General features: G+C 70.7%; 56 protein-coding genes (2 of these 56 cut by a window edge). 33 read left to right on the top strand and 23 right to left on the bottom strand.

Translation table 11 applies throughout. The features are described from left to right. On the top strand, positions 1-151 hold the final stretch of the coding sequence (locus CEG14_RS11935; protein ID WP_094826571.1) for a C40 family peptidase. The gene continues 449 nt to the left of window position 1, outside the view; 151 of the gene's 600 nt are visible here — the last part of the coding sequence; the start codon falls outside the window, past its left edge; the stop codon is at positions 149-151. Positions 152-278: 127 nt separating this feature from the next. On the opposite strand, the gene ypfH is transcribed toward CEG14_RS11935, so the two are convergent. Then, the gene (gene ypfH / locus CEG14_RS11940; protein WP_094826572.1) at positions 279-983 is read right to left on the bottom strand and encodes an esterase; all 705 of its coding nucleotides are present in this window, start codon (positions 981-983) and stop codon (positions 279-281) included. A 180-nt stretch (positions 984-1,163) separates the two neighbouring features. On the opposite strand from ypfH, the gene imuA reads away from it, so the two are divergent. From imuA to CEG14_RS11955, 3 genes are read left to right on the top strand one after another with little or no spacing between them, the layout of a single operon-like run. Further along, positions 1,164-1,895 (top strand): translesion DNA synthesis-associated protein ImuA, encoded by a 732-nt coding sequence (imuA, locus tag CEG14_RS11945; protein WP_094826573.1) that lies wholly within the window; start codon positions 1,164-1,166, stop codon positions 1,893-1,895. Further along, positions 1,828-3,291, top strand: a complete 1,464-nt coding sequence (locus tag CEG14_RS11950; RefSeq protein WP_094826574.1) for a Y-family DNA polymerase — start codon at positions 1,828-1,830, stop codon at positions 3,289-3,291. The genes imuA and CEG14_RS11950 overlap by 68 nt, the downstream gene beginning before the upstream one ends. Then, positions 3,284-6,469, top strand: a complete 3,186-nt coding sequence (locus tag CEG14_RS11955) for an error-prone DNA polymerase (RefSeq protein ID WP_094826575.1) — start codon at positions 3,284-3,286, stop codon at positions 6,467-6,469. Before CEG14_RS11950 ends, CEG14_RS11955 begins: the two co-directional genes overlap by 8 nt. Before the next feature lie 18 nt (positions 6,470-6,487). On the opposite strand, the gene CEG14_RS11960 is transcribed toward CEG14_RS11955, so the two are convergent. After that, complete coding sequence (locus tag CEG14_RS11960) at positions 6,488-7,735, bottom strand: D-amino acid dehydrogenase (protein WP_094826576.1); 1,248 nt, start codon at positions 7,733-7,735, stop codon at positions 6,488-6,490. Positions 7,736-7,826: 91 nt separating this feature from the next. After that, positions 7,827-8,531: a 4'-phosphopantetheinyl transferase family protein gene (locus CEG14_RS11965; protein ID WP_094826577.1), complete on the bottom strand. Its 705-nt coding sequence runs from the start codon at positions 8,529-8,531 to the stop codon at positions 7,827-7,829. Between the two features lie 59 nt (positions 8,532-8,590). Here CEG14_RS11965 and CEG14_RS11970 point away from each other — a divergent pair, with 59 nt between their 5' ends. From CEG14_RS11970 to CEG14_RS12060, 19 genes are read left to right on the top strand one after another with little or no spacing between them, the layout of a single operon-like run. After that, on the top strand, positions 8,591-9,340 hold the full coding sequence (locus CEG14_RS11970) for a beta-ketoacyl synthase chain length factor (protein ID WP_094826578.1): 750 nt from the start codon (positions 8,591-8,593) through the stop codon (positions 9,338-9,340). Then, positions 9,337-10,149, top strand: a complete 813-nt coding sequence (locus CEG14_RS11975) for a lysophospholipid acyltransferase family protein (protein ID WP_094826579.1) — start codon at positions 9,337-9,339, stop codon at positions 10,147-10,149. The genes CEG14_RS11970 and CEG14_RS11975 overlap by 4 nt, the downstream gene beginning before the upstream one ends. Beyond that, positions 10,136-10,402 carry a phosphopantetheine-binding protein gene (locus tag CEG14_RS11980; protein ID WP_094826580.1) on the top strand — a complete coding sequence of 89 codons (267 nt, stop codon included), beginning with the start codon at positions 10,136-10,138 and terminating at the stop codon, positions 10,400-10,402. The genes CEG14_RS11975 and CEG14_RS11980 overlap by 14 nt, the downstream gene beginning before the upstream one ends. A gap of 16 nt (positions 10,403-10,418) precedes the next feature. Then, complete coding sequence (locus CEG14_RS11985) at positions 10,419-10,673, top strand: acyl carrier protein (RefSeq protein WP_094826581.1); 255 nt, start codon at positions 10,419-10,421, stop codon at positions 10,671-10,673. Further along, positions 10,670-11,248: a hypothetical protein gene (locus tag CEG14_RS11990; protein ID WP_179280587.1), complete on the top strand. Its 579-nt coding sequence runs from the start codon at positions 10,670-10,672 to the stop codon at positions 11,246-11,248. The genes CEG14_RS11985 and CEG14_RS11990 overlap by 4 nt, the downstream gene beginning before the upstream one ends. Continuing rightward, on the top strand, positions 11,245-12,972 hold the full coding sequence (locus tag CEG14_RS11995) for an AMP-binding protein (protein ID WP_256985667.1): 1,728 nt from the start codon (positions 11,245-11,247) through the stop codon (positions 12,970-12,972). The genes CEG14_RS11990 and CEG14_RS11995 overlap by 4 nt, the downstream gene beginning before the upstream one ends. Next, a complete protein-coding gene (locus CEG14_RS12000) occupies positions 12,965-13,696 on the top strand; it encodes a glycosyltransferase family 2 protein (protein ID WP_094826584.1) in 732 nt (243 codons plus the stop codon). The genes CEG14_RS11995 and CEG14_RS12000 overlap by 8 nt, the downstream gene beginning before the upstream one ends. Then, positions 13,693-14,637 carry an LpxL/LpxP family acyltransferase gene (locus tag CEG14_RS12005; protein ID WP_094827512.1) on the top strand — a complete coding sequence of 315 codons (945 nt, stop codon included), beginning with the start codon at positions 13,693-13,695 and terminating at the stop codon, positions 14,635-14,637. The genes CEG14_RS12000 and CEG14_RS12005 overlap by 4 nt, the downstream gene beginning before the upstream one ends. After that, on the top strand, positions 14,615-15,058 hold the full coding sequence (locus tag CEG14_RS12010; RefSeq protein ID WP_094826585.1) for an acyl-CoA thioesterase: 444 nt from the start codon (positions 14,615-14,617) through the stop codon (positions 15,056-15,058). The genes CEG14_RS12005 and CEG14_RS12010 overlap by 23 nt, the downstream gene beginning before the upstream one ends. Further along, on the top strand, positions 15,055-15,666 hold the full coding sequence (locus CEG14_RS12015; protein ID WP_255032269.1) for an outer membrane lipoprotein carrier protein LolA: 612 nt from the start codon (positions 15,055-15,057) through the stop codon (positions 15,664-15,666). Before CEG14_RS12010 ends, CEG14_RS12015 begins: the two co-directional genes overlap by 4 nt. Next, positions 15,641-18,013 (top strand): MMPL family transporter, encoded by a 2,373-nt coding sequence (locus tag CEG14_RS12020; protein ID WP_179280588.1) that lies wholly within the window; start codon positions 15,641-15,643, stop codon positions 18,011-18,013. The genes CEG14_RS12015 and CEG14_RS12020 overlap by 26 nt, the downstream gene beginning before the upstream one ends. A 5-nt stretch (positions 18,014-18,018) precedes the next feature. Then, complete coding sequence (locus tag CEG14_RS12025) at positions 18,019-19,272, top strand: NAD(P)/FAD-dependent oxidoreductase (protein WP_094826586.1); 1,254 nt, start codon at positions 18,019-18,021, stop codon at positions 19,270-19,272. A gap of 8 nt (positions 19,273-19,280) precedes the next feature. Next, positions 19,281-19,817, top strand: coding sequence for a hypothetical protein (locus tag CEG14_RS12030; protein ID WP_094826587.1), 537 nt, complete (start codon positions 19,281-19,283; stop codon positions 19,815-19,817). Further along, positions 19,814-21,013, top strand: a complete 1,200-nt coding sequence (locus CEG14_RS12035; protein WP_094826588.1) for a beta-ketoacyl-ACP synthase — start codon at positions 19,814-19,816, stop codon at positions 21,011-21,013. Before CEG14_RS12030 ends, CEG14_RS12035 begins: the two co-directional genes overlap by 4 nt. Continuing rightward, complete coding sequence (locus CEG14_RS12040; RefSeq protein ID WP_094826589.1) at positions 21,010-21,486, top strand: ApeP family dehydratase; 477 nt, start codon at positions 21,010-21,012, stop codon at positions 21,484-21,486. The genes CEG14_RS12035 and CEG14_RS12040 overlap by 4 nt, the downstream gene beginning before the upstream one ends. Positions 21,487-21,490: 4 nt before the next feature. Beyond that, positions 21,491-22,222 (top strand): 3-oxoacyl-ACP reductase FabG, encoded by a 732-nt coding sequence (fabG, locus tag CEG14_RS12045; RefSeq protein WP_094826590.1) that lies wholly within the window; start codon positions 21,491-21,493, stop codon positions 22,220-22,222. Then, entirely contained in the window at positions 22,222-23,448 is a 1,227-nt protein-coding gene (locus CEG14_RS12050; protein WP_094826591.1) for a beta-ketoacyl-ACP synthase, read from the top strand. The genes fabG and CEG14_RS12050 overlap by 1 nt, the downstream gene beginning before the upstream one ends. A gap of 50 nt (positions 23,449-23,498) precedes the next feature. Then, a complete protein-coding gene (locus CEG14_RS12055; RefSeq protein WP_176461479.1) occupies positions 23,499-23,945 on the top strand; it encodes an excinuclease in 447 nt (148 codons plus the stop codon). A 10-nt stretch (positions 23,946-23,955) separates the two neighbouring features. Beyond that, complete coding sequence (locus tag CEG14_RS12060; protein ID WP_094826592.1) at positions 23,956-24,402, top strand: hypothetical protein; 447 nt, start codon at positions 23,956-23,958, stop codon at positions 24,400-24,402. 26 nt (positions 24,403-24,428) lie between these two features. Here the strand turns inward: CEG14_RS12060 and CEG14_RS12065 are convergent, their stop codons facing one another. Beyond that, a complete protein-coding gene (locus tag CEG14_RS12065; protein ID WP_176461480.1) occupies positions 24,429-24,869 on the bottom strand; it encodes an Rrf2 family transcriptional regulator in 441 nt (146 codons plus the stop codon). Positions 24,870-24,930: 61 nt separating this feature from the next. Then, entirely contained in the window at positions 24,931-26,148 is a 1,218-nt protein-coding gene (gene hmpA / locus CEG14_RS12070; RefSeq protein WP_094826594.1) for an NO-inducible flavohemoprotein, read from the bottom strand. A gap of 147 nt (positions 26,149-26,295) precedes the next feature. Here hmpA and CEG14_RS12075 point away from each other — a divergent pair, with 147 nt between their 5' ends. Next, on the top strand, positions 26,296-26,754 hold the full coding sequence (locus CEG14_RS12075; protein WP_094826595.1) for a GatB/YqeY domain-containing protein: 459 nt from the start codon (positions 26,296-26,298) through the stop codon (positions 26,752-26,754). A 100-nt stretch (positions 26,755-26,854) separates the two neighbouring features. Here the strand turns inward: CEG14_RS12075 and dinB are convergent, their stop codons facing one another. Further along, the gene (dinB, locus tag CEG14_RS12080) at positions 26,855-27,937 is read right to left on the bottom strand and encodes a DNA polymerase IV (RefSeq protein ID WP_094826596.1); all 1,083 of its coding nucleotides are present in this window, start codon (positions 27,935-27,937) and stop codon (positions 26,855-26,857) included. A 256-nt stretch (positions 27,938-28,193) separates the two neighbouring features. Here dinB and CEG14_RS12085 point away from each other — a divergent pair, with 256 nt between their 5' ends. Then, positions 28,194-28,631, top strand: a complete 438-nt coding sequence (locus CEG14_RS12085; protein ID WP_094826597.1) for a PaaI family thioesterase — start codon at positions 28,194-28,196, stop codon at positions 28,629-28,631. Between the two features lie 6 nt (positions 28,632-28,637). On the opposite strand, the gene CEG14_RS12090 is transcribed toward CEG14_RS12085, so the two are convergent. Continuing rightward, positions 28,638-29,093 (bottom strand): BPTD_2524 family lipoprotein, encoded by a 456-nt coding sequence (locus tag CEG14_RS12090; RefSeq protein WP_094826598.1) that lies wholly within the window; start codon positions 29,091-29,093, stop codon positions 28,638-28,640. 239 nt (positions 29,094-29,332) lie between these two features. Between CEG14_RS12090 and CEG14_RS12095 the strand changes: the two genes are divergently transcribed. Both CEG14_RS12095 and CEG14_RS12100 read left to right on the top strand, forming a co-directional pair. Beyond that, a complete protein-coding gene (locus CEG14_RS12095) occupies positions 29,333-31,249 on the top strand; it encodes an alpha/beta hydrolase family protein (protein WP_094826599.1) in 1,917 nt (638 codons plus the stop codon). A 388-nt stretch (positions 31,250-31,637) separates the two neighbouring features. After that, on the top strand, positions 31,638-34,280 hold the full coding sequence (locus CEG14_RS12100) for a penicillin-binding protein 1A (RefSeq protein ID WP_094826600.1): 2,643 nt from the start codon (positions 31,638-31,640) through the stop codon (positions 34,278-34,280). Positions 34,281-34,355: 75 nt separating this feature from the next. Here CEG14_RS12100 and CEG14_RS12105 read toward each other — a convergent pair whose 3' ends face one another. Beyond that, entirely contained in the window at positions 34,356-35,096 is a 741-nt protein-coding gene (locus CEG14_RS12105; RefSeq protein WP_094826601.1) for a metallophosphoesterase, read from the bottom strand. A 199-nt stretch (positions 35,097-35,295) separates the two neighbouring features. On the opposite strand from CEG14_RS12105, the gene CEG14_RS12110 reads away from it, so the two are divergent. After that, on the top strand, positions 35,296-36,471 hold the full coding sequence (locus CEG14_RS12110) for a PepSY-associated TM helix domain-containing protein (protein WP_094826602.1): 1,176 nt from the start codon (positions 35,296-35,298) through the stop codon (positions 36,469-36,471). Beyond that, the gene (locus CEG14_RS12115; RefSeq protein WP_094826603.1) at positions 36,468-36,653 is read left to right on the top strand and encodes a hypothetical protein; all 186 of its coding nucleotides are present in this window, start codon (positions 36,468-36,470) and stop codon (positions 36,651-36,653) included. Before CEG14_RS12110 ends, CEG14_RS12115 begins: the two co-directional genes overlap by 4 nt. A 72-nt stretch (positions 36,654-36,725) precedes the next feature. Here the strand turns inward: CEG14_RS12115 and adeC are convergent, their stop codons facing one another. Genes adeC through CEG14_RS12130 form a run of 3 tightly spaced genes read right to left on the bottom strand, consistent with a single transcriptional unit; the run spans position 36,726 to position 42,591 of the window. Next, positions 36,726-38,189, bottom strand: coding sequence for an AdeC/AdeK/OprM family multidrug efflux complex outer membrane factor (gene adeC, locus CEG14_RS12120; protein ID WP_094826604.1), 1,464 nt, complete (start codon positions 38,187-38,189; stop codon positions 36,726-36,728). Next, positions 38,186-41,377: an efflux RND transporter permease subunit gene (locus CEG14_RS12125; RefSeq protein ID WP_094826605.1), complete on the bottom strand. Its 3,192-nt coding sequence runs from the start codon at positions 41,375-41,377 to the stop codon at positions 38,186-38,188. The genes adeC and CEG14_RS12125 overlap by 4 nt, the downstream gene beginning before the upstream one ends. A gap of 11 nt (positions 41,378-41,388) precedes the next feature. Beyond that, entirely contained in the window at positions 41,389-42,591 is a 1,203-nt protein-coding gene (locus CEG14_RS12130; protein WP_094826606.1) for an efflux RND transporter periplasmic adaptor subunit, read from the bottom strand. Positions 42,592-42,833: 242 nt separating this feature from the next. On the opposite strand from CEG14_RS12130, the gene CEG14_RS12135 reads away from it, so the two are divergent. Beyond that, positions 42,834-43,745 (top strand): LysR family transcriptional regulator, encoded by a 912-nt coding sequence (locus tag CEG14_RS12135; RefSeq protein ID WP_094827516.1) that lies wholly within the window; start codon positions 42,834-42,836, stop codon positions 43,743-43,745. Positions 43,746-43,805: 60 nt separating this feature from the next. Here CEG14_RS12135 and CEG14_RS12140 read toward each other — a convergent pair whose 3' ends face one another. Then, a complete protein-coding gene (locus CEG14_RS12140) occupies positions 43,806-44,537 on the bottom strand; it encodes a pseudouridine synthase (RefSeq protein WP_094826607.1) in 732 nt (243 codons plus the stop codon). Positions 44,538-44,653: 116 nt separating this feature from the next. Between CEG14_RS12140 and CEG14_RS12145 the strand changes: the two genes are divergently transcribed. Next, positions 44,654-45,277 (top strand): chorismate--pyruvate lyase family protein, encoded by a 624-nt coding sequence (locus CEG14_RS12145; RefSeq protein ID WP_094826608.1) that lies wholly within the window; start codon positions 44,654-44,656, stop codon positions 45,275-45,277. Between the two features lie 21 nt (positions 45,278-45,298). Here CEG14_RS12145 and CEG14_RS12150 read toward each other — a convergent pair whose 3' ends face one another. Continuing rightward, positions 45,299-45,835, bottom strand: a complete 537-nt coding sequence (locus CEG14_RS12150; protein ID WP_094826609.1) for a YaeQ family protein — start codon at positions 45,833-45,835, stop codon at positions 45,299-45,301. A gap of 107 nt (positions 45,836-45,942) precedes the next feature. Here CEG14_RS12150 and CEG14_RS12155 point away from each other — a divergent pair, with 107 nt between their 5' ends. Together CEG14_RS12155 and CEG14_RS12160 are read left to right on the top strand one after the other, a co-directional pair. Then, positions 45,943-46,590: a LysE family translocator gene (locus tag CEG14_RS12155; RefSeq protein ID WP_094826610.1), complete on the top strand. Its 648-nt coding sequence runs from the start codon at positions 45,943-45,945 to the stop codon at positions 46,588-46,590. A gap of 52 nt (positions 46,591-46,642) precedes the next feature. Continuing rightward, positions 46,643-47,434, top strand: coding sequence for an enoyl-CoA hydratase/isomerase family protein (locus CEG14_RS12160; protein WP_094826611.1), 792 nt, complete (start codon positions 46,643-46,645; stop codon positions 47,432-47,434). Between the two features lie 27 nt (positions 47,435-47,461). Here the strand turns inward: CEG14_RS12160 and CEG14_RS12165 are convergent, their stop codons facing one another. The 10 genes from CEG14_RS12165 to CEG14_RS12210 all read right to left on the bottom strand — a co-directional run. After that, the gene (locus CEG14_RS12165) at positions 47,462-48,478 is read right to left on the bottom strand and encodes an LD-carboxypeptidase (RefSeq protein ID WP_094826612.1); all 1,017 of its coding nucleotides are present in this window, start codon (positions 48,476-48,478) and stop codon (positions 47,462-47,464) included. Next, positions 48,475-49,005, bottom strand: a complete 531-nt coding sequence (tadA, locus tag CEG14_RS12170) for a tRNA adenosine(34) deaminase TadA (RefSeq protein WP_373454203.1) — start codon at positions 49,003-49,005, stop codon at positions 48,475-48,477. Before tadA ends, CEG14_RS12165 begins: the two co-directional genes overlap by 4 nt. A gap of 10 nt (positions 49,006-49,015) precedes the next feature. Beyond that, positions 49,016-49,864 carry a haloacid dehalogenase-like hydrolase gene (locus tag CEG14_RS12175; RefSeq protein WP_094826614.1) on the bottom strand — a complete coding sequence of 283 codons (849 nt, stop codon included), beginning with the start codon at positions 49,862-49,864 and terminating at the stop codon, positions 49,016-49,018. A gap of 148 nt (positions 49,865-50,012) precedes the next feature. Beyond that, positions 50,013-50,510 carry a hypothetical protein gene (locus CEG14_RS12180; protein ID WP_141243332.1) on the bottom strand — a complete coding sequence of 166 codons (498 nt, stop codon included), beginning with the start codon at positions 50,508-50,510 and terminating at the stop codon, positions 50,013-50,015. Between the two features lie 171 nt (positions 50,511-50,681). Beyond that, positions 50,682-51,029, bottom strand: coding sequence for a monovalent cation/H(+) antiporter subunit G (mnhG, locus tag CEG14_RS12185; protein WP_094826616.1), 348 nt, complete (start codon positions 51,027-51,029; stop codon positions 50,682-50,684). Further along, entirely contained in the window at positions 51,026-51,307 is a 282-nt protein-coding gene (locus CEG14_RS12190) for a K+/H+ antiporter subunit F (RefSeq protein WP_176461481.1), read from the bottom strand. Before CEG14_RS12190 ends, mnhG begins: the two co-directional genes overlap by 4 nt. Beyond that, positions 51,307-51,789 carry a Na+/H+ antiporter subunit E gene (locus CEG14_RS12195; RefSeq protein WP_094826617.1) on the bottom strand — a complete coding sequence of 161 codons (483 nt, stop codon included), beginning with the start codon at positions 51,787-51,789 and terminating at the stop codon, positions 51,307-51,309. The genes CEG14_RS12190 and CEG14_RS12195 overlap by 1 nt, the downstream gene beginning before the upstream one ends. Beyond that, the gene (locus CEG14_RS12200) at positions 51,789-53,420 is read right to left on the bottom strand and encodes a monovalent cation/H+ antiporter subunit D (RefSeq protein WP_094826618.1); all 1,632 of its coding nucleotides are present in this window, start codon (positions 53,418-53,420) and stop codon (positions 51,789-51,791) included. The genes CEG14_RS12195 and CEG14_RS12200 overlap by 1 nt, the downstream gene beginning before the upstream one ends. Next, complete coding sequence (locus tag CEG14_RS12205; RefSeq protein WP_094826619.1) at positions 53,417-53,761, bottom strand: Na+/H+ antiporter subunit C; 345 nt, start codon at positions 53,759-53,761, stop codon at positions 53,417-53,419. Before CEG14_RS12205 ends, CEG14_RS12200 begins: the two co-directional genes overlap by 4 nt. 2 nt (positions 53,762-53,763) lie before the next feature. Further along, positions 53,764-54,779, bottom strand: partial view of a monovalent cation/H+ antiporter subunit A gene (locus tag CEG14_RS12210; protein WP_094826620.1) — the end only. It continues 1,927 nt past the right edge of the window; only the last 1,016 of its 2,943 coding nucleotides appear in the window; its start codon lies beyond the right edge, outside the window; its stop codon occupies positions 53,764-53,766.

Consider the following 54,779-nt stretch of genomic DNA (forward strand, 5'->3'; position numbering starts at 1 on the left):
GCAGTTCGTGCACGCCCCCTCGCGCGGCTCGCAGGTGCGGGTCGACCGGCTCGACAACACGTATTGGTCCAAGCGCTATCTCGGCGCGCGCGCCTATCTCGACGAACGCGCCCCCGACGCCCCGCTGCTGGCGGCCGCCAGCACGCGCTGAACCAGACGGCACGGCCAGAAAAATGGGCGCCCGCGAGGCGCCCATTTTGCGTGCGGCGGGCCGGGGCCCGCCGGTCAGGTCGGTAAAAATTGCCGCCGCACTGGCCGCCGCACTAGCCGCCGCAGCGTCAATGCACGCTGGTGCCGGCCGGGGGGGATTGGTCCAGGCCCAGGGCGGCCTCCCAGCTGCGCAAGGGCACGCAGGTCTGGAGCCGCAGGATGGCCTGGTCGATCAGCGCCGGATGCAGCTCGTGGCCGACATTGCTCGCGATGTCGATGGTGGCGTCGCCGTGCAGCTCGTCGAGCCGCGCCTGGGCGGCCTGCGCCAGTTGCACCGGCATCACCGGATCGGCCGCGCCGTGCAGCAGATGGATGGTGGTGTAGGTGGGCGGCACCTTGGGCAGCTCGGCGTAGCGGCCCGAGAAGGCCAGGACGCGCCCGGCCAGCGCCTCGTTGGCCTGCACCGCCTCGAGCGCCATGATGGCGCCCTGCGAAAAGCCGGCCAGCGCGGTGGCGGGCGGCAGCAGGTTGAAGCGCTGCTGCGCCGCCTGCACATAGCGCACCAGGGCCGGCAGCGCCCGGGCCACGCGCTCGGGGCGATTTTCGTCGCTCACCCCGCGCACCGAGAACCACTGGCGCCCGGGGCCGCCCCCGTCGAAGGGCTCGAAGCCCTCGGGAATCAGCACGGCCGCGGCCGGAAAGGCGCGGCGCAATGCCTGCGCCAGCCCCTCGAGGCCCTCGGGCGTGCCCCCCACGCCGTGCAGCAGCACGAACAGCTGCCTGACCTCGCCTTCGGGCGTGGGCAGGAATTCGATGACACGGGCAGGAGACATGGTGCGCAAATCCGGTGAAGGCGGCCGGCGGACGGCCAAGAAGTCATTCTATACGTGTGCGGGCAGTGTTCCGGGATTCAAGCCCCCGCCGCATCGCCTCGGACCACATCTTGGTTTTACTGTATATTTGTACAGTCATTGTCTCACCCAGGATCGCTGCCCGCGAGCCCCCCGCCGGCCATGCCCGCGCCCGAACTCATCCACCCCGCCTTGTGGCGCGCCACCCAGCTGGCGCGCGGCAGCGCCCGTGCCGTCCCGACCGGCCACGCGGCGCTGTCGGCGCTGCTGCCCGACGAAGGCTGGCCCCAGGGCAGCCTGACCGAGCTGCTGACGCCGCATCCGGGTTGCGGCGAGCTCAGCCTGCTGCGACCGGCCCTCGCCGCGCTCGACAGCGGCCGCGACATCGTGCTGCTGCAGCCGCCGTGCGCGCCGCACATCGCGGCCTGGATGCGCTGGGGGCTGGACCCGCGCCGGCTCCTCTGGCTCACGCCGGCCAATGCGCGCGATGCGCTGTGGGCGGCCGACCAGGTCCTCAAGCACGGCAGTTGCGCCGCGCTGCTGTGCTGGCTGCCGCAGGCCCGGCCCGAGGCCCTGCGCCGCCTGCACCTCGCCTCCCAGGGCAGCGAGACCCTGTTCTTCGCGCTGCGGCCGGCCACGGCCGCCCAGCACGCCTCGCCCGCGCCGCTGCGCCTGACCCTGGCGCCCGCCCCCGGCGGCTTCAACGTGCAGATCCTCAAGCGTCGCGGGCCGGTCTGCGACACCACGCTCTACCTGCCTTTCGAGGAAAGCGCCCAACGCCTGCTGCCCGCGCTGCCGGCCGAACCGCTCCTTCCCGCCCTGCCCCATGCGCCTCTGGATCGCCGTCTTCCTGCCGAATCTGCCGCTGGACGCCGCTCGACCGCACTGGTCTGAGCAGCCCGCGCTGATCTGCGGCGTGCTCGAGCAGGAGCGCGTGATCGCGCTCACGCCGGCCGCGCGTGCGGCGGGCCTGCGCCTGGGGCTGCGGCGCGCCGGCGCGCTGGCGCTGTGTCCCGAGGCCACCCTGCTCGAACGCGACCCGGCCGCCGAGGCCCGCACGCTGCAGGCCGCCGCGCTCTCGCTGCTGCAGTACACGCCGCAGCTGGCCGTGCCCGACGGCGACAGCCTGCTGCTCGACGTCGGCGCCAGCCTGATGGTGTTCGGCGGCCCGCGCGCGCTGCATCGCCGCGTGCGCGCGACCCTGGCCGCGCTCGACCTGCGCGGTGGCATCGCGATGGCGCCCACCGCGCGCGGTGCCTCGCTGCTGGCGCGCGGCCCGGCGCGGCGCCGCGTGCTGCAGGCCGACACGCTGGCACGCCGGCTCGACGCGCTGCCGCTCACGCTGCTGCCCGAGGCCCAGGCCCGGCTGGCCTGGCTGCAGGGCCTGGGCTGCCAGCGGCTGGCCGACCTGCGGCGCCTGCCGCGCGCCGGCCTGCAGCGCCGCAGCGACCCGGCGCTGCTGCATGCGCTCGATGCCGCCTACGGCGCGGCGGCCGAGGTGCATGCCTGGCTCAGTCCGCCCGCCCGTTTCGAGGCCCGCACCGAGCTGATGGATTACGTCGAGCATGCCGACGCGCTGCTGCACGTGAGCGGCCGCCTGACCGAACAGCTCAGCGGCTGGCTCGGCGCGCAGCGGCTCGCGGTGCGCGCCATCACGCTCACGCTCGAACACGAACGCGGACGCCATGCGTGCCCGCCCTCGCAACTGCATCTGGCCATGGCCGAGCCGGTGTGGCAGAGCGCCCACCTGCGCGGCCTGCTGCGCGAGCGGCTGGCGCGCTTCGAACTGGCCGCGCCCGTGATCGCCGTCACGCTGTCGGCCCCGGTCACGGTGGACATGCCGGCGGCCAGCACCACGCTGTTTCCCGAGCCCGGCGGCAGCGCGGCCGACCACGCCCGCCTGCTCGACCTGCTGAGCGCCCGGCTCGGTCCGGCGCAGGTGAGGCGCCCCGCGCCGCTGGCCGATCATCGCCCGGAGGCGGCCAACCAGTGGCTGCCGGTCGCGGCCGACCTGCCGCGCCCGCCCGAACTGCCGCCCGCGCTGGAGCGCCCGTTCTGGCTGATCGAGCCGGCCCAGCCGCTGGCGCTGCGCGCGCACCGGCCCGTCTACCAGGGCCAGCCGCTGCGGCTGCTGCGCGGCCCCGAGCGCATCGAGAGCGGCTGGTGGGACGCGGTCAACACCCAGCGCGACTACTTCGTCGCCGAGGATGCAGCGGGCGCGCGCTACTGGCTCTATCGCGAACGCGGCGGCGAGACGGCGCACTGGTTCCTGCACGGCCGCTATGCCTGACACCGCCCCGCTCCCCCTCGACGGCAGTGCCGGCCTGCCCGGCTATGCCGAGCTGGACTGCCAGTCGAACTTCTCGTTCCTGGTGGGCGCCTCGCATCCCGAGGAGCTGGTCGATCGCGCGCGGCGCCAGGGCTATGCGGCGCTGGCCATCACCGACGAATGCAGCCTGGCCGGGGTGGTGCGCGCCCACGTCGAGGCCGAGAAGCAGGCCCTGCCGCTGATCGTGGGCACCCGGCTGGTGCTGCACGATGCGCCCAATCCGCCGCTCGAGCTCACGCTGCTGGCGCAGGATCGCGAGGGCTACGGCAACCTGACCGAACTCATCACGCTGGGCCGTTCGCGCGCGGCCAAGGGCAGCTACGAACTCCATACCGCCGACCTGGACGCGCCGCCGTCCGAACTCGCGTACCTGCGCGCCATGCCGGGCTGCCTGGCCATCCTCACGCCCACCTATGGCCTGGACACCGCCGCCATCGTGGCCCAGGCGCGCTGGCTCGCGCGCGTGTTTCCGGCGCGCGGCTGGATCGGCCTCACCATGCTGCATCGGTCGCGCGACGACCTGCATCGCGCCGCGATCGACGTGGCCGCGCAGGCCAGCGGGCTGCCGCAGGCGGCGGTGGGCCAGGTGCAGATGCACGTGCGCTCGCGCAAGCCGCTGCACGACACGCTCACCGCCATCCGCACCGGCACGCCGGTGTCGCAATGCGGCTATGCGCTGGCGGCCAATGCCGAGCGCCACCTGCGTTCGCGCATGCGGCTGGCCGGCCTCTACCCGGCCCATGCGCTGGCGCAGACGCTCGAGATCGCCCGGCGCTGCACGTTCTCGCTCAAGGAGCTGCGCTACGAGTACCCCGACGAGATCGTGCCGCCGGGCGAGACGCCCACCAGCTATCTGCGCCAGGCCACCTACGACGGCGCGCGCCTGCGCTTTCCGCAGGGCCTGCCGGCGCCGGTGGCGGCCCAGGTCGAGAAGGAGCTGGCGCTGATCGCCGACCTGCGCTACGAGGCCTACTTCCTCACCGTCTACGATCTGGTGCGCTTCGCCCGCGAGCAGGGCATTCTGTGCCAGGGCCGCGGCTCGGCCGCGAACTCGGCGGTGTGCTATTGCCTGGGCATCACCGCCGTCGATCCGGCGCGCGGCAACGTGCTGTTCGAACGCTTCATCAGCAAGGAGCGCAACGAGCCGCCCGACATCGACGTGGACTTCGAGCACCAGCGCCGCGAAGAGGTGATCCAGTACATCTATCGCAAGTACGGCCGCCGCCGCGCCGCGCTCACCGCCGTGGTGATCTCCTACCGGCCGCGCAGCGTGCTGCGCGACACCGGCCGCGCGCTCGGCATCGATCCCGCCATCATCGATGCGGTCGCGCGTGCCCATCAATGGTGGGACGGCAAGAAGGAGATGCTGCGCACGCTGGGCCAGTGCGGCCTCGATCCGGCCTCGCGCGTGGCGCGCCAGTGGGCCATCCTGGCCGAGACGCTGATGGGCTTTCCGCGCCATCTGTCGCAGCACCCGGGCGGCTTCGTCATGTCGCGCGGCCTGCTCTCGCGCCTGGTGCCGATCGAGAACGCCGCCATGGCCGAGCGCAGCGTGGTGCAGTGGGACAAGGACGATCTCGATGCGCTCGGCCTGCTCAAGGTGGACGTGCTGGCGCTCGGCATGCTGTCGGTGCTGCGGCGCGCGCTCGAGATGGCCGGCGCGCGCCGGGGCGAACCGCTGGCGCTGCACCAGATCCCCGAGGGCGACACCGCCACCTACGACATGATCTGCGCGGCCGACACGGTGGGCGTGTTCCAGATCGAGTCGCGCGCGCAGATGAGCATGCTGCCGCGGCTGCGGCCGCGCGAATACTACGACCTGGTCGTGCAGGTCGCCATCGTGCGGCCGGGGCCGATCCAGGGCGGCATGGTGCATCCCTATCTGCGCCGCCGCCAGGGCAAGGAGCCGGAGACCTACCCCGGCCCCGCCGTGCAGGCGGTGCTGCGGCGCACGCTGGGCGTGCCGATCTTCCAGGAGCAAGTCATGCAGATCGCGGTGGCCGCGGCCGGCTTCACGCCCGGCGAGGCCGACCAGCTGCGCCGCTCGATGGCGGCGTGGCGACGCAAGGGTGGCGTCGACAAGTTCCGCGCCAAGCTGGTGGGCGGCCTGCTCGCGCACGGCTACGGCCTGGACTTCGCCGAGGCCCTGTTCCGCCAGATCGAGGGCTTCGGCGAATACGGTTTTCCGGAAAGCCACGCGGCCAGCTTCGCCCTGCTCGCCTATGCCAGCTCCTGGCTCAAGTGCCACGAGCCCGAAGCCTTTCTGGCGGCGCTGCTCAACTCGCAGCCCATGGGCTTTTACGCGCCGTCCCAGCTGGTGCAGGATGCGCGCCGCCACGGCGTGCGGGTGCTGCCGGTGGACGTGCATCACAGCCACTGGGAGGCCGTGCTCGCGCCCGTCCCAGGCCAGGCGCGGCCCGCGGTGCGGCTGGGGCTGAACATGATCAAGGGCCTGTCGGAGGAAACCTCGTTGCGCATCGAACGGATGCGCGCGCAACGGTCTTTCACCGACACCGCCGACCTGGCGCGCCGCGCCGGGCTGCACCGGCACGAGCTCGACGCGCTGGCCGCCGCCGATGCGCTGGCCGCGCTGGCCGGCCACCGGCGCCAGGCCAGCTGGGAGGCCGCGGCCGGCGTGGCCGACCGCGACCTGCTGCGCGACGCGCCTATCGAAGAAGCGCAGTTGCCCGAGCTCGCCGCGCCGTCCGAGGGCCAGGGCATCGTGGCCGACTACCTGAGCACCGGCCTGACCCTGCGGCGTCATCCGCTCGCGCTGTTGCGGGCGCAACTGTCGGCGCGCCGCTTCGAGACCGCCGAGGTGCTGGGCCACTATCCCAACCGGCGCCTGGCGCGCGCCTGCGGCATCGTGACCGTGCGGCAGCGCCCCGGCACGGCCAACGGCACGATCTTCGTCACGCTCGAAGACGAGACCGGCCCGGTCAATGTGGTGGTGCGGCCCGAGCTGATCGAGGCCCAGCGCCGCGAGCTGCTCGACTCGGTGCTGCTCGGCGTGTATGGCGTGTGGCAGAGCATCGACGGCGTGCGCCATCTGATCGCGCGCCGCCTGGTCGACATGAGCCCGCTGCTGCGCGAGCTCGACCAGGCCGGCCTGGCGGCGCGCAGCCGCAACTTCCACTGAGCGCCCGGGCGCGACTCGTCAGGGCGCGAAGGGCGCGTCGTCGATCGGCGGCTTCACGCCGTTCATCTGGGTGCTGAGCAGCGCCGCGCTGCCGCAGGCCAGCGTGAAACCGAGCGCGCCCTGGCCGATGTTGAGCCAGAGATTCGAGAGTCCGCGCGCGCGCCCGATCAGGGGCTTGCCGGTGGGCGTGGCCGGACGCAGGCCGGCCCAGGGCTGCGCATCCGACAGATCGAGATGCGGGAAGATCTCCAGCACCTGCCGCTTGAGCAGGTCCACCCGGCGCGGGTCGATGCCGGGATCGCGGCTGCCGATGTCCACCATGGCGGCGATGCGCAGCACCCGGCCCACGCGCGCATACACGATGCGGCGCTCGTAGTCGGTCACGCTGATGCGCGGCGCGCTGTGATCGTCGTCGGCCAGCGGCACGCTCAGGCTGTAGCCCTTGAGCGGATAGATCGGCACGTCGTGGCCCAGCGGCCGCAGCAGCGCGCGGGTGCCGGTGCCGGTGGCGAGCACCACCGCGTCGGCGCCGATGTCGCCGGCGTCGGTGCGCACGCCGTTGATCGTCGGCCCGTTCGCGCGCAGCCCCATCACCTGGGTCGACATGCGGCACTCGACGTTGTCCAGCGCCTGCAGGCGCTCGAACAGCGCCTCGGTGAACTGGCGGCAATCGCCGGCCTCTTCGCTGGGGGTGTAGATGGCGCCGGCCAGGCTGTCGCCCATGCCCGCGAGCGCCGGCTCCAGCGCCAGCGTTTCGCGCGCATCGAGCACGCGCTGCTCGGCGCCGAGCGCGGCCTGGTAGGCGACCAGCTTGCGCGCCTTTTCCAGCAGCTCGGCGCTGCGGTAGGCGATCAGCTTGCCGTTGCGCAGATGGCCGAAGGCCAGCGGCTCCTGTTCGAGCAGCCGGTTCATCACGTCGCGGCTCAGGTACGAGAGCGTCTGCAGTTCGGCGGTGGAACGCTGCGCCACCGAGGCACGGCAGGCCAGCGCGAACTGCAGGCACCAGCGCCATTGATGCGGATCGAGGCGCGGATGGAACCGCAGCGGCGAGTCGTCGCGCAGCAGCCAGCCGGGCACGCTGGGCAGCACGCCCGGGCCGGCCAGCGGCGCGACGTAGCTGTAGCTCAGCTGGCCGCCGTTGGCGAAGCTGGACACCTCGGCCGGGCGCGCCCGGCCGTCGACCAGCACCACCTCATGCCCTTCCCGGGCCAGGAAATACGCCGAGGTGACACCCACCACCCCCGCGCCGATGACGCACACACGCATGGACCATCCCGATGGAAAACGGATGCCCCATTCTGGCCGGCCGCCCGGCGCCACGGCAAATAGCCAGCCGCGCAGCAGCCATAACCTCGCTTTATGGACCGGCCGCGGCGGGCGCGCTGCGCCACCGGCCCAGCAGCGCGGGCCCGCCCGCGGGCAGCGGGCCCTCGCCCGCCTCGTCGCCGCTCTGCCACTGCACCGCGACCGCGGCCGCCTCGGCCGCTGCCGCAGGCGCGCGCCACGCCGCGGCGGCGATCCAGCCGTCCGGCAGCCGCCACGCGCGGGCCTCCCAATCCGGACCGGGAGCGCGCAGCTCGGCGGTGTCAATGCCCGCGCCGCCGAATAAGCCCAGTCCTACCTGGCGCATGCCGGCGGGAAACGGCAGCCCGGCCGCCTTGAGCAGGGCCTCTTTGAGGGTCCACACCATATAGAAGGCCTCGAGCCGCGCCTCGACGCCGGCGATGCCGGCCAGCGCCGCCTGCTCGGCATCGGTGCAGACCCAGGCGGCCAGCGCGGCGGTGTCGCGCGGCTGGCAGCGCTCCAGGTCGACCGCCAGCGTCCAGCCCGCCGGTGCCAGGCCCGCCAGGGCGTGGCCCTGTTTGTGGCTCAAGGACAACGTTGTCTCGGGTGCCACGCCGGCCGCGCGCCGCAGCGCGGCGGCCACGGCCCGGCTGACCTGCCAGTCGCGCTCGGCGCGCGGCGCCCGGCGCTCGCCGGCCCGCGCGCGATCGGCGGCGCACAGATCGGCGCGGTCATAGTGGAACTGCCAGGCAGGGCCACCGAAGCGAAGCTTAATCATGGCTGAATTTTCGTTAACAAAGGTAACATCGGCCCCTGGTGTGGGTACAATCGCGCGCTATGTTCGCGTTCTCCATCGAAAAGTGGCAAGCGTGGGCACCCGGTCTTCAGGACGAAAACAGCTGGCGCGAGTGGGCGCTGGCGCCATTTTGCCCTTACCCGACCGCGGGTGCCGGCGCCTTGCCAGGCACCTCATTCCTGCCCCCCATGCAGCGGCGCCGGCTCAGTCCGCTGGCGCGCATGGTATTCGACTGCGCCTGGCCGCTGGCCGAGGGCGAGGCGCCGATGCCCATGGTCTTTGCGTCGCGCCACGGCGAGACCACGCGCAGCTTCCAGCTGCTGCAGGACCTCGCCGCCGGCGAGCCGCTGTCGCCCACCGCCTTCGGGCTGTCGGTGCACAACGCCATCCTGGGCCAGTGGTCGATCATCCGCAAGGAAACGTGTGAAGGCGTGGCCCTCGCGGGCGACACCGACACGCTGGAGCACGCGATCCAGGAGGCCTGCCTGCTGATGCACGCCGGCGCGCCGCAGGTGCTGGTGGTGGCCGCCGAAGAGCGCCCGCCCCGCGACTACCAGCCCTGGATCGACGACGTGCCGTTTTCCTACGCGGTGGCGCTGCGCCTGGGCGCGGCGCCGCAATGGCGGCTCGCGCTCGGCGCGGCTTCAGCCCCGGCGGCCACGGCCGCGGCGCCGGACTGGCCGCATCCCCTCAACCTGCTGTGCCACCTGTTGCGCGGCACGCCTGCCTGGTCGCATCGCGCACCGGCACGTCACTGGCACTGGTCTCGCCCCTCCGCCCTCGCATCATGAGCGCTCCTCCGCTGATCGACTCCCTTCCTGAGCCCCGCCGCCAGGACGCCTGGTGGTGGCGTCTGGTCGCCACCGCCATGGCCTTCAGCCTGTTCGGGCTGGGCGGGTTGCTGCTGCGCCTGGTGATCTTCCCGCCGCAACGCCTGTTCTTCGGCGACCCGGCCCGCCGTCAGCGCCGCGCCCGCGCCACCATCACCTGGACCTTCCGCTGCTTCATCCGCTTCATGGTGCGCACCGGCATCCTGACCGTGGACTTCCGCGGCGCCGAACGCCTGGGCCGGCCGGGGCAGATGATCATCGCCAACCATCCGTCGCTGCTCGACGTGGTGTTCCTGATCGGCCACGTGGCCGACACCAACTGCATCGTCAAGCACGGCCTGGTCACCAACGCCTTCACGCGCGGCCCCATCAACGCGGCCGGCTACATCAGCAACAGCGAGAGCCTGGACATGCTGGACGAGGCCGCCGACGCGCTGCGCGCCGGCCAGACCCTGATCGTGTTCCCCGAGGGCACGCGCACGCCGCGCGACAGCCAGCCGCGCTTTCATCGCGGCGCCTGCGCCATCGCCATGCGCGGCGCCAGCGTGATCACCCCGGTGGTGATCCGCATGTCGCCGCGCAGCCTGACCAAGGGCGAGCCCTGGTATCGCATCCCCGCGCGCCGCATGCGCTACAGCATTCATGTCGGCGCCGACATCGACCCCACCCAGTGGACCTCGCAGGCCCCGCTGCCGATCGCCGGCCGCCGCCTCAACGAGCATCTGCACGCTTATTTCGATACTGAGTTGACCAAGCATGACGAGCACTGAACTGGAACATGACATCAAGGTCCTGATCATCGAGTCCCTCGGACTCGAGGACATGCAGCCGCAGGACATCGACAGCAACGCCAAGCTCTTTGGCGACGGCCTGGGCCTGGACTCGGTCGACGCGCTCGAGCTGGGCCTGGCGCTGCAGAAGAAATTCGGCGTGACCATCGACCCCGAGACCCGCAACATGCGCGAGCACTTCGAGACGGTCGCCAATCTCAGCCAATTCGTGGCCGCACAGCGCGGCGCCTGATACAGGAGTGTTCCCCATGCAAAGCCGGGACGATATTTTCGCCGTGCTGCGCGACGCGCTGGTCGAGCTGTTCGAACTGGAGCCCGAGCGCATCACGCCCGACGCCAATCTCTATACCGATCTGGAAATCGACAGCATCGACGCCATCGACCTGATCGACCACATCAAGCGCCAGACCGGCCACAAGCTGGCCGCGGAAGACTTCCGCACGGTCCGCACGGTGCAGGACGTGGTCGACGCGGTCTGGCAGAAGATGAGCGCGTCGGCATGAAGATCGCCGTGGGACTGGTGCTCGCGCTGTTGGGCGTCGCCTATCCCTTCGTGGTGCATGCCAGCCTGGGCCGCTGGCCGACCGGCTGGCTGCTGGGCCTGATGGCCGCGCTCTGGCTGGCGCGCGCCCTGTTGCGCCCGGCCGCCGCGCAACCCGGCGGCCGCTGGCTGCCCACGCTGGCGCTGGCCGGCTGCCTCGTGCTGGCCCTGATCAACACGGCGTCGGCGTTGCGCGTCTATCCCGTGATGATGAATGCGCTGTTGCTGGCGGCCTTCGGCGCCAGCCTCGTGCGCGGCCGCCCGGTCATCGAACGCCTGGCGCGCCTGCGCCATCCCGACCTGCCGCCCGCCGGCGTGCGCTACACCCGGCGCGTGACGCAGGTGTGGTGCGGCTTCTTCGTGGCCAATGGCCTGGCGGCGGCCGCGCTCGGACTGTGGGGCTCGTGGCAGGCCTGGACCTGGTACAACGGCGCGATCAGCTATGCCCTGATGGGCCTGCTGCTGGGTGGCGAATGGCTGTTGCGGCCGCGTCCGCCCGCCGCGCCCGCCGCCGCCTCTTCCGCCAGCCAGCCATGAGCGCGCCGCGCTGGATCGACCCCACCGCGCTGCTGCTGCCGCAAGACGGCAGCCGCCCGCTGGCGCAGGCGCCCGCGCTCGACCACGCCGCCTTCGCCGACCGCGCGCTGCGGCTGGCCGCGAGTCTGCGCGCGCGCGGCGTGCGCCATGCCGCGCTCTGGTTCGACGACGCCGTCGAACTCGGCGGCGCGCTCTACGCCTGCTGGCGCGCCGGCGTCACCGCCCACCTGCCCGGCGACGTGCTGGTGCCCTCCTGCGCGCGCATCGATGCGGATGTGGACCTGTGGCTCGCCGACACCGCGCTGCCCTTGCCCACCGAAAGGATCTGCGCGCCCGCCGCGCTGGCGGCCGCGACCGCGCCGCTGTCCGCCGTCCGCCTCGACGAAGACGGCGCCGGCCTGGTGCTGTACACCTCCGGCTCGAGCGGCACGCCCAAGCCCATCCCCAAGACGTGGGCGCAGCTCGCCGCCGAAGTGCGCGCGCTCGCGCAGCGCTGGCCCGCCGCCGAATCGCTGTGCGTGCTCGGCAGCGTCAGCGCGCACCATATGTTCGGCCTGCCGTTCCGCGTGCTGTGGCCGCTGTGCGCGGGCCACCTGCTCGACCGGCCGCAACGCCACTATCCGGAAGAGCTGGCGCAGGCCAGCCTGGGCCACGCCCGCATCCTGTGGATCGCCAGCCCGGCGCTGTTGCGGCGGGTGGAGCAGCGCATCGACTGGGACGCGCTGCGGCCGCGGCTCGCCGCGATCTACACCGCCGGCGGTCCGCTGCCGTTGGACGTCTCCGACCGGATCGCCGCGGCCTGCGGATGCCGGCCGATCGAGATCTACGGCAGCTCCGAGACCGGCGCCGCCGCCACGCGCCAGGGCGAGCCGGACTGGCAGCTGCTGGCAGGCGTGCAGGCCGGCCTCGACGCGCAGGGCGCGCTGTGGCTGGCCTCGCCGTGGACCGCCGGACGCGAACAGACGGCCGACGCGGCCGCGCTGACGCCGGCCGGCCTGCAGCTGCACGGCCGCCTGGATCGCATCGTCAAGCTGGAGGAAAAGCGCATCGGCCTGCCCGACGTCGAACAGGCGCTCGCGTCCCATCCCCACGTGGCCGAGGCGCGGGTGGGCCTGGTGCCGGGCCAGCCGCGCCTGAGCGCGCTGATCGCGCTGAGCCCGGAAGGCCTGCATGCCCTGCGCAACGGCGGCCGCCGCGCGCTGGTCGACGGCCTGCGCCGCCACCTCGACGGCCGCGTGCTGCCGCTGGCCGTGCCGCGCTCCTGGCGGCTGCTGCGCCAGCTGCCCTGGAACGCGCAGGGCAAGCTCACGCAGGCGCGCTTTCTCGAACTGGCCGGCCCGCGCCCGCGCCATCCCCGCTTCGCGCCGCCGCGCACGCTGGAAGACGGCGCGCTGCAGATCGAATTCGAGGTGCCGCTCGACCTGCCCGTGTTTCCCGGCCATTTCCCGGCCACGCCGGTCGTGCCGGGCGTGGTGCAGATCGAATGGGCGCTGGCACAGGCCCGCGCGCACCTGCGTCCGGACCTACGCGCCGGCACCATCGAAAACCTGAAGTTCCAGCGCCTGATGCGGCCGGGCGACCGGGTGCTGCTGACGCTGCGCTGGGACGACGGCCGCGCCAAGCTCGCCTTCTCCTTCCATCTGGCCGGCGAGCCCTGCTCGTCCGGCCGCATTGCGCAGGCCACCCCGGCCACTCTGGCCGCCGAGGTCGCCGCCCATGTTTAAGCCCTGCGCGGTCATCCCGGTCTACAACCATGGCGCCACCGTCGGCGCCGTGGTGGCGGCGCTGCGCGGGCTCGACCTGCCCTGCGTGCTGGTGGACGACGGCTCGCGCGCCGACTGCGCCGCGGTGCTGGATGCGCTGGCGCGGCCCGGCGTGATGCTGGTGCGCCGCGCCGTCAACGGCGGCAAGGGCGCGGCCGTGCAGGACGGCCTGCGCGCGGCGCTGGCCGCGGGCTACACCCATGCGCTGCAGATCGACGCCGACGGCCAGCACGACCTGGCCGACGCCCGGCGCCTGCTGGCGCTGGCGCGCGCCGAACCGCAGGCGCTGATCGGCGGCCAGCCGGTCTATGGCGACGACGTGCCGCGCGCCCGGCTCTACGGCCGCCAGCTCACGCGCGTCTGGGTCTGGATCAACACGCTCTCGCGCGACATCCCCGACGCCATGTGCGGCTTCCGCGTCTATCCGCTGGCGCGCGTGCTGCCGGTGCTCGCGCACAGCGGCGCACGGATGGACTTCGACATCGCCGTGCTGGTGCGGCTGCACTGGGCCGGCGTGCCGATGCGCTGGCTGCCCACCCGCGTGGTCTATCCGGCCGACGGCATTTCGCACTTCCGCGGCCTGGCCGACAACGTGCTGATCAGCCGCATGCACGCGCGCCTGTTCTTCGGCATGCTGCTGCGCGCGCCGCGCCTGCTGTGGCGGCGCATGAGGGCCGCCTCATGAAGCCGGCCACGCCCGGCTCGCACTGGGCCGACCAGGCCGAGCGCGGCAGCCCGCTGCTGATGCGCCTGACCGCCTGGGCCGCGCGCCGGCTCGGCCGCCGCGCGGTGGCGCCGGTGGTATGGCTGGTGGTGCTGTATTTCTATCTGACGGGCCGGCGCGCGCGCCGCAGCATCGCGCACTACCAGGCGCGCCTGGCCGCCACGCATCCCGCGGCGCCCCTGCCGCGCCATGCGCCGGTCTACCGCCAGTACCTGGCCTTCGCCGACGCCCTGCTCGACAAGCTCGACGTGTGGCAGCACAAGATCACGCTGCGCGACGTGGACCTGGTCGATCCCGACGGCCTGCATGCCGCCATGCGCGGCGGCAGCGGCCAGATGCTGGTCGGCTCGCACCTCGGCAACCTCGAGATCTGCCGCGCGCTGGCCGAGCGCGAACAGCAGCTCACCATCAATGTGCTGGTGCACGACAAGCACGCGCAGGCCTTCAACCGCCTGCTGGGCGAGGCCGGCGCGGTCCATCTGCGCATGATCCAGGTCAGCGAACTCGACGCGCCGCGCATGTTGGAACTGGCGCAGGCGCTGCAGCGCGGCGAGTGGATCGCCATCGCGGGCGACCGCGTGCCGTTGTCGGGCGAGCGCACCGTCGAGGTCGATTTCCTGGGCGCCCGCGCGCCCCTGCCGCAGGGCCCGTGGCTGCTGGCCGGCCTGCTGGGCTGCCCGGTCAACGTGCTGGATTGCACCCGCCACGACGGCCGCTACCGCATCGCCATCACGCGCCTGACCGAGCGCGTGCACTGGACCCGCGCCACGCGCCAGCAGGCGGTGGCACGCTGGGCCCAGGCCTATGCCGATCACCTGGCCGAGAGCTGCGCGCGCGCGCCGCTGCAATGGTTCAACTTCTACCCCTTCTGGAGCGACGATGCGCAGCCGCGGCGTTCATAGTGTGCGCATCGACGTCGAGGTGCCGTTCTTCGACGTCGACATGATGCAGGTGGTCTGGCACGGCCACTACGTCAAATACCTGGAGCAGGCGCGCTGCGTCCTGCTGGCCGACCTCGGCTACGACTATCCCGCCATGCTGGCCTCGGGCTATGCCTGGCCCGTCATCGACCTGCAGCTGCGTTACGTGCAGCCGGCCCTGTTCGGCCAGCGCCTGCACGTGCGCGCCGAGCTGGTCGAATGGGAGAGCCGCCTCAAGATCCATTACCTCATCACCGACGCCGCCAGCGGCGAGCGCATCACGCGCGCCAGCTCGGTCCAGGTGGCGGTCGACATGGCGACGCGCGAGATGCAGCTGGTCTCGCCGGCGCCGATGCTGGCCGCCGTCACGGCGCGCCTGACCCAACTCGGAGTCTTGCCATGACGTTCATGCGCCGCCTGCGGCGTCTCGCCGCGCTTGCCCTGTGCACCCTGGCGCTGCCCACCGCGGCCTGGGCCTTCGATCTGCAACAGCTGCGCGCGCAACTGACCGCCGCGCCCGTGGTGCGCGGCAAGTTCGTGCAGGAAAAACACCTGCGCGCCCTGCCGCAGCCGCTGGTGTCGCGCGGCGATTTCGTGCTGGCCACCGGCCAGGGCATGCTGTGGCAACTGCGCAGCCCGCTGGTGCAGACGCTGCGCATCACGCCGCAGGGCATCGCGCGCCAGCTCCCGGACGGCACCTGGCAGGCGGCGCCCAACGGCAACAATCGCGAGACCCGGCTGTTCCTGGCGCTGCTCGGCGGCGACACCCAGGGCCTGGCCGAGAACTTCGACCTCGAGCTCGACGGCAGCGCCACCGACTGGCGCATGCACATGACGCCCAACTCGCTGATCCTGCGCCAGATCTTCACCGACATCGAGATCCGCGGCGGCGCCCTGGTGCAGCAGATCGAGCTGCGCGAGACCCAGGGCGACCGCACCGTGCTGCGCATGGAAGACGCCCGGGCCTTCCCCACCCTGAACGACGATGAGCGGCGCGCCTTCACCGACTGAACGCCGCCTGCGCCGCGCCGCCTGGCTCGCGCTCGCGCTGCTGCTTGCCCTGCTGGGCTGGCAGTGCCGCCATGGCTGGCCGGTCACGGCCGACCTGATGGTGCTGGCGCCGCACACCGCCTCCGACCCCGTCCGCGCGCTGGCGCAGGCGCGCGTGGACGCGCCCCTGACGCGCCAGATGGTGGTGCTGGTCGGCCACGCCGATCGCAACCGCGCCGTGGCCCTGGCCCAGGGCGTGGAACAGTCCCTGGTCGACAGCAAGCGCTTCGACAGCGTGCGCCTGCGCCTCGACGTGGACCTGCCGGCGTTGCGCCAGGCACTGCTGGGCGCCCGCCTGGCCATGCTGCCGGCGGCCGACCGCCAGCTGATCCTCAACGATCCGGCGGCCTACGCCACGCGCCGCGCCGGCGAGATGCTGGATCCCTTCGACGGCGCCGGGGCGGTGCCGCTGGCCGACGACTTCCTGGGCCTGGCCGCACGCGTCGAGCGCGCCATCCGCCCCACCGGCGCGGTGCGGCTCGACCTGGCCAGCGCCACCCTGCAGGCCGATGCCGATGGCCGCACCTGGGTGCTGGTGCTGGGCCAGGCGCACGGCGCGGCCTTCGACGGCGACGCCAGCCGCGCCATCGCCGCCGCGCTGAAGCAGGCCGACGGCACCGTGCGCGCCGCGGGCGGGACGCTGCTGGCGGCGGGCGGCGCCCTGTATGCCGCGGCCGGCAGCCAGCAGGCCGCCGACGAGAGCGGCCGCATCGGCGCGGTCTCGCTGATCGGCACGGTCCTGGTGCTGCTGCTGGCGCTGCGCCGCGTCGGCGTGCTGCTGGCCTTCTTTCCGGTCGCGGTCGGCTTCGCCGCGGGCATGGCCGCCTGCGTCGCCCTGTTCGGCGAGGTGCACGTGCTGACGCTGGTGATCGGCATGAGCCTGCTCGGCATCGCGATCGACTTTCCGCTGCACTGGCTGGGCAAGAGCTACGGCATGGCCGACTGGCACGCGCATACGGCGATGCGCCGCGTGCTGCCCGGACTCACCATCAGCCTGGCCGCGACCCTGGTCGGCTACGTTGCGCTGGCGTTCACGCCCTTCCCCGCGCTGACGCAGACCGCCGTCTTCTCGGCGGCCGGCCTGGCCGCCTCGTATGCCGCCACGGTATTGCTGCTGCCGGCCCTGCTGCCGCGCCTGCGGCCGCGCCCCTGGCCCGCGCTGGCGCGCGCCAGCGCACGCCTGCTGGCCGGGGTGGCGCGAGCGCGCCGTGCGCCGCGGCCGTTGCGTGCGCTGGCGCTGCTGCTCGCGCTGGGCCTGTGCGCCGCCGGCATCCTGCGGCTCGACATGCGCGACGACCTGCGCCAGTGGCTGAGCGTGCCGCCCGGCCTGGTGGCCGAGGCGCGCCAGATCGGCGCCATCACCGGCGTGATGCCCACCAGCCAGTTCTTCCTGGTGCGCGCGCCCGACGCCGACACGCTGCTGGAACGGCAGGCGGCCCTCGCGGCAAGACTCGATCCACTGGTGGCGGCCGCACGCCTGCAGGGCTACGACGCGCTGAGCCAGGCGGCCGCCCCGCGCGCCGACCAGCAACGGTTGCAGGCGCAACTGCGCAGCCAGGCCGAGCATCCCGCGGCGTGGCGCCCGCTGGTCGCGCTCGGCGTGCCCGAGAGCGCCTTCGGCGCCGAGCTGCGCACGCTCGCCGCCCTGCCGCCGCTCGGTCTCGACCAGGTCCTGGCCTCGCCGCTGGCCGAGCGCTGGCGCACGCTGTGGCTCGGCCGGATCGGCGACGAGGTGGCCGGCTTGGTCACCTTGCAAGGCCTGGGCAGCGTCGACGTGCTGGCGCCGGTGGCGCAGGGGCTGCCCGGCGTGACGCTGGTGGACCGCAGCGGCGAACTCAATGCGGTGTTCTCGGCCACGCGGCTGGAGGCCGCCGAGCTCAAGGCCATCTCCTACGCCATTGCCGCGATCCTGATCGGCCTGCTGCTGGGCCGCGCCGCGATGTGGCGCATCCTGGCCGTGCCGGTGGCCGCCACGCTGGCCACCCTGGCCGCGCTCGGCTTTGCCGGCCAGCCGGTCACGCTGTTCTCGCTGTTCGGCCTGCTGCTGGTGTCGGCCATGGCGGTCGACTACGCCGTCTTCATGTACGAGGGCGTGGGCGGCGCGCCGGCCTGCCTGATCGGCATCGGCCTGGGCGCGCTCACCACCCTGTTTTCCTTTGGCATGCTGGCCGCCAGCGCCACCCCCGCCATCGCCAGCTTTGGCCTGACCGTGGCGCTCGGCGTGCTGTTTTCGGTCTTCTGCGCGGCCTGGATCCGCGCCCCGCAGGCCGCCCGCTCGACTCCCCTTCCTCCCAGGAATCTGCCGTGACTCAGATGGAACACCGTCAAGTCGTCGTGATCGGTGCCGGCCCCGCCGGCGCCGTGGCCGCCGCGCTGCTCAAGCGCCGCGGCCACGACGTCCTGATGCTCGAACGCCAGCGTTTCCCCCGCTTCTCGATTGGCGAAAGCCTGCTGGCGCATTGCCTCGAATTCATCGAGGAGGCCGGCATGATGGACGCGGTGCGCGCGGCCGGCTTCCAGGTCAAGAACGGCGCCGCCTTCGCCTGCGGCGATGCCTACACCTACTTCGATTTCCGCGACAAGTTCACGGCCGGCCCGGGCACCACGTTCCAGGTCCAGCGGGCCCAGTTCGACAAGGTGCTGGCCGATGAGGCCGAGCGCCAGGGCGTCGAGGTGCGCTACGAGCAGGAGGTCACGGCCGCCGATTTCAGCGGCGACCGGCCGGTGCTCGACGTGCGCGCCGCCGACGGCTCGGCCTACCGCGTCACGAGCCACTTCGTGCTCGACGCCAGCGGCTACGGCCGGGTGCTGGCGCGTCTGTGCGACCTGGAGCAGCCCTCCTCGATGCCGCCGCGCAAGGCCGTGTTCACCCACATCGAAGACCGCATCGACGACCCGCAGTTCGACCGCGACAAGATCCTGATCAGCGTGCACCCGAAGATCCCCAGCATCTGGTACTGGCTGATTCCGTTCTCCAACGGCCGCTGCTCGATCGGCGTGGTGGGCGGCGCCGATCTCTACGGCGGTGCCGACGAGCCGCTGATGGATACCCTGCGCAACATGTGCGAGGCCGCGCCCAACCTGCGGCGGCTGCTGCGCAACGCCCGCTGGGACACGCCCGCCAACACGATCGGCGGCTATGCCGCCAGCGTGCGCTCGCTGCACGGCCCCGGCTTCGCCCTGCTCGGCAACGCCGCCGAGTTCCTCGATCCGGTGTTCTCCTCCGGCGTGACCATCGCGCTGCGCTCGTCCAAGCTCGCCGCCGACGCGCTGCACCGCCAGCTCGGCGGCGCAACGGTCGACTGGCAACAGGACTTCGCGGCGCCCCTGATGGTCGGCGTGGAGACCTTCCGCACCTATGTGCAGGGCTGGTACGAGGGCAAGTTCCAGGACGTGGTGTTCTACGAGCAGCCGCAGCCCGCGATCCGCGCCATGATCAGCTCGATCCTGGCCGGCTATGCCTGGGACCAGGCCAACCCCTACGTCGCGGATTCGCGCCGCCGCCTCGACACCCTGGCCGAGTTCTGCCAGGGCGCGGCCGCCCGCGCCGCGGCCACCGCCGCCTGAGCCCGACCATGCGACGTTCCTCCGCCTCCCGACGCCCGTCGCGCCGCCGCGCCGCGGCGCTGGCACTCGCCTGCGCGCTGCTGGCCGGCTGCGCCGCCCGCGTGCCGGTGCCGCGCGAATCCACCGTGCTGACCACGCCGCGCATGCTGCACGTTGTGCAGGAGCGGCCCGGCGAGCCGGCCGCCGACACCATGCTGGTGGTGCAGCCCGAGGGCCGCGGCACGCGCTGGTCGCTGTTCGATCCGCTGGGCGCCCCGCGCGCGCGCCAGATCCTCGAGAACGGCCAGTGGCGCAACGACGGCTTCCTGCCGCCCAACGACTCGGCCCGGGCGCTGTTCGCCGCGCTGATCTTCGCCTGGACGCCCCAGGCCGAACTGGCCAGCCGCTACGGCGAGGCGAATCTGAAGCTGCGCGACCGCAGCCGCGTGCTCACGGCCGACGGCCGGCCCATCCTGACCGTCAACACGCTGCCCAACGGCGATCTGCAGCTGCTGCTCGACGACGGCACGCGCTACGTGGTGGCGCCGCTGAAGGAAAAGCCATGAACGACGTCTGCTGGCTCGATGCGCCGGGCGTGGTGTGCGCGCTGGGCGCCGACACGGCGAGCGTGCGCGCGCGCCTGCAGGCCGGCACGACGGACGGCCTGCGCCGCGCCGAGGGCTGGGTCGCGAACCGCAGCGTCACGCTGGCGCCGGTGGACGCCGTCCTGCCCGCCATCCCCGCCGCCCTGCCCGCCCATCTGCACAGCCGCAACAACCAGCTGCTGCTAGCGGCCGCGCAGCAGATCGAACCGGGCCTGCGCGCGGCGATCGCGCGCCATGGTCCGGCGCGCATCGGCATCGTGCTCGGCACCAGCACCTCCAGCGTCAACGACAACGCCGCCGCCTTCGCCGCCCTGGCCGCCGGCGGCGCCTGGCCCGCGGGCCATGACTACCGCCGCCAGGCACTCAACGCACCCGCCGAGTTCCTGTCGGCCTGGCTCGGCACCGCGGGCCCCGCCTACACCCTGTCGACCGCCTGCACCTCGAGCGCGCGCGCACTGCTGTCCGCGCGCCGCCTGCTGCAGATGGGGGTGTGCGACGCGGTGATCTGCGGCGGCGCCGACTCGCTCTGCAAGCTCACGATCAACGGCTTCGCCGCGCTCGAGGCCATCTCCGAAGACCGTTGCCTGCCGTTCTCGGCCAATCGGCGCGGCATCAACATCGGCGAGGCCGCCGTGCTGTTCCTGATGCATCGCGGCGCCGACGGCGAGGTCGCGCTGCTCGGCGGCGCCGGCAGCTCCGATGCCTGGCACATGTCGGCGCCCGAGCCCTCTGGCGCCGGCGCGCGCCGGGCCATGCAGGCCGCCCTGGACGACGCGCGCCTCGATGCGGCGGCGATCGGCTGGGTCAATCTGCATGGCACCGGCACCGCGCTCAACGATGCGATGGAGAGCCTGGCCACCCACGCGCTGTTTCCCGCCGGCGTGCCGTGCGCCTCGACCAAAGGCATGACCGGCCACACCCTGGGTGCGGCCGGCGCACTCGAGGCCGCCTTCGCCTGGCTGACGCTCGACGGCGCCAGCCGCGGCGCCGCGCTGCCGCGCCACGCCTGGGACGGCGTGCCCGATCCGCAGCTGCCCCGGCTCGACTTCTGCGACGGCACCCAGCACTACGCCGCGGGCCGCCGCCGCGTCGCCATGAGCAACTCGTTCGCGTTCGGCGGCAACAACACCAGCCTGATCCTCGGAGCCGCATCATGACGCACTGGCCGATCGCCGACCTCGTGCCGCACGCCGGCGACGTGATCCTGCTCGACGAGGTGCTCGGCTTCGACGCCGAGAGCCTGCGGGCGCGCGCCGTGGTGCGCGCGAGCGGACCGTTCCATCTCGAGGACGGCACGCTGCCCAACTGGCTGGGGCTGGAATTCATGGCGCAGGCCGTCGCCGCGTGGGCCGGCTGCCAGGCGCGCGCGGCCAACCAGCCGGTCGAGCTCGGTTTCCTGCTCGGCACGCGCCGCTACGAATGCACGCTGGCGGCCTTCACGGCCGGCATGGTGCTCGACATCGAGGTCGTGCGCAGCCTCCAGGACGACTCCGGCATGGGCGTGTTCGAATGCCGGATTTTCCGCGACGGCGCCGAGATCGCCGTCGCCCGGCTTAACGTTTACCGTCCGCGTGACGTTAATACTTTTGTACAGGAGCCCCTGGCCAGCCAGGGCTCGCAACCGCATTGATCCCATGACCCGTTCTTTCACCCTCGTCACCGGCTCGAGCCGCGGCATCGGTCGCGCCATCGCGCTGGCCCTGGCCGAGGCCGGCCACGATCTCGTCATCCACTGCCGCGGCCAGCGCGACCAGGCCGAGGCCACCGCCCAGGCGGTGCGCGACCTGGGCCGCGACGCGCGCGTGCTGCAGTTCGACGTGAGCGACCGCGCCGCCGCCCGTGCGGCGCTGGAGGCCGACATCGCGGCCCACGGCGCCTACTTCGGCGTGGTGCTCAACGCCGGCCTCACCCGCGATGCCGCCTTCCCCGCCCTCACCGACGAAGACTGGGACAGCGTGCTGCGCACCAATCTCGACGGCTTCTACAACGTGCTGCACCCGGTCGTGATGCCCATGATCCGGCGCCGCGCCAGCGGCCGCATCGTCTGCATGGCATCGGTGTCCGGCATCACCGGCAACCGCGGCCAGGTCAACTACAGCGCCTCCAAGGCCGGCCTGATCGGCGCGGCCAAGGCGCTCGCGGTCGAGCTCGCCAAGCGCCAGATCACGGTGAACTGCGTCGCCCCCGGCCTGATCGACACCGACATGATCGACGAGCACGTGCCGGTCGAGGAAATCCTCAAGATGGTGCCGGCGCAGCGCATGGGCACGCCCGAGGAAGTGGCGGCGGCCGTGGTGTTCCTGATGTCGCCGCCGGCCGGCTACATCACGCGCCAGGTGCTGGCCGTCAACGGGGGGCTGTGCTGATGGAACGCGTCGTCATCACCGGCATGGGCGGCCTGTGCGCCCTGGGCAACGACTGGCTGCAGATCGAGGCCGCGATCGACACCGGCCGCAACGCGGTGCGGGTCATGCCCGACTGGGACCGCTATGCCGAACTGAACACCCGCCTCGCCGCGCCCCTGCCCGCGTTCACGGTGCCGTCGCACTGGACCCGCAAGCAGCTGCGCAGCATGGGCCGGGTCTCGCAGCTCGCGGTGTATGCCGCGGAGCGCGCACTGGCCGATGCCGGCCTGCTCGGCGATCCCGCCATCGCCGACGGCCGCATGGGCGTGGCCTGCGGCTCGTCCACCGGCAGCACGGCCGAGATCCGGGCGTTTGGCAACATGCTGCTCAACGGCATCACCGACGACCTGAACGCCAACTCGTACGTGCGCATGATGCCGCACACGACCGCGGCCAACATCGGCATTTTCTTCGGCCTCAAGGGCCGCGTGATTCCCACCTCGAGCGCCTGCACCTCGGGCAGCCAGGGCATCGGCTATGCCTTCGAGGCGATCCGCTACGGCCGTCAGGCCCTGATGCTGGCCGGCGGCGCCGAGGAGCTGTGCCCGAGCGAGGCCATCGTGTTCGATGCGCTCTACGCCACCAGCCAGAAGAACGGCACGCCCGAACTCACGCCGCGCCCCTACGACCGCGCCCGCGACGGCCTGGTGATCGGCGAAGGCGCCGGCATGCTGGTGCTCGAATCCCTGTCGCACGCCCAGGCGCGCGGCGCCCGCATCCACGCCGAGCTGGTGGGCTTCGGCAGCAATTCCGACGGCACCCACATCACCCGGCCCGAGGCGACCACCATGCGCATCGCGATGGCGCAGGCGCTCGACGACGCCGGCCTGGCGCCGGACGCGGTGGGCTACGTCAACGGCCATGGCACGGCCACCGAACACGGCGACATCGCCGAGACCCAGGCCACCCACGACCTCTTCGGCCCGGGCGTGATGATCAGCTCGCACAAGAGCTACCTCGGCCACACGCTCGGCGCCTGCGGCGCGCTCGAATCGTGGTTCAGCGTCGAGATGCTCAAGCGCGGCCGCTATTCGCCCACCCTCAATCTGACCGAGGTCGATCCGCAGTGCGGCGAGCTGGACTACATCACGGGCGAGGCGCGCCACGCCGACCTCGAATACGTGATGAACAACAACTTCGCCTTCGGCGGCATCAACACCTCGCTGGTTTTCCGACGCTGGCCCTGAGCGGCCCGCGTCTTCGATCGACTCCCAACCCAAGGAAAGACACCGTGCGTATGACCCGTGTTCGCTTTGCCCAGGCCGGCGCCGCCGTGGCGCTCGCCGTGGCCGCCACCGGCGCCCAGGCCGCCGATACCATCGTCCACCTGCCGCTGCAGCAGGCGATCGATGCCGCCACCGCGTCCGGCAAGCTCGACGGCAGCGTCAAGTTCTACCTGGCCGGCACCGGTCCCAAGGGCAAGATCCTGCAGGCCGGCGCGGTCACCAACAAGAAGAGCAACGCGTTCGCCAAGAAGGACGAGGAAGTCTGCGTCTGGACCGCGCAATCCGCGCTGATCCAGCTCCAGGAAGCCGCCAACAAGGCCGGCGCCAACGCCGTCACGAACATCGTCAGCTACTTCCGCAAGAACGAATACACCAGCAAGACCGACTTCGAATGCCACGTCGGCGCCATCATGGCGGGCGTTGCGCTCAAGGGCGACCTGGTGCGCGTGGGCAAGTGAGGCGATCACCATGACGCTCACCCGCATGAACGCCGCGTTGCTGCGCACCTTCCTGGCCCTGGCCGCGCTGTTGTGCGCGTTCAACGCCGCACACGCCGCCCGTCCGTCGGTGCCGATGGATTCCTTCGTGGGCAACCGCATCGAGACGGCCAGCGGCAAACCGCCGAGCCCGGAGCAGATTCAGGTGGCGCTCAAGCGCGCCGGCATGGTGCGCGACTGGGTCGTGACCCCGAACGCCGACGGCACGTACCGCGCGCACCTGACCATCCGCAAGCACACGCTCGACGTCCAGATCCGCGTAGCCGACGGCACCTTCGACATCACGTACCTCGCCAGCACCAACCTCGGCTATGGTCCCAACCGCGAAGACGCCGCGCGTCCGCTGATCCACCCCGCGTACAACACTTGGGTGAAAAACCTCGTCGGCGACATCCGCCGCGAGTTTGCCCTGCTCTGAGAACGTGCGCGCCGGCGCGCGGCCATTCAGGCCGCGCGGCCGTGCAGCTTGATGATGGCGGCGCCGGTGGGCTGGCGCACCAGTTCGGCCAGCGTGTGCCGATCGAGCTCGGCATAGAACACGCGCAGCGCCTCGTCGAGCGCGCCCGCCAGCCGGCAGGCGCCATTGAGCGCACAGGGCGGGTCGGCGCAATCGACCAGCGTGCCCTGGTGTTCGAGCAGGCGCACCAGCTCCCCGACCCGATAGCTTTCGGCCGGCCGCGCCAGCGCGAGCCCGCCGCCCTTGCCGCGCGTGGCGGCAACCAGCCCCTGTTGCGAGAGGAAATGCACCACCTTGACGAGGTGGTTGCGCGAGATCTGGAAGCGCTCGGCGATCTCGGGGATCGTCACGGGCTGGGCCCGGTCGCGGCACTGGGTCAGGTACATCATGACCCGCAGGCCGAAATCGGTGAATCGGTTCAGTTGCATGGTGGACAGTCCTGGCCAGACGGCCAGCGGCAAGCATACACCGCTGGCCGTCCGCCCTGCCTCACAGGCCGGTGCCGCCCGTGCCGAACACCTCGGCATGGATGCGCGCGGGCGGCACGCCCAGCGCCAGCAGCGAGGCGTGCTGGGCCTGCATGAACGGCAGCGGGCCGCACAGGTAATAGTCGGCGTCGGGCAGCAGCACGTCGTCTTTGAGGGCGGCCAGATCGATGCGGCCGGCGCGGTCGTAGTGCACGCCCTCGCGGTCGGCCGCCCCCACCGTTTCGTAATGGATCCATTTGCGCATGGCCGGATGGCGCGCCACCAGCGCGTCCACCTCCTCGCGCATCGCGTGCGCCGCCGCGTCGCGACACGCGTGCACGAAATGAACGGTACGGGCCGATCCGCGCGCGGCCAGGGTCTTGGCCATGGCCAGCATCGGCGTGATGCCCACGCCGCCGCTGATCAGCACCACCGGCGAAGCCTTCGACTCGTCGAGGAAGAAATCGCCCTGCGGCGGCGCCACGTCGAGCACGTCGCCCTCGTCGAACTGCGCGTGCAGCACGCCGGACACCATGCCGTCGGGGCTGCCCGCCGCGCCGCGTTCGCGCTTGACCGAGATCCGCAGGCGGCCCTGGCCGGCGGCGTCCGACAGGCTGTACTGGCGCGGCTGCATCATGCCGAGCGCCGGCACGTGCACCCGCACCGACACATATTGACCCGGCTTGAAGTCGGGCACCGCGCCGCCGTCGGCCGGGGCGAGGTAGAACGAGGTGATCTCGCTCGACTCGGGCACCTTGCCCACGATCCTGAAGCCGCGCCAGCCGGTCCAGCCGCCGGGCTGGCTCGCGGCCCGGGCGTAGAGCGCGGCCTCCTGTGCGATGAGCGCGTCGGCCAGCTGCGTGTAGGCCGCGGCCCAGGCCGCGATCAGATCCTCGGAGGCCGCATCGCCCAGCACCTCGCCGATCGAGGCCAGCAGATGCTTGCCCACGATCGCGTAATGCTCGGGCCGGATGCCCAGGCTCACGTGCTTGTGCGTGACGCGTTCGATCACCGGGCCCAGCACCGCGGGATCGTCGATGTGCACCGCATAGGCGGCGAGCGCGCCGGCCAGCGCCTGCTGCTGGCGGCCGCCCTGCTGGTGGCCCAGGTTGAAGACCTGCAGCAACTCGGGATTCTCGCGGAACATGCGCGCGTAGAAGTGGCGCGTGAGCGCCTCTCCGTGGGCCTGCAGAATGGGCGCGGTCCCCTTGACCTGCGCGCGGATGTGTTCGCTCAACATGCATCGACTCCTGGCCGGGCCAGCCGCCCGGTGTTAAAGATGCATTTATTCTACATCTTTAAATCCGACGAGGGCGCGCTCGACTTGCGAGCCTGGCCGTGGGCCGGTTAAAACACCGCCTTTGGACGTAACCTTTTAGGATTTGCCATGAGCACCGAATCGCTCAAGACCCGCCTGTCGAACGCCATGAAGGACGCGATGCGCGCCAAGGACAGCGCCCGCCTCGCCACGCTGCGCTTCCTGCTGGCCGCCGTGAAGCAGAAAGAGGTCGACGACCGCCGCGAACTCGAGGATGCCGAGATCACCGCCATCATCGAAAAGCAGGTCAAGCAGCGCCGCGAATCCATCGCCGCCTTCGAACAGGCCGGCCGCACCGAGACCGCCGAGCAGGAAAAGGCCGAGGTGGTGGTGCTGCAGGAGTTCCTGCCGCAGGCCGCCAGCGCCGAGGAAGTCGAGGCGACCATCGCCGCGGCCGTCGCCGAAGTGGCGGCGCAGGGCGTGACCGGCGCGCCCGCCATGGGCAAGGTCATGGCCATCCTGAAGCAGAAGCTGGCCGGCCGCGCCGACATGTCGCAGCTCTCGGGCCAGGTCAAGTCGCGTCTCTGATCGCCGCCGCGCCCGGGCCCGCGCCCGGCGCGCGCCACCGCCGGGCGTGCGTCCCGGCGCGTGCCGGCCGGCGTCCCGCCGGCCGTCCCCTCCCCGCCCCTCAGAACTCGCCGCCGAACAGATCGGGCTGCACCGCCAGCTCGGCCGGATCGGCGAAATTGCTCATGCCCACGCCGACCAGCCGGTAGCGCGTGTGCGCCGGCAGCTCGACCCGCTCGCACAGCTGCCGCGCGATCAGCGCCAGTTGCGCCGCCGTGGCGGGCGGCATCGGCAGGGTCAGGCTGCGGGTGAGGATGCGGAAGCGGTCGGTCTTGAGCTTGAGCACCACCGTGCGTCCGATACGCGCCTTGCGCAGCGCCTGCTCCCAGACCTTGGCCGAGAGCCGCTCCAGCGCCGCGTCGAGCTCGTGGATGCGCAGGTCGGATTCGAAGGTGGTCTCCGCCGACACCTGCTGCAGCGGCTGGTCCGGCTGCACCTCGCGCTCGTCCACCCCGTGTGCCAGCTCATGCAGGCGCCCGCCATACCGGCCGAAGTGGTGCTCCAGGTCGGCGCGCGCATGGCGCGCCAGATCGCCCACCGTGGCGATGCCCAGCGCTTCGAGCTTGCCCTGCATCACCTTGCCCACGCCCGGCACCTTGCGCACCGGCAGGGCCTGCAGAAAACCCAGCACCTGGGCCGGCCGGATCACGCACAGCCCGTCCGGCTTGTTCCAGTCGGAGGCGATCTTGGCCAGGAACTTGTTGGGCGCCACGCCGGCCGACGCGGTCAGGCCGGTCTCGGCCCGGATCTGGCGCCGGATCACCTCGGCCACCTCGGTCGCCGAGGGCAGGCCGAGCTTGTTGTGCGTCACGTCGAGGTAGGCCTCGTCGAGCGAGAGCGGCTCGATCAGGTCGGTGTGGCGCGAGAAAATCTCCCGCACCTGCGCCGACACGGCCTTGTAGCGGCTGAAATCCGGCGGCACGTAGACCGCCTGCGGACAGAGCCGCTGGGCCCGCGCCACCGCCATCGCCGAATGCACCCCGAACACGCGCGCCTCGTACGAGGCCGCGCAGACCACCGAACGGGCGCCGGTCCAGGCCACGATCACGGGCTGGCCGCGCAATTCGGGCTGGTCGCGCTGCTCGACCGACGCGTAGAAGGCGTCCATGTCGATGTGCACGATCTTGCGGGTCGGGTGGGACATGACGGGGCAACGGGGCGCCGGCCGGGCGGCAGACTACTGGATATATATACGGTATCGCCATTATGCCGCGTCGGACGAAAGTGCGCGCGAGGGGGCCGCGTTTTCGGCACGCCGACGGCGGGCGTGTGGCTTACGCGGCGTCCGGTCACCGGTCGCCGCCGGCCCCGCGGACCGGGATTCCGCCCGAGATTGCAGTACAGTCGCTGCTTTGCAGCAAACCGTTCCCCGCGCGCCCGCCCGGCACGCGTCCCTTGCGATGACCGACAAAAACAGCCCCGAGACTTCCGCGACCGCGCCGACCGACTACTTCGGCTTCCAGATCCCGTTCATGCAGCTGCTGGGCCTGGTGCCCGAATCCGCCGGAGAAGGCGTCGCACGCTGCCGCCTGCCCTGGCGCGTCGACCTGACCAACAGCCGCGGCGACGTGCACGGCGGCACGCTGATGAGCGTGCTCGACTTCACGCTGAGCGCGGCCGCGCGCGGCCATGACACCGACATCGGCATGGCGACGATCGACATGACCACGAGTTTTCTGTCGCCGGGACGCGGCGACCTGATCATCGAGGCGCGCTGCCTGCGCCGCGGCCTGTCCATCGCGTTCTGCGAAGGCGAGATCCGGGGCGCCGACGGCGAGCTGGTGTGCAAGGCCAGCGCCACCTTCAAGGTGGTGCGCCGGCGGCCCGGCACGGACTGAGCGCGCTCAGCGCGGCGCGGGCCGCCGCCAGACCTCTTCGGTCGGCTGCGGATCGCCCGGCATGAAGGCCGTGCACGAGGGCAGGTTGTAGGTGATGGCCTCGCGCATGGCGCGCAACGCATCCTGGTTCCAGATGCTGTTGCCCCACATCGAGATGCGCACGTTCGAATTCTTTGCGTCGATGCCGGCGAGCGTCACGCTCGCCATCTCGCCGTCGCCCAGGGGCGCGACCACGCGCACCACCGCCTTGCGCTGGCCCTCGTCGATCTCGTGCAGCACCCGGTAGCCGCCCTGCCCCACGAGGCAGCGCTCGGCCTGCGCGATCGCCGCGCGATAGCCGTCGACGTAATACACCGGGATCTTGTAGTCACCGTTGACGGCGCCCGCGCCGGGCGCGGTACCGACGGCGCAACCGGCCAGCGTGGCCGTGAGCGCGAGCGCGGCCGCAATCGCTTTGATCATGATTCCTCCATAGGCTTGGCCGCGATTATCCCGCATCTTTACATTGTTCGACACCGCCGGCGGCGCTATGGCATGATCGACCCACCCTCGGCGCCCCAAGCGCCGGCTTTCCGGGGCGGTGCGCCTGCCTGGCCAGACCCGCGCAACCCGTGTCCTGCCTGGCCTCGCGCCGCCTGCGTTGCGGCGCGTCCGAGGCCATCACGGCAAGCGCGCCGCCCCTGCATCCACCGGAGGCTCTCTTGCTCAATTTCATGAAGCGCACGATGCTGGCGGCCAGCCTGATCGGCACCACGCTCGGCGCGGCCGCCCAGCCGCCGCGTGCCTATCCGCTGAAGGATTTCTTCCGCAATCCCGAGCGCGGCGCGTTCCGCCTCGCCGACGACGGCCGCACCCTCGGCTTCATGCAGCCGGTCAGCATCGACGGCAGCCCGCCGCGCATGAACATCTACGTCCAGCCCCTGGTCGGCGGCAAGCCCGACGGCGAGCCGCGCAAGCTCACCAGCGAGAGCGCGCGCGACATCGGCGGCTACTTCTGGAAGGGCTCCGACATCCTGCTCTACCAGAAAGACTTCGGCGGCGACGAAAACTTCCACGTCGTCGCGGTCAACGCCAAGACCGGCCAGGTCACCGACCTCACCCCCTATGACGGCGCCCGCGCCGAGATTACCGACGACCTGCCCGATGATCCCGAACACGTGCTGATCAGCCACAATCACCGCGACCCGCAGGTCTTCGACGTCTATCGCGTCAACGTGCGCACCGGCGCCGCCGTGCTGGTCGCGCAAAACCCCGGCAACATCGTCGGCTGGCAGACCGACCATGCCGGCAAGGTGCGCGCCGCGGTCACCAGCGACGGCCTGAACACCACCCTGCTCTACCGCGACGACGAGGCCGCGCCCTTCCGTCCGCTCGTCACCACCGACTACCGCAGCAGCGTCAGCCCGGTCTTCTTCACGTTCGACGACCGCAAGATGTACGCGCTCTCGAACCGCGGCCGCGACAAGCTCGCGCTGGTGGTGCTCGACCCCGCCAAGCCCGAGGCCGAAGAGCTGGTCTACGAGCCCACCGAGGTCGACCTCGACGGCGCCGGCTACTCGCGCAAGCGCCGCGTCCTCACGATGGCGGCCTACCAGACCGACAAGCCGCAATACAAGTTCTTCGACGACGCCACCCAGGCGCTGTACGCCAAGCTCAAGCAGCACCTGCCCGGCTACGACCTCTCCCTGCAGGGCTGGAACCGCGACGAAGACACCTTCATCGTGGCCGCCTACAACGACCGCACGCCCGGCTCGCGCTACCTCTACAGCGCGCGCACCGACACCCTCACCAAGCTGGCCGACATCAACCCGTCCCTGCCCGAGGCCGACATGGCGCCGGTCAAGCCCGTGAGCTACACCTCGCGCGACGGCCTCACGATCCACGGCTACCTCACGCTGCCGGTCGGGCGCGAGGCGCGCAACCTGCCCTGCATCGTCAATCCGCATGGCGGCCCGTGGGCGCGCGACGGCTGGGGCTACAACCCCGAGGTGCAGTTCCTCGCCAACCGCGGCTTCTGCGTGCTCCAGATGAATTTCCGCGGCTCCACCGGCTATGGCCGCAAGTTCTGGGAGGCCGGCTTCGGCCAATGGGGCCTGGCCATGCAGGACGACATCACCGATGGCGTGAAGTGGCTGGTCGACCAGGGCATCGCCGATCCCAAGCGGGTCGCGATCTATGGCGCGAGCTACGGCGGCTATGCCACGCTGGCCGGCGTGGCCTTCACGCCCGACCTCTACGCCGCCGCGGTCGACTACGTCGGGGTGTCCAACCTGTTCACCTTCATGAACACCATCCCGCCCTACTGGAAGCCCATGCTCGAGAAGATGCAGGACATGGTGGGCGATCCCGAGCGCGACCGCGAGCGCCTCACCGCCACCTCGCCGGCCCTGCACGTCGACCGCATCAAGACCCCGCTGTTCATCGCCCAGGGCGCCAAGGATCCGCGCGTCAACAAGGCCGAAAGCGACCAGGTCGTCGAGGCCCTGAGAAAGCGCGGCGTCGAGGTCGAATACATGGTCAAGGAAAACGAAGGCCACGGCTTCCACAACGACGAAAACAAGTTCGCGTTCTACGAGGCCATGGAAAAATTCCTCACCAGCCACCTCAAGCCGCGCTGAGCGCGCGCCCGCGGTGTCCAGGCGGGCGGCCCCTGGCCGCCCGTTTTTCCATGGCGCCGAACGTTCATATAATGACCACCGCACCAGACGAGCGCGGTGCCGTCGCCCTGCCTTATGCCCATCGCGCCCGGGCGGGGCCAGGCGCCCATGCCGGCGCGGTGCCAGGCGCCTGCCGGCGGTTGTCCACGCACCGCCGGGCCGGATTTGCGCGCCGCCCGGGATGCCGGCCCCCGCATCGCCTCTTTGCGGTCGCGCCCGAGGGCCGCCCCCGGTGTCTCGTCCTTGGTTCGTCCCTGTATTACCCGGGCGTGACGGCGGGCATGTTTGGTTACGGAAACCTTCTTCCCTGACCAACGGTCTATGCCGTTCTGCCCTAGAATCGGCTCCGATGAAAAAACCTGATTCCCCCCAAGCGGACGGCGCCTGGTCGCGCCCCCGCATGAAGCGCCTGGCCATCAAGGCCGGCGTGCTGGCCGCCGGCCTGGGCCTGTGCGGCGCGATCGCCGCCGGCCTCGCCGTGGCCCTTGCCTGGCCCAGCCTGCCCGAGCTGCACGCCATGACCGACTACCGGCCGCGCGTGCCGCTGCGGATCTACACGGCCGACAAGGTCCTGATCGGCGAGTTCGGCGAAGAGCACCGCAATGTGCTGCGCTTCAACGAGATCCCGGAGGTCATGCGCAACGCCGTGCTGGCCGCCGAAGACGACGACTTCTATCACCACAATGGCGTGGACTGGGCCGGCATGACCCGGGCCGTCCTGGCCAACATGGTGACGATGGCCAAGGCGCAGGGGGGCAGCACGATCACCATGCAGGTGGCGCGCAACTTCTATCTCTCCAGCGAAAAGACCTACTCGCGCAAGCTCTACGAGCTGCTGCTGACGTTCAAGATCGAAAACGAGCTCACGAAGGACCAGATTCTCGAGCTCTACATGAACCAGATCTATCTGGGTCACCGCGCCTACGGCTTCGCCGCCGCGGCGCGCACCTATTTCGGCAAGGCGCTGGCCGACGTCACGCCGGCCGAGGCCGCGATGCTGGCCGGCATCCCGAAGGCGCCCTCGCGCTCGAACCCGATCACCAACTTCGGCCGCGCCCAGACGCGCCAGCACTACGTGCTCAACCGCATGCAAGTGCTGGGCTACCTCACTCCCGAGCAGGTGAAGCAGGCGCAGGCCGAGCAGATCAGCGTGCGCGGCGCCGAAGGCGGCCCGGCGCGCGGCTACACCGTGCACGGCGAGTACCCCGCCGAGCTGGTGCGCCAGCTGATGTACGGCGTGTTCCAGGAAGACGCCTACACCCGCGGCATCAACGTCTACACCACGATCGATTCGCACGCCCAGCAGGACGCCTACGTGGCCGTGCGCGACGGCGTGCTCGACTACACCCGCCGCGCCGCCTATCCGGGCCCCGAAGACCAGATCGACCTGCCCGAGGGCATCGAAAACGATCCGCAGGCCTTCGACGAGGTGCTCGACGGCGTGCAGGACAAGGCGCCCGACAGCGGCGAGCTGTTCTCCGGCGTCGTGCTCTCGGCCAGCCCCACCGAGATCAAGGTGGCGCGCAGTGCGCGCGAGATCATCACCGTCAACGACAAGAAGGCGCTGGCCGTCGTGGCCCGCGCGCTGGCGCCCAACGCCAAGGACGACCTGCGCATCCGGCGCGGCTCGGTGGTCTACGTCCATAAAAACGGCGACAACTGGGAAGTGATCAACATGCCGGCGCTGCAGGCGGCGATGGTGTCGCTCAACCCGGCCGACGGCGGCATCCGCGCCATGATCGGCGGGTTCGACTTCTATCGCGGCTCGTTCAACCGCGTCACGCAGGCCTGGCGCCAGCCCGGCTCGAACATCAAGCCCTTCATCTACGCGGCGGCGCTCGAACGCGGCTTCACGCCCGGCACCCAGATCTCCGACCAGCCGTTCACGCTGACGGCCGCGCAGACCGGCTCGCGCGAATGGACGCCGAAGAACGACGGCAACCACTACGAGCCCATGCTGACGCTGCGCGAGGGCCTGTACCGCTCGAAGAACATGGTGTCGATCCGGATCCTGCAGGCCATCACCCCGGAATACGGCCAGCAATACCTGACCCGCTTCGGCTTCGAAAAGGACCGCTGGCCCGCGGTGCTGCCCATGGCGCTCGGTGCCGGCGCGGCCACGCCGCTGCAGGTGGCCAACGCCTACGGCGTGTTCGCCAACGGCGGCTACCTGCTCACGCCCTATCTGATCGACAAGGTGACCGACAGCTCGGGCAAGGTGCTGATGCAGGCCGAGCCCGCCAAGGCCGGCGACGAGGCGCACCGCGCCATCGACCCGCGCACGGCCTGGGTGATGAACGACATCATGCACGACACCACCACCAAGGGCACCGGCGCGCGCGCCTCGCGCACGCTCAAGCGCAACGACCTCGGCGGCAAGACCGGCACCACCAACGACGCGGTCGACGTGTGGTTCTCCGGCTTCAACCGCGACATGGTCACGACCGTGTGGATGGGCTTCGACCGCCCCCGGCCGCTGGGCAACAACGAATTCGGCAGCGGCCTGGCGCTCTCGACCTGGCTCGACTTCGCCCAGCCCTACCTGAAAGACAAGCCGCAGACGCAGCCGCCGCCGCGCCCGCAAGGCCTGATCGCGGCCAACGGCGACTACTACTTCAGCGAATTCCCGCCGGGCCAGGCCGTGGCGGCACTGGATCTGTCGACCGGCGACGAGCTGTCGGACTTCCTCAACAACGTGCGTCCGAGCGACGGCGCGCCGACCCGGGTCAATCCGCTGCCCGGCCAGCCCGCGCCGCAACCCGGGCAACCCGGCCAGCCGCCGCAGCCCATGAACGTGCCCGGCACCGGCACCTCGCCCAACGGCGCCGCGCCGTCGGCCTTCCCGGCCATCCCGGTGCCGCACGCGGATGCCGGCGCCCAGGCGCGCCCCGCGGTCGCCACGCCCGGCAACGACGACGGCTCGCGCCCACTTGGCACCGCGGCGTCCAGCCCGGTCAGCGGCGTGGGATCGGTCGAGGCCCGGCCGCTCTGACCGGCCGTCGTCCCTACGCAAAAAAGCCCGCTGCTCGCAGCGGGCTTTTTCGTGGGGCCCTGCCTACGCCTGCCCTCACGCGGGCGAGCCGTGCACCACGGCACGCGGCCAGGCCGCGAGCGTGTGCAGGTCGAGCAGCGTGAAGTAACCGTGCGGCTGCCAGCCCTCGGTGTCGATGTGATAGACGTTGCCCAGGGCCAGCGGCTCATCGACCGGCGTGTGGCCGGCCACCACCGCGCGCACGCCCGCCACGCCGCTGCAGTCGCGCAGGCGCAGGCGCTCGCGCGACCACTGGCAGGTGGCCCGCGCGGGCTTGGCACGGTGGGCCAGCCGGTCGGCCAGGTTGTCCCAGTTGCGCACCGGGCTGTCGGCGTGCAGCAGCCCCACGATGCCTTGCGGCGTGGGCACCTCGATCACCACCGGCAGCCGCGCATAGCAGTCGGCCAGCTCGCGTTGCCGCTCGGGCGGCAGGTCGAGAAACCAGCCGCCGCCGTAGGTGCGCCAGTTGCCGACGTCGACCCGGCCGGTGCGCACATGGCGGATCGCGTAATCCTCGTGATTGCCCTGCACCGCGAAAAACCAGGGTTCGCGCAGCCAGTGTTCGGAGTCTTCGTTTTCCGGACCGCGGTCGACCAGGTCGCCCACCGAAAACAGGCGGTCGCGCGCCGGGTCGAAGCCGATCCGCTCGAGCGCGGCGCGCAGGCGCGAATAGTGGCCGTGGATGTCGCCCACGGCGAAATCACGCCCCGCCTCATTGGGCGGCACGCGCAACAGCACGGGCGGGGAATCTGCGGCGGACGACGGGATTTCGGACATGATCGATCTTCGGGCGGCCGAGGGGGCCACCGGGCATGCTGCGGCGCGCGCGCCACAGAATCGCGGCTCAACGCTCCGTCCCCATGGTAACGCGTCGGACGAATGCAGGCCAATGATGTGGCCACGCCGCGGATACACTAGAATTCTGAGAATAACTATTATTCCCGGCCCAATCACGCCTTCGGCCCGCTCGCGCTCCATGACGAAAGCTTCCCGCATCAAGACCTGGTATCTGATCCACAAATGGACCAGCCTCGTCTGTACCCTGTTCCTCCTCATCATCTGCCTGACCGGCCTGCCGCTGATCTTCCACCACGAGATCGAGCACCTCCTCGACGAGGGCAAGCCCATCGTCGAGATGCCGGCCGACACGCCGCTCGCGAGCCTCGACAAGGTGGCCGCCAGCGCCCGTGCGCTCTATCCCGACGAATACGTCGACTATCTGTTTCTCGATGCCGAGGAGCCGCAAGCCTATGTCGGCCTGACGCCGCAGCCGGGCGAAGGCGTGGCCCGGGGCCACGCCGTGCGGGTCGACACGCGCACCGCCGAGGTGCTGCACGACGGCCCGCTCTACTCGGAAGACAAGTTTTCGTTCATGGGCATCATGCTGGCGCTGCACGTGGACCTGTTCGCGGGCCTGCCCGGCGAGCTCTTCCTCGGCTTCATGGGCCTGCTGTTCTGCGTGGCCATCGTCTCCGGCGTGGTGCTCTACGGTCCGTTCATGAAGAAGCTCGACTTCGGCACCGTGCGCGCCTCGCGCTCGACCCGCCTGAAGTGGCTCGACCTGCACAACCTGCTCGGCATCGTGACGCTGGTCTGGGCCTTCGTGGTGGGCTTCACCGGCGTCATCAACGAGCTGTCGACGCCGCTGTTCCGCATGTGGCAGGCCAACGAGCTGAGCGCGCTGGTGGCGCCGTTCCAGGGCAAGCCGGTGGCGCGCGAGGTGGCCGCGCCGCAGCGCGTGGCCGAGACCGCGCTGGCCGCCGTGCCGGGCAGCAAGCTCACCACCATCACCTTCCCCGGCAATGCCTTCGGCAGCCCGCATCACTTCATCGTCTGGCTGCGCGGCGACACGCCGCTCACCTCCAAGATGAACACCCCCGTGCTGATCGACGCCGTGAGCGGCGACCTGGTCAAGGTCGCGCCCATGCCGTGGTACCTGACCGCGCTGGAGCTGTCGCGCCCGCTGCATTTCGGCGATTACGGCGGCATGCCGCTCAAGATCATCTGGGCCCTGCTCGACCTCATCACCATCGTGGTGCTGGGCAGCGGCCTCTACCTCTGGCTGGCGCGCCGCAAGGCGACCGACGCCCGCGTGGCCGAGCTGGTACGCAGGCATCAACAGGCGGCCGAGCCGCAAAGGACCCCGGCATGACCCCGCGCAACCGTTTCATGTTCGTCTGGGGCATGCCCATCTTCCTCGGCCTGCTGAGCGTGTTCGGCCTGCTGGCGGCCCTGCTGGGCACCGGCGTCTGGCACTGGGGCTCGTGGTTCGCCCTCGCCTGGCTGCTGATCGTGATCGCGCGCTTCTGGATCGCGCCGCGCGAGCCTCGCTGAATCGCGCGCGCCACGCACCCAAAAAGAAAGCCCCGCATGCGGGGCTTTCTCTTTGCCGGCAGGCGAGCCCGATCAGCCGGGATTGGCCGCCGCCTGCGGCGCCACCGTCTGCTCGGTCCAGCCGCCGCCCAGGGCCTTGTACAGATTGACCAGGTTGGTCAGGCGGGCCAGGCGCGTCTCGACCATCGTCTGCTGCGCCGCGTACAGCGACCGCTGCGAGTCCAGCACGCTCAGGTAGTTGTCGATGCCCTCGCGGAAGCGCTGCTCCGACAGCGTGTAGGCCCGCTGGCTGGCGTCGACCAGCAGCCCCTGCGCGCGGATCTGGTCCTCGAGCGTGGTGCGTCCGGCCAGGCCGTCGGCCACCTCGCGAAAGCCCGTCTGGATCGCCTTTTCGTACTGCGCGATCTCGATGCGCTTGCGCACCTTCGACACGTCCAGCGCGGCGACCAGCGAGCCGCCGGCGAAGATCGGCACCGAGATGGTCGGCGCGAAGCTCCAGGCGCCGCTGCCGGCGTCGAACAGGCCGCCCAGGCTGTTGCTGGCGGTGCCAGCCGAGCCGGTGAGCGAGATGGTCGGGAAGAACGCCGCGCGCGCCGCGCCGATGTTGGCGTTGGCGCCGCGCAGCGTGTGCTCGGCGGCGCGGATGTCCGGGCGCCGTTCGATCAGGTCCGACGGCACGCCGGCCGGCAGGTCGGCGATCAGCACGCGGTCGGGCAAGGTCTTGGCGGCCTCGAGCTGCGCCTGCAGGTCGGGTGTCAGGGGCTGGCCCATCAGCAGCACCAGCGCGTTGAGGTCCTGCGCGGCCTGGCGCGTGTACTGCGACAGATTGCGTTCGGCGGTGCGCAGCGACACCTCGGCCTGGCTCAGGTCGAGCTCGGTGGCAACGCCGCCGTCGTAGCTCTGTTTGGTCAGGTCATAGGAGTCCTGCTGGGCCTTGAGCGTGTCGCGCGTCAGGCTCAGCAGCTCCTGGTCGGCGCGCAGCGTGAAGTAGGCCGTGGCGGTTTCGGCGATCAGCGAAAGCTGGGTCGCCGTGCGCGTCTCGTCCTGCGCCAGATAGGTTTCCAGCGCCTGGTCGGTCAGGCTGCGGATGCGGCCGAACAGGTCCAGCTCCCACGACGAGATCGACGCGCCCACCTGGTAGGTGCGGGAGATCGTCGACTGGCCGGTCTGCGTGAGCGAGCCGGGCGTGCGCTGGATCGTGCCGGTGCCGCCCACGCCCACGCCGGGCAGGAAGTCGGCGCGCTGGATGCGGTACTGCGCGCGCGCCACTTCGACGTTTAGCGCGGCGACGCGCAGATCGCGGTTGTTGGCCAGCGTGAGTTCGAGCACCCGCTGCAGCAGCGGATCGTTGAAGAAATCGCGCCATCCCAGGTCGGCCGCCGACTGCGCGAGCGGATCGCTGGGCTGGCCATAGGCCGGGCCGGTCGGATAGGCCGCGCCGATGGGCGCGTCGGGACGTTCATAGGTCGGGGCCAGCGAGCAGCCCGCGAGGGCCGCCGCGAGGGTCAGCGACAGAAGGGATCGAGTCAGGGTCATTGCGGCTTGCCTCCATGCGAGGCATCCGAGTCGGCCGCCAGCGCGGCGTCATGGGCCGCTTCGTCGGCGCGCAGCTCGGAGAGGCGGCGCACCTTGAACAGGCGCAGGACGATCACGAAGAAGACCGGAACGAAGAAGATGGCGAGGAAGGTGCCCGACAGCATGCCGCCGATCACGCCGGTCCCGATTGCGTTCTGGCCACCCGAGCCCGCGCCGGAGGAAATCGCCAGCGGCACCACGCCCAGGATGAAGGCGAGCGAGGTCATGAGGATGGGGCGCAGACGCTGGCGCGCGGCGTGCACGGCCGCCTCGACCAGGCTGGCGCCGGACTCGTAGTGCTCCTTGGCGAACTCCACGATCAGGATGGCGTTCTTGGCCGCCAGCCCGATGGTGGTGAGCAGGCCCACCTGGAAGAACACGTCGTTGGACAGCCCGCGGCCCAGCGTGGCCGCCAGCGCGCCCAGCACGCCGAGCGGCACCACCAGCATCACCGCGGTCGGGATGCTCCAGCTCTCATAGAGCGCGGCCAGGCACAGGAACACCACGATCAGCGAGATCGCGTAGAGCGCCGGCGCCTGCGCGCCCGACAGCCGTTCCTCGAACGACAGGCCGGTCCAGTCGTAGCCGATGCCGGTGGGCAGCGCATTGGCGATGCGTTCCATCTCGGCCATCGCGTCGCCCGAGCTGTAGCCCGGCGCGGGCGCGCCCTGGATGTTGAACGAGGGCACGCCGTTGTAGCGGTTGAGCTTCTGCGGGCCGTAGGTCCACTTGGCCGACGAGAAGGCCGAGAACGGCACCATGTCGCCATCGCCATTGCGCACGTACCACTTGTCGAGGTCTTCGGGCAGCATGCGCGACGAGGCGTCGCCCTGCACGAACACCTTCTTCACGCGGCCGCGGTCGATGAAGTCGTTGACGTAGGAGGAACCCCAGGCGGTCGCCAGCGTGCTGTTGATGTCGGCGATCGACACGCCCAGCGCGCGCGCCTTCTCGCGGTCGATGTCGAGCTCGTACTGCGGCGCGTCTTCGATGCCGTTGGGACGCACGGCCATCAGCACCGGGCTCTTGCGCGCCTCGCCGAGCAACTGGTTGCGCGCGGCCAGCAGCTTCTCGTGACCCAGGCCGGCACGGTCGACCAGCTGGAAGTCGAAGCCCGACGCGTTGCCCAGTTCCATCACCGAGGGCGGCGTGAACACGGCGACCTGCGCATCATGGATGTTCTTCGCGAAGAAGCCGTTGGCACGCTGCGCCACGGCGCCGGCGCGGTGTTCGGCGCCCTTGCGCTCGTTCCAGTCGCGCAGCTTCACGAACAGGATGGCGGCGTTCTGGCCCCGGCCCCCGAAGGAGAAGCCGGCCACGGCGAACACGGAGGCCACCGAGTCCTTTTCGTTTTCGAGCAGGTACTTCACGGCCTCGTCGATGCTTTCCTTGGTGCGCTCGGCGGTGGCACCGGCCGGCGCCTGCACCTGCGCGAACAGGATGCCCTGGTCTTCATCGGGCAGGAACGCGGTCGGGATGCGGGTGAACATCCAGCCGGCGGCCAGCACCAGCGCGAGATAGATCACCATCATGCGCTTGCCGCGATTCATGCTGCGCGACACCGAGTTGGCGTAGCCGTCGCTGGAGCGGTCGAAGGTGCGGTTGAACCAGCCGAAGAAGCCCTTCTTGGTGCCGTGATGGCCCTTGGGGATGGGCTTGAGGATGGTGGCGCACAGCGCCGGCGTGAACACGATGGCCACGATCACCGACAGCACCATCGACGACACGATGGTGATCGAGAACTGGCGATAGATCACGCCGGTGGAGCCGCCGAAGAAGGCCATCGGCACGAACACCGCCGACAGCACCATGGCGATGCCGATCAGCGCGCCGGTGATCTGCCCCATCGACTTGCGTGTGGCCTGCTTGGGACTGAGCCCCTCCTCGGCCATCACGCGCTCGACGTTCTCCACCACCACGATGGCATCGTCGACCAGCAGGCCGATGGCCAGCACCATGCCGAACATGGTGAGCGTGTTGATCGAGTAGCCGAACGCGGCCAGCACGCCGAAGGTGCCGAGCAGCACCACCGGCACCGCCAGGGTGGGAATCAGCGTGGCGCGAACGTTCTGCAGGAACAGGTACATCACCAGGAACACCAGCAGCACCGCCTCGAACAGCGTGTGCACCACGCTCTCGATCGACAGGCTCACGAACGGCGTGGTGTCGTACGGATACACCACTTCCATGCCCGGCGGGAAGAACGGCTTGAGGCTGTTGATGGTGTCGCGCACGCCCTGCGCCGTGTCCAGCGCGTTGGCGCCGGCCGCCAGCTTGATCGCCAGGCCCGAGGCGGGCTTGCCGTTGAAGTAGCTGTCGATCGCGTAGGTCTGGGCGCCCAGCTCGATGCGCGACACGTCGCGCAGGCGCACCTGCGAGCCGTCGGCGTTGACCTTGAGCAGGATGCGGCCGAAGTCTTCCGGCGTCTGCAGGCGCGACGGCCCGATGACGGTGGCGTTGAGCTGCTGGCCGCGCACGGCCGGCAGGCCGCCGAGCTGACCCGACGACACCTGCACGTTCTGCTCTTTGATCGCGTTCGTGACGTCGGAGGCGGTCAGGCTGAAGTTGATCAGCTTGGCCGGGTCGAGCCAGATGCGCATCGCGTACGAGGCGCCGAACAGCTGGAAGTCACCCACGCCCTTGGTCCGGCTGATGGGATCCTGCACGTACGAGGCCACGTAGTCGGCCAGGTCGGACTTGTCCATCGAGCCGTCGGTCGACACGAAGCCGGCCACGATCAGGAAGTTCTTGGTGGCCTTGGTGACGCGGATGCCCTGCTGCTGCACTTCCTGCGGCAGCAGCGGCTGCGCCACCGACAGCTTGTTCTGCACCTGCACCTGTGCCGTGTCGGGATTGGTGCCCTGGGCGAAGGTCAGCGTGATGCTCATGCTGCCGTCGGAGTTGGACTCCGAGGAGATGTATTGCAGGTTGTCGATGCCGTTCATCTGCTGCTCGATCACCTGCACCACCGTGTCCTGCACCGTCTGCGCGGAGGCGCCCGGGTAGGTCACGTTGATGGCGATCGAGGGCGGCGCGATGTTCGGGTACTGAGCCACCGGCAGGTTCAGGATGGACAGCGCACCGGCCAGCATCAGCACGATGGCGATCACCCAGGCGAATACCGGCCTGTCGATAAAAAACTTTGCCATGCCAGGATTCCTTACTTAGCCTGCGCGTTGCTCTGCGCTGCCGGCTGGGGTTGCGCGGCGGCGCCGGCGGGCTTGGCCTCGGCCACGGTCACTTCCGCGCCCGGCCGAACCGACTGCAGCCCTTCCACGATGACGCGGTCACCGGCCTGCAGGCCCTTGGTGATGAGCCATTGGTCGCCGATGGCGCGGTCGGCCACGAGTTCGCGCAGCTCGACCTTGTTCTCGGCATTGACCACCAGGGCGGTCGGGATGCCGCGCTGGCTGCGCGTGACGCCGCGCTGCGGCACCAGCAGGCCTTCGCTGGCCACGCCCTGCGCCAGGCGCGCCCGCACGAACATCCCGGGCAGCAGCTGACGCTTGGGGTTGGGGAATTCGGCGCGGATGGTGACCGAGCCGGTGCCCGGATCCACGGTCACCTCGGAGAATTGCAGCTTGCCGGGCTGGTCGTATTGCGTGCCGTCCTCGAGCGTGAGGGTCACGCGCGCTTCCTGGTCGGTGCCGCCCTGCTGCAGCTGGCCGCTGGCCAGCGCATTCTTCAGGCGCAGCAACTGCACGCTGGACTGCGTCACGTCGACGTAGATCGGGTCGATCTGCTGGACCTGCGCGATGGCGTTGGTCTGGTTGGCGGTGACGAGCGCGCCTTCGGTCACGGCCGAGCGGCCGATGATGCCGTCGATCGGCGACAGCACCTTGGTGTAGACCAGGTTGATGCGCGCGGTTTCGAGCGCGGCCTTGGCCGACAGCACGTCGGCGTTGGCCTGGTCGCGCGCTGCCACGGCGTCGTCGTAGGTCTGGCGGCTGACGGCGCGCGTCTCGGCCAGCGGCTTGTAGCGCTGGGCCAGCAGATTGGCGGTACGCAGCGTGGCCTCGGCGCGCGCGAGCGCGGCCTTGCGGCTGTCGAACTCGGCCTGGTAGAGCGAGGGATCGATCTGATAGAGCTGCTGACCGGCGCGGACTTCGCCGCCTTCGGTGAACAGGCGCTTCTGGACGATGCCGTTCACCTGCGGGCGCACCTCGGCATTGCGGAAGGCCGACGTGCGGCCCGGCAATTCGGTGGTAAGCGAGACCGGCTGGGTCTTGAGGGTGACGACGCTGACCTGCGGCTTGCCGGCCGCCGGAGGCGCATCCTGCTTGCCGCAGGCAGCGAGTGCCAGGACCAGAGCGGTTGCCGACAGCGCCAAGGCGCCCTGCCGGACCAGTTTGTTCTTTTTCATTCCGTGCTTTCCCGAATCCACAAAGTGCCCCCACCCGGGGCTCGACGGGCAGTGAGACGGACATCTTTGCTGCATTGCAAAACGAGACATTGTCCGTTATCCCGCCCGGGAAACAAAGTGCGCCTTAGCGAAAACATCATTCCAAATATGGGACAATAATCCGCGCCGTCGGCCACAATAATGCAATCCTTGCATTCGCGTGCCGCCAAAATCCTGAAAACATGAACAATCGATTGCAGGGCATGGAGCTGTTCGTCGAGGTCGCCAAGACCCGCAACTTCAGCCGCGCCGCCGAAAACCTGGGCATCCCCAAGTCCACGCTGTCGCGCCAGGTGGCCGAGCTGGAACGCTCGGTCGGCCTGCAGCTGCTGGCCCGCACCACCCGCAAGGTCGAGCTGACCGCGGCCGGCCAGCTCTACTTCGAACGCTGCGAGCGCATCGTCGCCGAGGCGCAGGTGGTGCACGAAGAACTGCAGAATCTCGTCGAGACGCCCTCGGGCCCGCTGCGCGTGAACATGCCGGCCGACTTCGGCACCGACTTCATGGCCGAGGCCTTCGTGGCGTTTTCGCGCAAGTACCCGGAGGTCACGTTCTATCTGGACCAGGCCAGCCCCGAGCACGCCACGCGGGTGTTCCAGACCTGCGATGTGTCGGTCGAGATCGGCGAGCTGCCCGATTCGAACCAGATCGCGCGCCCGCTCGGCATGCTGCCGGCCTATCTGTATGCCTCGCCCGACTACCTCGCGCGCCACGGCGAGCCGCAGCACCCGAGCGACCTGACCCGGCACGAATGCCTCGAATTCCGCGCCGGCCGCGGCGGCCGGGTGACGCGCTGGCCGCTGCACAACGGCGAGCGCCACATCGAGATCACGCCGGGCCACCGCTATTCGGTCAACAGCATTTCGATGCTGCGCAGCCTGACCAACCTGGGTGCCGGCATCGCCATCCTGGCGCCGGTGCAGGCGGTGCAGGCCGACCTGGATTCGAGCCAGATCAAGCGCATCCTGCCCGACTGGCACGCCGGGCCCTTCCCGGTCTATGCCGTGACCGACACGCGGCTGCTGCCGGCCAAGACCCGGATCTTCATCGAATTCCTGATGGAGCGCCTGCGCCTCGGCCCGCTGGCGAAGGATAGCGCCAGCTTCTTCCCCTGACCGGGACGCCGTAATCGATTGAAATGACTATTCCGGGCGCGTCATCGCTTCCGGGGCGCGTCAGAAGCGTTCGTCGGCGCGCAGGTAGCGCCACTGCCCCAGCGGCAGGTCGGCCAGGTTGATGCGGCCGATGCGCACCCGCTTCAGGCCCACCACGCGCAGCCCCACCAGCTCGCACATGCGGCGGATCTGGCGCTTCTTGCCTTCGCGCAGCACGAAACGCAGCTGGTCCTCGTTCTGCCATTGCACCTGCGCCGGGCGCAGCGCCTTGCCGTCGAGCGAGAGGCCGTGGTTGAGCAGCGCCAGGCCGTTGGGGCTCAGGCGGCCCTGCACCCGCACCAGGTATTCCTTGTCGACCGCCGAATCCTCGCCGATCAGCTGCTTGGCCACGCGGCCGTCCTGCGTGAGCACCAGCAGGCCCTGCGAATCGATGTCGAGCCGGCCGGCCACGGCCAGTCCGCGCAGCTGCGAGCGGTCGAAGCGATGCACGGTGCGGTCGCCCTGCCACTGGCTGCGCGCGTCGATCAGCGCCACGGCCGGGGTGTAGCCGTCTTCGGCCTGGCCCGACACATAACCGACCGGCTTGTTCAGCAGGATCGTGACGCGGGCGGTCTGCTGGGCGTGCGCGGCACGCTCCAGCGTGATGGTCTGGTCGGGATAGGCCTTGGCGCCGAGTTCGGAGACGACCACGCCGTCGACCCGCACCCAGCCGCGTTCGATATAGCTGTCGGCCTCGCGGCGCGAACAGAGTCCTTGCTCGGACATGAGCTTGGAGATACGTACTTTTTCCATGGCCGCTATTGTAAGCGCGGGGCCCGACGCCACGCAGCGCCCGCCAACGCCAGCGCGATCCGCCTGCGTGGCGGGCCGGGCCGGCCGACCGCCGGTTTGGTCCATAATACGCAGCCATGACGCTTCCGCTGCACAACTCCCCGCCGCTGGCCCCGGGCTGGCTGGCCGACTGCCCCCCCGTCTGCGACGCCCTGATGCGCCACTGGTTGACGCGTCCCGGCGCCCTCACCGCCGGCCTGCGCCAGGTCGGCCAGGTCAGGCTGCGCGTGACCGGCGAATACGCCGAAGGGGCGCGCCCCGACGAGGCGCGCGCCATGCACATCGCGCCCGGCACGCCGGTGTGGGTGCGCGAGGTGCTGATGTCGGTGAATGGCGTGGACAGCGTGCCGGCGCGCAGCCTCGCGCCGCTGGCCGCATCGCACGGCGCCTGGCAGGGCATGCGCCGGCTCTCGACCCGGCCGCTGGCCGACATGCTTTATCACGACCGCACGGTCACCCGCTCGCCGTTCGCGGTGCGCCGCCTGGCGCCGCCGGTGCCGTTCTTTCGCGCCATCGCCGGCTGGCTCGCGCCCGAGCATGGCGCGCACGCCGCACAGCAACTGTGGGCGCGCCGTTCCGTGTTCTGGCGCATGGGCCAGCCCTTGCTGGTGGCCGAGTGCTTCCTGCCCGGCTTCTGGCCGGTGGCGGCGACCGGCAACGCGATGCCGCCGCTCAAGAAGCACGTGATCCGGCGCGGCTGAAGCGCGCCGGACGGGTGCGCGTCAGCGCCAGGTTTCGGGCTCGACCGTGACCTGGCCCAGGTCGCCCGACAGATACACGATGCCGTCGGTGATGTTGGCGTGCAGCTGCATGCTGCGCTGGGTCAGGCCGGCGAGCGCCTTGGCCTGGTGGTCCGGCAGGTTGACGATGCGCAGGTTGCGGGCGCGATCGACCTTGTTGCGGATCCCGTCCCACCAGATCTTCGAGGCGTGGCCGCCGTAGCAATACACCACCACGTCCTCGGCGCGGCCGCAGGCGCGCAGCACGCGGCGCTCTTCGGGCTGGCCGACCTCGATCCATTGCTCGATGGCGCCGGTCAGGTCCTTGCGCCACAGATCCGGTTCGTCGGTGTCGCTCAGGCCCTTGGTGAAGCCCAGTTCCTCGTGCGCATTCAGCGCAAACGCGACCAGCCGCACCATCATGCGCTCGTCGGTCTCGGAGGGATGGCGGGCGATGGTGAGCGAATGGCTGCCGTAGTAATTGCGATCGGTGTCGGCGACGTGCAGGTCGGCCTTGTAGATGGTGGCGCGCAGGGCCATGGGACAGAACTTCCGCGGATGACGAAACAGGGGCGCAGTGTAACGCGGGCGGCGGCGTTACACTGCCGCCAGGGCCGTGCCGGCCCCTTGCCCTCCGATCCGCGCCCATGACCGCCACCACCGCCCTCGTCGCCTTTGCCATCGCCGCCGGCATCCTCACCCTCACGCCCGGCCTGGACACGGCCCTGGTGCTGCGCACCAGCGCGGTCGAAGGCGCGCGCCGCGCGCTGATGGCGGGCCTGGGCATCTGCGCCGGCTGCCTGGTGTGGGGCGCCGCGGCCGCCTTCGGCCTGGGCTCGCTGTTGGCGCTGTCCACGGTGGCCTACGACACGCTGCGCATCGCGGCCGCCGCCTACCTCTGCTACCTCGGCGTGCGCATGCTCTGGCGCAGCCGCGGCGCCCTGCCCGCCGCCCCCGACGCCGCGCCGATGCAGGCCGCCCGTGCCAGCGACACCAGCGCATTGGGCTGGTTCTTGCGCGGCTGCCTGACCAACGTGCTCAACCCCAAGGTGGGCGTGTTCTACATCACCTTCCTGCCGCAATTCATCCCGCAAGGCGCCGACGTGCTGCGGTTCAGCCTGCTGCTGGCCCTGCTGCACGCGGCGATGGGCGTGCTGTGGTTCGTGCTGCTGGTGGCGGCCACCCGGCCGCTGGCGCGCTGGCTGGCGCGCCCCGCCGTGGCGCGCGGCCTCGACCGGCTCACCGGCGGCGTGTTCATTGCCTTCGGTGTCAAGCTTGCACTCGAGCGCCGCTGATTCCGCGCGAGGGTGGTAAAACGGCAGGGAGATCGCCCGACGGAGGCCCCCCATGCTGCAGACCCTGGAAGTCGAGTACCGCGACGACACCGCGCGCGTCTGGCTCAATCGCCCCGAGCTGCGCAATGCGCTCGATCCGCGCCTGATCGCCGAGCTCACCGAAACCTTCATGGACCTGGCCCAGGACGGCGCCGTGCGCGCCATCGTGCTGGGCGGGCGCGGCAAGGCCTTCTGCGCCGGCGCCGACCTCAACTGGATGCGTGCCAGCGCCGCCGCCAGCGATGCCGACAACCGCGACGACGCGCTCACGCTGGCCACGCTGCTGCAGACCATCGCCGGCTGTCCCAAGCCCACGCTGGCCCGCATCCACGGGCCCTGCATGGCGGGCGGCATGGGCCTGGCGGCCGCCTGCGACATCGCGATCGCCACGCCCGCGGCGCGCTTCGCGCTCAGCGAGGTACGGCTCGGGCTGATCCCCGCCATGATCTCGCCGTATGTGCTGCGCGCCATCGGCGCGCGCGCGGCCAGCCGCTACTTCCTCACCGCCGAAGTGTTCGACGCCGAGACGGCGCGCCGCATCGGGCTGCTGCACGACTGGTGCGATGAAGACCAGCTCGACGAGCGCATCGGCCATCTGCTGGCGCAGCTGCGGCTGGGCTCGCCCGACGCGCTGGCCCACACCAAGGCCCTGATCCGCGACGTGGCCGGCCAGCCCATCGACGGCGCGCTGCTCGAAGACACCGCCGCGCGCATCGCACAGCAACGCGCCAGCGACGACGGCCGCGAAGGCATGGCGGCGTTCCTGGAAAAACGGCGCCCGTCGTGGGCGCCGCCTGAAGACTGATTGCGCGCGGGCCCGGCCCGAGTCGCATCAGTGGTGGTGTTCGTCGAGCACCAGGTGCGCAAGGCCGCGCTCGGTCGCGATGCCGACCTTGCGGCCGATGGGCAGCGTGGCCTTGGTGTCGACGTGGCCATACGGCAGGCCCGTGATGACCGGCACCTTGACCTCGCGCCGCAGCCACTTCACCACCTCCGGCAGGTCGTAGCCCTGGTCGTGCGGCGCCAGCTTGTAGTCGCTGAAGTGGCCCAGCACGATGGCCTTCTGGCGCGCCAGGATGCCGGCCTGGTGCAGCTGGATCAGCATGCGTTCGACGCGATACGGATGCTCGGCCACGTCTTCGAGGAACAGGATGCCGCCGCGCACGCGCGGCAGGTAGGGCGTGCCCAGCAGCGCCGTGACCATCGCCAGGTTGCCGCCCCACAGCACGCCGCGCGCATCGACCGGATCGGCGTCGCGCGTCTCGAAGCTGAGGATCTCGAGCTCGCCGCGCATCAGTTCGCCGAACAGCGCGAGCGTGAGCTCGTCGGTCTTCTTCAGGCCGTAGTCGCGCACGGCGGTGACGCCGGTGTAGCTCTCGGCGCCGGTCTGCGCCAGCAGGGCCAGGTTGAAGGCGGTGAAATCGCTCATGCCGACGAAGCGCTTGCCGCTGTCGGCCATGGCCTTCCAGTCGATCGCGGGCAGCAGGCGCGACAGGCCGTAGCCGCCGCGCGTGACCATCACGATGGGATGCTTCTGCTTGATCGCACGTTCGAGGCCAGCCAGGCGCTGCTTGTCGGTGCCGGCGAAGCGCTGGTGCTGGGCCAGCGCGGCGCGGTCGACGGTGGTCTTGTAGCCCTCGGCGGCCAGGCGTTCGCGCGCGCGCTCGAGCTCGGCGGCGTCACGCACCGCCGACGAAGGTGACACGAGATAGATGCCGCCGGGCGCTGCGTGGGTGTGCGTGCACTGCGGGCCGCAATCGTGATCGTGGCCATGATGGTCATGATCGTGGTCGTGGGCCTGGTCGTGGGCCGGCGCCGCCTTGGCGGCGCGCTTGGTCTTCTGCGTCATGCGCGGGATTCCCGGGAAACTTTCTGGCGGCGCTGGCGGAAGAAGTCGCGCAGCAGTTCGCCGCACGGTTCGGCCAGCACACCGCCGGTGATGGAGGTGTGATGATTCAGTTGGGCGACCGCGCCCACGTCGAGCACGCTGCCGCAGGCGCCGGTCTTGGGGTCGTGCGCACCATACACGATGCGCGCGAGGCGGGCATGCAGCATGGCGCCGATGCACATCACGCAGGGCTCGAGCGTGACATACAGCGTGAGGCCGGGCAGCCGGTAGTTGCGCAACTGCGCGGCGGCGGCGCGCAGCGCCACCACCTCGGCGTGCGCGGTGGGATCGTGATCGATGATGGTGCGGTTGAAGCCGCGGCCCAGCACCGCGCCGTCGGCGCCCACGACGAGCGCCCCCACCGGCACCTCGCCCAGCAGCGCGGCTTCCTGCGCCAGCGCGAGCGCCTGCGCCATGAAGCCGGCGTCGGCCTCGGCCTGGGCGGCGGCGTCGGCCGGCGTCTGCGCGGCGCAGGCCGGGTCGGCGATCAGGCCGGACTCAGCCACCGTAGGCCCTCGACTTGAGCGAAAGATTGCCGGCCAGGCCGATCAAGGCGGCTTCGAGCAGCTGATAGAGCTCGGCTTCCTCTTCGTAGCGCGCGTAGTTCAGGTTGGACACGCGGCCCTGCTCCACGAAGCCCCAGGCCCGGCTGCGCTTGTCGCGATGCTTGGGATCCCACACGCCGAAGGCATAGCCATTGGCGCGCTTGATCAGCGAGAAACACGGGATGTCGGTGTAGCCGTCGCCGACGAACACCATCTGGTCGAACGGCACGCGCAGGCGTTCCTGCGGCACCTTGCGGTTGACCTCGAAGGGCTTGTTGCGGAACTCCGGACCGACCAGGCCCTTCTGGATGTGGAACAGGTAGCGGGTCTTGTCGGTGAAGCTGACGATGCGGCGCGGAAACGCGATGCCGCCGTCTTCGCCGTAGACGAACTCGGAGGCCCAGATGTCGGTGAACGCGGCGGCGATGGGCGTGGATCGCACCACGTCGCCGATGCCGCTGGAGATCAGGTAGAACTCGAGCTGCACGCGCGGATGGCTCGCCCGCACGGCCGCGCGCAGGCGCTCGAACAGCGTCGGCACGCCCGCATGCAGCGGCAGCCGGCTGCCCCACGCCTGCAGACGCTCGCGCGTGATGGCGCCATGCTCGCCGCGCTGGCTGAGCTGGATCATGCGATAGAGATAGGCGGGCACCGGATCCCAGTCGTCCTGCGTGAGCAGCGGATCGACTTCGTCTTTCCAGAACGACGTGGTGTCCACGCCGATGCTCTCGAGAAAGCCGGTGGTGCTGTCCGGAGCCAGCGTGTCGTCGAAGTCGAATACCAGGGCGATGACGTCGGACATGGAAAAACGCGGCAGCGCCGCGGGGAAACAGGCCAGGCATCATTTTGCCTGAATGTCTCTCCGGGTGCTGCCGCGTCCGATGCATCGCGTGCCGGCGTGGTGGGTCCCCGAAGGCCCACGCCCGCGCGCCATGCGGCGGCGGGTCGCCTCAGCGCACCGGCGCGGGTGCCGCGGGCACGGGCACCGCGGGCGACGGCACCGGCGTGGCCGGGGTGCCGGGCGTGGCGGCGGGCACCGGGATCACGGTCTCGCGCATGACGCCGCCGCCCTGCACGCTGCCTTGCGTGGAGGTGGGCGCGTTCATCTGCGTCACGCAGTCCTGGCGCTGCCCGGCCGGCAGGCTGTCGCAGCGGCGCGTGGCGTTGGTTTCGTAGGCGGGTTCGTTCAGGCGGCCGCGGCCGGATTCCTGGCGGGCGGCGCCGGCTTCACGCAGGCAGGTGGCCTTGTCCTGGCCGCTGGTGCCGCTGTTGCAGCGGGCCACTTCGCGGTCGTAGGCGCTTTGCGCGGGGCGCGGCGCGCTGTTGGCGCTGGGGTCGGCGGCCTGCGCCGGCAGGGTCATCCAGGCGGACGCCAGGCCCAGGGCGATCGCGCCGCCGGTGGTGCCCAGGATCGTGTACATCGCACTTCGCATCGAGAACGGCTCCATGATTTCCTCCTCACTTGGCGGGGTGCTTGCCCTTAGCAAGTACCGATCCCGGGGTGCGCCGGCGCCGGAACGGGCCGGCGGGACCCCTGCCGCTCAAGATACGAAAATCCGGACCGACTCGGTAGACGGAATTGTTACAGCCCTGTCCAACGGTAAGGCCCGGGCGGCCGGTCAGGGCTCGTGGTGCGGTTCGTTGGGGCCGACCTCGGCCGAGCGGTTGCGGTAGACCGCGGCCCGCATCAGCAGCATGCCCGTCACGGGCGAGGTCAGGATCAGCAGGACGACGATCACCACCTCGTGGAAGACGGCACGCGACGACAGATAGGAAAAGACCAGGGCCGAGGCGCCGAGCACGAAGCAGGCGCCCAGGGTGTTGGCCAGCGTGGGCGCGTGGATGCGGGCGTAGAAGTGGCCGAATCGCAACAGACCGACCGAACCGGTCAGGGCCAGGATCCCGCCCATGATGAGGAACAGGCTGGCCGGAATGGCGATCCACCAGGGGATTGCGGAGCCGATCATGGTTCGATCACCTCCCCGCGCAGCAGGAACTTGGCCAGCGCCGTGGAGCCGACGAAGCCGAACAGCGCGATCAGCAGCGCGATGTCGAAATACACGCCGGTGCCGGAACGGATGCCGAACACCAGCATGATGAGCATGCCCTGGATATACATGGCGTCCAGGCCGAGAATGCGATCCTGCGCGGTGGGGCCGCGCACGGTGCGCACCGCGGCGCAGCCCATGCCCACGGCGAAGCACAGCAACGCGAACGAGGCGGACCAATACAGTATGACGTCCATTATTCGAATACCTCCTTGAGCGTGCGTTCGTAGCGGTTCTTCACCAGGTCGACCCACTCGGCCTCGTTCTGCAGATCCAGCACGTGCAGGGTCATGGTGCCCTCGGTGCCGATGTCGACCAGCACCGTGCCCGGCGTGTAGGTCAGGATGCAGGCGAGGAACGCGAGCCCGTGCGGATCGCGCATGTCGAGGGGAATGGTGATGAAGCCGGGCGACATTTCGGCGCGCGGCACCCAGATCAGCCGGGCCACGGCCCAGTTCGATTTCAGGATGTCGATCACGACCTTGCAGAACAGGCCCGGCAGCAGCCAGAAGCGGCGCGGGCGCGCACGCAGCGGCCGCAGGCGGCTGGAGGCCCAGCCCAGCCACAGCGCCAGCGCCAGGCCGAGCATGATCTGGCCGGCCGAGGCCGACTCGTTGAGCAGCAGCCACAGCACGAACATGCACAGCGGCAGCAGCATTTTGACGAAGGGACTGGCCATCACTTCCCTCCTTCGAGCGGGCGGACCGGCATCTTGGACAGCACCGCATCGATGTACGCGGTGGGCTGGTCGAGCGATTGCGCGGCCTGGTCGAGATAGGCCGAGATCGGGCCGGCGCCGGCGGCCAGCGCCACGCACAGCAGGATCAGCACCGCCACCGGGCCGGCCTCCAGCACGCGCAGCCGCGGCGTGCTGCGGTCGTCCGAGGCCCAGAACACCCGGATCCCGGTGCGCGCCAGGGCCATCAGGCCGAACAGGCCCGACAGCAGCACGGCGGCCACCAGCAGCCAGGCGTCCATCGACGGCACGTTGGCCGAGTCGGCCGCCGTCACGGCCGCCGACAGCAGCGAGAACTTGGCCACGAAGCCCGACAGCGGCGGCAGCCCGGTGACCAGCAGCGTGCACGACACGAAGGCCAGGCCGAGGAAGGCCATGGCGGCCGGGATCGCCACCCCCACCACGTCGTCGGAGCGGTTGGGCGACGAGGGATCCTCGATGTCGAACACGTCCATCGTGATCGCGAGCACGTTGGCGCCGAAGGTGCGGGTGCGCTCGATCAGCTCGATCAGCATGAAGAACGCGCCCGTGGCGAGCACCGAGCTGATCAGGTAGAAGAGCGCCGGGCCCGTGAGCGTCACGCCGGGCATGCCCAGCGCGGTCAGCAGCGTGCCGGCCGACACGATCACGCAATAGCCCGCCAGCTTCTCCAGGCCCTGGGTGGAAAGCAGGCCGATGCCGCCGAACAGCAGCGTGGCCAGGCCCACGGCGAACATCCAGTCCAGGCTGAACGCCGACGGCGCGCCGCTGGGCAGCAGCAGCGAGCCGATGCGCAGCAGCGAATAGATGCCGACCTTGGTCATGATGGAGAACATCGCCGCCACCGGCGCGCACGCCGAGCCGTAGCCGCGCACCAGCCAGAAGTTCAGCGGCCAGGCGCCCGCCTTCACCAGGAACGCGACGCCCAGGATGGCGCAGCCCGCCTCGAACATGCTGCGGTCGTTGCCGGCCAGCGTGCCGGCGCGCACGGCCAGGTCGGCCATGTTGAGCGTGCCCGTCACGCCGTAGATCAGCGCGATGCTGATCAGCAGCAGGAACGAGGCCACCAGGTTGACCGCGATGTACTGCAGGCCCGCGCTCACGCGCGCCACGCCCGAGCCGTGCAGCAGCAGGCCGTAGGACGCGGCCAGCAGCACCTCGAAGAACACGAACAGGTTGAACAGGTCGCCGGTCAGGAAGGCGCCGTTCAGGCCCATCAGCAGGAACTGGAACAGCGAATGGAAGTGCACCCCGGCGCGGTCCCAGCGCGACAGCGAATACAGCAGCGTGGCCAGGCCCAGCACGGCGGTGAGCGTGAGCATCACCGCGGCGAGGCGGTCGACCACCAGCACGATGCCGAACGGCGCGGGCCAGTCGCCCGGCAGGTAGACGCCGATGCCCTGCGGCCAGATGTCGAGCGCGCCGCCCGCCAGCGCCAGCAGCGCGATCGCGGTGCCGAGCTGGATCAGCGTGGAGACCAGGGCGATGCCGGCCCGCACGCGCCGGCGCGTGTCGGCCATGAGCAGCATGGCCGCGCCGGCCACCAGGGGCACGGCGATGGGGTAGATGGGAAGATGTTGCTGCCAATCGATCAAGATTCAGGCTCCCGGCCGTCGACGTGGTCGGTGCCCGTCAGCCCGCGCGAGGCGAGCAGCACCACGAGAAACAATGCGGTCGTTGCGAAACCGATCACGATGGCCGTCAGCACCAGCGCCTGCGGCAACGGATCCGCGTACAGGCTGGGGTCGGACGGCACGCCATTTTCGAGCACGGGCGGGCGGCCCACGGTGAGCCGGCCCATGCTGAAGATGAAGAGGTTGACCGCATACGAGAGCAGCGACAGGCCCATGATGACCTGGAAGGTCCGCGGCCGCAGCAGCAGCCACACACCGGAACCGGTCAGCACGCCGATGGCCAGGGCGTATATCCATTCCATGTTCAAGCTCCTTCAGGCTGGGCCGGCGCCGACTGCGCTTCCTGGGCCCTGGCCTCTTCCTCGGCCTCGACGGCCGCCTTGCGTTGCGCGCGCAACGATTGGTGCGCCAGCGCCACCAGCACCAGCACGGTCGCGCCCACCACCAGCATGTAGACGCCCAGGTCGAACAGCAGCACGCTCGACAGATGCACGTGGCCGACCAGCGGCACGTGCACGTCCCAGGCCAGCGCCGACAGGAACGGCCGCATCGCGAACCACGACGACATCGCCGCCAGGCCGGCCGCGCACAGGCCGAGGCCGACCCAGTGCTGCGGGTTCAGGCGGCTGCGCGACTCGACCCAATAGACCCCGCCCACCATGTACTGCAGGATGATGGAGGTGGCCATGACCAGGCCGCCGACGAAGCCGCCGCCCGGCAGGTTGTGGCCGCGCAGCAGCAGATAGACCGACACCAGCACCGCCACCGGCAGCAGCATGCGCACCAGCACCGCCGGCACCTGCATCGCGCCTTCGGGCAGCAGCGTCTTGATGTCGGGCGGGGCCAGCGCGGCCTCGCCATCCTGCTCGCGCTGCTGGCGCGGCAGCTCGTTGCTCTCCTGCGCCGGGCGGAACCGCCGCAGCAGCGCGTAGACGGTGAGCGCCACGATGCCCAGCACCGTGATCTCGCCCAGCGTGTCGAAGCCGCGGAAGTCGACCAGGATCACGTTGACCACGTTGGTGCCGCCGCCCTCGGGCAGGGCCTGTTCCAGGAAGAACGACGAAATCGTGTCGCCCACCGGCCGGGTCAGCATGGCGTAGGTGATGCCGGTCAGGCTCACGCCCGCCGCCACGGCCACGGCCAGGTCGCGCAGGCGGCGCGCACGGGCCTTGAGATCGGGCTTGTCGTCGTCGGTGCCGCCCAGCACCCGGCGCGGCAGCCAGCGCAGCCCGAGCAGCAGCAGCACCACGGTGACCACTTCGACCGCGAGCTGGGTCAGCGCCAGGTCGGGCGCGGAGAACCACACGAAGGTCAGGCAGG

It is taken from the genome of Bordetella genomosp. 1 (assembly GCF_002261335.1).
In the GTDB taxonomy this organism is placed as follows: domain Bacteria; phylum Pseudomonadota; class Gammaproteobacteria; order Burkholderiales; family Burkholderiaceae_B; genus Bordetella.

Bases quoted from the DNA above. Each gene is read 5' to 3' on its own strand.
- ypfH (WP_094826572.1), bottom strand. From the start codon at position 983: ATGTCTCCTGCCCGTGTCATCGAATTCCTGCCCACGCCCGAAGGCGAG.
- imuA (WP_094826573.1), top strand. From the start codon at position 1,164: ATGCCCGCGCCCGAACTCATCCACCCCGCCTTGTGGCGCGCCACCCAG.
- CEG14_RS11950 (WP_094826574.1), top strand. From the start codon at position 1,828: ATGCGCCTCTGGATCGCCGTCTTCCTGCCGAATCTGCCGCTGGACGCC.
- CEG14_RS11955 (WP_094826575.1), top strand. From the start codon at position 3,284: ATGCCTGACACCGCCCCGCTCCCCCTCGACGGCAGTGCCGGCCTGCCC.
- CEG14_RS11960 (WP_094826576.1), bottom strand. From the start codon at position 7,735: ATGCGTGTGTGCGTCATCGGCGCGGGGGTGGTGGGTGTCACCTCGGCG.
- CEG14_RS11965 (WP_094826577.1), bottom strand. From the start codon at position 8,531: ATGATTAAGCTTCGCTTCGGTGGCCCTGCCTGGCAGTTCCACTATGAC.
- CEG14_RS11970 (WP_094826578.1), top strand. From the start codon at position 8,591: ATGTTCGCGTTCTCCATCGAAAAGTGGCAAGCGTGGGCACCCGGTCTT.
- CEG14_RS11975 (WP_094826579.1), top strand. From the start codon at position 9,337: ATGAGCGCTCCTCCGCTGATCGACTCCCTTCCTGAGCCCCGCCGCCAG.
- CEG14_RS11980 (WP_094826580.1), top strand. From the start codon at position 10,136: ATGACGAGCACTGAACTGGAACATGACATCAAGGTCCTGATCATCGAG.
- CEG14_RS11985 (WP_094826581.1), top strand. From the start codon at position 10,419: ATGCAAAGCCGGGACGATATTTTCGCCGTGCTGCGCGACGCGCTGGTC.
- CEG14_RS11990 (WP_179280587.1), top strand. From the start codon at position 10,670: ATGAAGATCGCCGTGGGACTGGTGCTCGCGCTGTTGGGCGTCGCCTAT.
- CEG14_RS11995 (WP_256985667.1), top strand. From the start codon at position 11,245: ATGAGCGCGCCGCGCTGGATCGACCCCACCGCGCTGCTGCTGCCGCAA.
- CEG14_RS12000 (WP_094826584.1), top strand. From the start codon at position 12,965: ATGTTTAAGCCCTGCGCGGTCATCCCGGTCTACAACCATGGCGCCACC.
- CEG14_RS12005 (WP_094827512.1), top strand. From the start codon at position 13,693: ATGAAGCCGGCCACGCCCGGCTCGCACTGGGCCGACCAGGCCGAGCGC.
- CEG14_RS12010 (WP_094826585.1), top strand. From the start codon at position 14,615: ATGCGCAGCCGCGGCGTTCATAGTGTGCGCATCGACGTCGAGGTGCCG.
- CEG14_RS12015 (WP_255032269.1), top strand. From the start codon at position 15,055: ATGACGTTCATGCGCCGCCTGCGGCGTCTCGCCGCGCTTGCCCTGTGC.
- CEG14_RS12020 (WP_179280588.1), top strand. From the start codon at position 15,641: ATGAGCGGCGCGCCTTCACCGACTGAACGCCGCCTGCGCCGCGCCGCC.
- CEG14_RS12025 (WP_094826586.1), top strand. From the start codon at position 18,019: ATGGAACACCGTCAAGTCGTCGTGATCGGTGCCGGCCCCGCCGGCGCC.
- CEG14_RS12030 (WP_094826587.1), top strand. From the start codon at position 19,281: ATGCGACGTTCCTCCGCCTCCCGACGCCCGTCGCGCCGCCGCGCCGCG.
- CEG14_RS12035 (WP_094826588.1), top strand. From the start codon at position 19,814: ATGAACGACGTCTGCTGGCTCGATGCGCCGGGCGTGGTGTGCGCGCTG.
- CEG14_RS12040 (WP_094826589.1), top strand. From the start codon at position 21,010: ATGACGCACTGGCCGATCGCCGACCTCGTGCCGCACGCCGGCGACGTG.
- fabG (WP_094826590.1), top strand. From the start codon at position 21,491: ATGACCCGTTCTTTCACCCTCGTCACCGGCTCGAGCCGCGGCATCGGT.
- CEG14_RS12050 (WP_094826591.1), top strand. From the start codon at position 22,222: ATGGAACGCGTCGTCATCACCGGCATGGGCGGCCTGTGCGCCCTGGGC.
- CEG14_RS12055 (WP_176461479.1), top strand. From the start codon at position 23,499: ATGACCCGTGTTCGCTTTGCCCAGGCCGGCGCCGCCGTGGCGCTCGCC.
- CEG14_RS12060 (WP_094826592.1), top strand. From the start codon at position 23,956: ATGACGCTCACCCGCATGAACGCCGCGTTGCTGCGCACCTTCCTGGCC.
- CEG14_RS12065 (WP_176461480.1), bottom strand. From the start codon at position 24,869: ATGCAACTGAACCGATTCACCGATTTCGGCCTGCGGGTCATGATGTAC.
- hmpA (WP_094826594.1), bottom strand. From the start codon at position 26,148: ATGTTGAGCGAACACATCCGCGCGCAGGTCAAGGGGACCGCGCCCATT.
- CEG14_RS12075 (WP_094826595.1), top strand. From the start codon at position 26,296: ATGAGCACCGAATCGCTCAAGACCCGCCTGTCGAACGCCATGAAGGAC.
- dinB (WP_094826596.1), bottom strand. From the start codon at position 27,937: ATGTCCCACCCGACCCGCAAGATCGTGCACATCGACATGGACGCCTTC.
- CEG14_RS12085 (WP_094826597.1), top strand. From the start codon at position 28,194: ATGACCGACAAAAACAGCCCCGAGACTTCCGCGACCGCGCCGACCGAC.
- CEG14_RS12090 (WP_094826598.1), bottom strand. From the start codon at position 29,093: ATGATCAAAGCGATTGCGGCCGCGCTCGCGCTCACGGCCACGCTGGCC.
- CEG14_RS12100 (WP_094826600.1), top strand. From the start codon at position 31,638: ATGAAAAAACCTGATTCCCCCCAAGCGGACGGCGCCTGGTCGCGCCCC.
- CEG14_RS12105 (WP_094826601.1), bottom strand. From the start codon at position 35,096: ATGTCCGAAATCCCGTCGTCCGCCGCAGATTCCCCGCCCGTGCTGTTG.
- CEG14_RS12110 (WP_094826602.1), top strand. From the start codon at position 35,296: ATGACGAAAGCTTCCCGCATCAAGACCTGGTATCTGATCCACAAATGG.
- CEG14_RS12115 (WP_094826603.1), top strand. From the start codon at position 36,468: ATGACCCCGCGCAACCGTTTCATGTTCGTCTGGGGCATGCCCATCTTC.
- adeC (WP_094826604.1), bottom strand. From the start codon at position 38,189: ATGACCCTGACTCGATCCCTTCTGTCGCTGACCCTCGCGGCGGCCCTC.
- CEG14_RS12125 (WP_094826605.1), bottom strand. From the start codon at position 41,377: ATGGCAAAGTTTTTTATCGACAGGCCGGTATTCGCCTGGGTGATCGCC.
- CEG14_RS12130 (WP_094826606.1), bottom strand. From the start codon at position 42,591: ATGAAAAAGAACAAACTGGTCCGGCAGGGCGCCTTGGCGCTGTCGGCA.
- CEG14_RS12135 (WP_094827516.1), top strand. From the start codon at position 42,834: ATGGAGCTGTTCGTCGAGGTCGCCAAGACCCGCAACTTCAGCCGCGCC.
- CEG14_RS12140 (WP_094826607.1), bottom strand. From the start codon at position 44,537: ATGGAAAAAGTACGTATCTCCAAGCTCATGTCCGAGCAAGGACTCTGT.
- CEG14_RS12145 (WP_094826608.1), top strand. From the start codon at position 44,654: ATGACGCTTCCGCTGCACAACTCCCCGCCGCTGGCCCCGGGCTGGCTG.
- CEG14_RS12150 (WP_094826609.1), bottom strand. From the start codon at position 45,835: ATGGCCCTGCGCGCCACCATCTACAAGGCCGACCTGCACGTCGCCGAC.
- CEG14_RS12155 (WP_094826610.1), top strand. From the start codon at position 45,943: ATGACCGCCACCACCGCCCTCGTCGCCTTTGCCATCGCCGCCGGCATC.
- CEG14_RS12160 (WP_094826611.1), top strand. From the start codon at position 46,643: ATGCTGCAGACCCTGGAAGTCGAGTACCGCGACGACACCGCGCGCGTC.
- CEG14_RS12165 (WP_094826612.1), bottom strand. From the start codon at position 48,478: ATGACGCAGAAGACCAAGCGCGCCGCCAAGGCGGCGCCGGCCCACGAC.
- CEG14_RS12175 (WP_094826614.1), bottom strand. From the start codon at position 49,864: ATGTCCGACGTCATCGCCCTGGTATTCGACTTCGACGACACGCTGGCT.
- CEG14_RS12180 (WP_141243332.1), bottom strand. From the start codon at position 50,510: ATGGAGCCGTTCTCGATGCGAAGTGCGATGTACACGATCCTGGGCACC.
- mnhG (WP_094826616.1), bottom strand. From the start codon at position 51,029: ATGATCGGCTCCGCAATCCCCTGGTGGATCGCCATTCCGGCCAGCCTG.
- CEG14_RS12190 (WP_176461481.1), bottom strand. From the start codon at position 51,307: ATGGACGTCATACTGTATTGGTCCGCCTCGTTCGCGTTGCTGTGCTTC.
- CEG14_RS12195 (WP_094826617.1), bottom strand. From the start codon at position 51,789: ATGGCCAGTCCCTTCGTCAAAATGCTGCTGCCGCTGTGCATGTTCGTG.
- CEG14_RS12205 (WP_094826619.1), bottom strand. From the start codon at position 53,761: ATGGAATGGATATACGCCCTGGCCATCGGCGTGCTGACCGGTTCCGGT.